The sequence below is a fragment of the Leucobacter viscericola genome (genome assembly GCF_011299575.1).
GTDB lineage: Bacteria > Actinomycetota > Actinomycetes > Actinomycetales > Microbacteriaceae > Leucobacter > Leucobacter viscericola.
This window is the reverse complement of sequence record NZ_CP049863.1, coordinates 170745-228415: the sequence shown is the minus strand read 5'-3', so window position 1 is coordinate 228415 and position 57671 is coordinate 170745. Positions and strand designations below refer to the sequence as shown.

Sequence of the window (57671 nt, the reverse complement as noted above, 5' to 3'; positions counted from 1 at the left end):
GCCTGCTGGCCACACTCGCGAGAAGCGGTGGTACGTACGCTCGCGACGTTGCCAACGAAGTGGCCGCGGTCATTGCGACGCGAGGCGAAGCCACGACCGATGTCAGTCGCCACTACTTGCAGCTTGCGACAGAGGGAAAGTTCAGCCAACCACTCACCGAACTGCTCGACGCACTCACCCGGCCCGACCTGGTGGATCTGCAAAGCACTTGCATTCAGCACGTGCTCGCTGTCGGCGCCACTTCGGGGGCAGACGCGATCGCTGGAATCGTGCTTGGCCTCTCTGTGCTGGCCGCTGACGAATCAAACGTTTCAACAAAGGAGAAAGCACAATGACGGTTTCCGAACACCGTGTGTATCCCAACTTATACAAGGACTCAGTCGCCCTTATGGCGATCACCGCGGCCGTTACCAAGTTAGAGGGCATCGAGGAGGCTTCGGTTGTCATGGCCACCGAAGCAAACCGAGCCAACCTACGCCGAGTAGGACTCGCGGATGACAGCTCGGCGGGCCCCAACGACCTGCTTGTTGTGGTCCGCGGCGCAGAAGAAGCACGCACCCAAGCGCTCGACCTGGCTGAAGAGCTCCTCACCAAGGAGCGCAGCGGATCAGAAGAGGGTGCCGCCGAGGAAGCACCCCCAGTGAGCCTGAAAGCTGCTGCATCCCGCTACGGCGATTCCACACTCGCGCTGATCTCGGTACCGGGGCAATATGCTGCCGCCGAAGCACTCAAAGCGCTTGAGCTTGGCCTTGACGTGATGATGTTCAGCGACAACGTTCCTGTTGACCAGGAGATTGCCCTGAAGCGCTACGCGGATGACCGCGGTCTGCTGGTCATGGGGCCTGACTGCGGAACGGCGATTGTGGGTGGAGTACCGCTCGGATTCGCGAATGCAGTGCGCCGCGGTTCAATCGGCATCGTAGGGGCATCGGGAACCGGAACCCAGGAAGTTGCAACCCGGATCCACCACCTCGGGGCTGGCGTCTCGCACGCACTCGGCACCGGCGGCCACGACCTATCAGCCGAGGTCGGTGCAATCTCCATGCTGCGCGCCATGCGCGGGCTAGAGGAAGACGAAGCGACCGACGTGATCGTACTGGTCTCAAAACCACCGGCACCCTCCGTTGCCGCTCGGGTTCTTGATATGGCACGCAGCTTAAGCACCCCCGTTGTCGCCGTGTTTGTCGGCCCGAAGGACGCGGGTATCGATACCTCCGGCATTGTGATGGCCGACACTCTCGCGGGTGCCGCCGATCTCGCTGTGGCCGTTGCGGCGGGGAAGGATCCGGTGCAGATTGCAGAGTCTTCCCTGCCAGTCGCGCTGAGGGCAGAAGCTCTCACGCGTACCCCCTCGCAGAAGTACCTGCGCGGAGTCTTCTCCGGTGGCACATTCTGCTATGAAACGCAGTCCCTCTGCCAGCAGGGGGGCGTCGTTGCGGCGTCAAACACCCCGGTTGCCGGCAACAAGATGGCTACTGACCTCTGGCACAGCGAGGGTCACACCATTCTTGACATGGGTGATGACGTGTTCACTCAGGGTCGCCCACACCCAATGATCGATCCAACCCTGCGCAATGAGCGGATTACGGCCGAGCTCGGCGATCCCGAAACCGCGGTGTTGGTGTTTGATGTGGTCATTGGTTACGGCGCTTCAGCAGACCCGGTTTCGTCGCTGATTGACGTGCTGGAAACCGGCCGTCGCGCTGCCGCTGCCGCGGGCCGCACCGTTTCACTCATTGCACACGTGTGCGGTACTGAGCTCGATTCTCAAGACCGCTCAGCCGTTGTCGAGCGCCTGCGCGACGCGGGCGTATACGTCGCCGATAGCAACGCCGAAGCCGCGCACTGGGCACTCGCAACGCTCAACTCACAAACCCCGTCAGGAGCAAACTCATGATGCACCTACTTTCTCGAGAGCCCGAGGTGCTGAACCTCGGCCTAGCTTCTTTTGCTGACGACATCATCAGCGCCGGAGCAACCGCCCACCAGCTCAATTGGCACCCACCGGCAAATGGAGATGCTGCAGCCGGCTGGCAGCTCGCCAAGCTGATGGGTGATGATCGTGTCACCGAAGCGAACAAAATCGCTTTCGACCGCTACCTGAGCGCTCAGCCTCGTTTGGTCGACGTCGCTCTTGCAAGCGACGTGATCGACGACATGGCCACCACGCGGCTTATCTTGCACGCTGGCCCGCCGATCGCGTTTGCCGATATGTGCGGACCCATGCGCGGCGCAATCACTGGCGCCATCCTCTACGAGGGATGGGCTGCATCCGAAGAAGAGGCGCTGGCACTCGCAGACAGCGGCGAGATCCGTTTTGCACCCTGCCACCACTACGGTGCGGTGGGGCCGATGGCCGGCGTCATCAGCCCTTCAAGCCCGCTGTGGCAGGTCGAGAACGTCACGTCTGGCAACCGGGCCTACAGCAACTTCAACGAGGGCCTCGGCAAGGTGCTTCGGTTTGGCGCAAATGGCCCCGAGGTAATCGAGCGTTTGCGTTGGATGCGCGACGAGTTGTTCCCCGCAATGCGGGGAGCGGTGCGTCACATCGGCGGGATCGACCTGAAGCCAATTATGGCCCAGGCGTTGCTCATGGGCGACGAGATTCACAATCGCAACGCCGCCGCGACCGGGCTGCTGTTCAAGCAGCTCGTGCCCGCTTTGCTCGCAACCGACCTCCCCACTGGGCAGGTACAGCGTTCGATCGACTTCATCGCCGGCAATGACCACTTCTTCTTGAACCTATCGATGGCGGCCAGCAAGGCCATGCTCGACGCCGCGACAGGGGTGCCGGGCAGCTCAATGGTCACCGTGATGGCTCGAAACGGAATCAACTTTGGGATCCGCCTCTCGGGCACGGGGGACCAGTGGTTCCAGGCACCCGCCAACCCCATCGACGGCCTGTTCTTTCCCGGTTACGGCATCGATGATGCCGCGCCAGACCTGGGGGACAGCGCCATCACCGAGACTGCCGGTGTCGGCGGGTTCGCGATGGCGGCCGCCCCTGCGATTGTGCAGTTTGTCGGGGGAACGCCCGCGGATGCAACGGCACACAGCCGACGCATGCGCACGATCACACTCGGAACGAACCCTGTCTTCAGCCTTCCCGCCCTGGACTTCGCGGGAAGTGCGGCAGGCATTGACGCACTCGCCGTGCTCGACTCCGGCACACTGCCGGTGATTAACAGCGGCATCGCCCACCGTAAGGCCGGTGTCGGTCAGATCGGTGCGGGCATCACCTCGGCACCTCAGGCATGTTTTGCGGAGGCGGTCGCCGCCCTCGCTGAAAATCTCACTAACGATTAAGGATCAGAAACTATGAACACCACACGTCTTGCCGTCAACGGCACCCTCATGCGCGGCCTTGTGCTCAACCCCAATCTCACTGCGGTCGGGGCGACGTTCGTCACTGAAACCACGACTGAGGCATGCTACCGGCTGTGGAGCATCGACGATGTTCACCCAGCAATGATCCGCGTGACAGACAACAGCGGCACCGCGGTCGCCCTCGAGGTGTGGGATGTGCCGAACGATGGCATCGCCACGGTTCTCGGCCAAGAGCCCGCAGGTCTCTCGATCGGAAAAGTTCAACTTGCCGATGGGTCAACGGTGCTCGGTGTGCTCGGCGAGCCATTCCTGGTGGAGGGAAAGCGCGATATCACCGAATTTGGTGGATGGCGTGCCTACACTGCTGCGATGACAGATACGGAGGGCTGACCCATGGTCAAAGCTGAAACCGAAGACACCACCCGCGGTAGCGCTGCCTCTGGTGCACCGGGATGGCGCCTGGCCTTGATCCTTCTCGGCATCTTGGTGACGCCGGTTGTGCTCTCCGCTCCAACCCTCGGCACGGGATTGCCCATGGGAAGCATGATCGCGGCCATCCTTGTCGGTGCCGTGATCCTCACCCTGCTCGCTTCGCTCACACTCTCAATTGGTCAGCACGCCCGGCAGCCTACGTATGACATCGTTCGGTTTCCGTTTGGGCGACTCGGTGCAAAAGCCGTAACCGTGCTGCTCGCCGTGAGCCTCTTCGGTTGGAGCGCCGTGACGGCCAACGGGTTTGGACTCGCCGTCTCAAACCTGCTGAGCACTTCCTTTGGTATCAGTGTTCCCCTTCCGATTCTGGTAACGATCGGCTGCATCATCTTTGTCGCATCAACCGCATTCGGTTTTGAGGTGATCGGCAAGGTTGCGCAGTGGGCTGTTCCGGTTATCGTCTTGATCCTTGGATTCCTGGTGTTCCAGTCGCTCTCGGCGGGGCTCAGCGCACACGCGCAGAGCGGATCCATGCCGTGGGGTGTTGCCGTGTCAACGGTTGTCGGAACGGCTATCGTGCTGGTGGTCACCGCGGCCGACTTCGGAAGCTTCACTCGTAGCCGCAAGCACGCGATCGTCGGTGCGATTCTCACCTTCTTGGTTGCATATCCGCTGCTCTATGTTGCGGGGGCAATCCCGAGCGTGCTGACGGGCAAGGGATCGTTGATTGACGCGATGGGGATCATCGCCTCGGTTGTTCCCGCGATCATTCTGATGGTGATCGCCTCGGTCACGGCTAACGCAGGCAACATGTTTCAGGGCACACTCGCCTTTGCGAACCTGTTCAACATTGTGCGCAAGAAGTGGATGCTGACTGTAGCCCTGGGCATTGGAGTGGCTGTTATTGGCAGCATGGACGTGGGCGCGTGGCTTCCGAGCTTCTTGCTCTTCCTAGGCGTCGCAGCACCTCCCGTCGCGGGTATCTACATTGTCGACTTCGCCCTCTACCGCCGACGCGGTTACGACGAGTCAGTGCTCAAATCACAGCCTGCGGTGCGACTTGACACATACGCAATCTGGTTCGCCGGCAGCATCCTCGGTTTCCTGTGCGCCAATGGCATCCTCACGATCACCTCGGTGCCCTCGCTCGACTCACTGCTGTTCAGTGCTCTGCTCTACGGGGCACTTGGGCTTATTCGGCGCCAACGAGCATAAGCGCGCTCCACCAAAACTCTCCAGACAATAGAAGGACAAAAGAACTATGCGCATTGTTGTTGCTCTGGGCGGAAACGCCCTCGCAAGACGCGGCGAGCCAATGACCGCGGAACGCCTCCGCGCAAACGTGCGGTCTACCTGCCAGGCACTGGCCGGGCTAGCTGACAAGAATGAACTCGTCATTACACACGGCAACGGCCCCCAGGTAGGTCTGCTCGCGTTGCAGAATCTCGCTTACCAGGATGTGGCGGCATACCCGCTCGACATCCTCGGCGCCGAAACCCAGGGCATGATCGGTTACGTGGTGCAGCAGGAACTCTCGAACGCGCTCGGTGGCGCGCGCGAGGTTGCCGCAATCATCACGACCACGGTTGTTGACGAGAATGATCCCGCGTTTGAGCACCCAACTAAGCTCATCGGGCCGACCTATTCGGCCGAGGATGCAGCAGAGGCCGCGGCCGAATACCGCTGGACAATCGCGAAGGACGGCAAAGCGTTTCGCCGGGTCGTGCCGTCTCCACAGCCGATTTCTATTCAGCAGGCACCGCTGATCAAATCACTACTCAAGGGTGGCACCCTCGTCGTTTGCGCCGGTGGTGGTGGTGTACCAGTGCGTGTCGACCAGACGGGCGCGCTGCAGGCGGGTGTGCAGGCGGTTGTCGATAAGGACCTCGCAAGTGCCGCGCTGGCGGCGGACCTCAGCGCTGACACTCTCATCATGCTGACCGATGGTGAGTACGTGAGCGAAAACTGGGGAACACCCGAGCAGCGTGACATCCTCACCGCCTCGGCCGATGCGATCTCCGAGCTGAAGTTTGCCGAGGGCTCGATGCAGCCCAAGGTTGACGCCGCGATTCGGGTTGCGCGAGCGGGCGGGCGGGCCCTCATCGGGCCGCTTGATCGGCTCGACGACCTGCTCGCACGCAACATCGGAACCGAGATTCGGCCCGATGTTAAGGGTGGGATCGTCTACGTGAAGAAGTAATTGGGGCCCAACGGTCTATTTACGTCCCTCCTGGGGAGCTGGGCACAACCCAGCTCCCCAGGAGGGACGTACCATTAGCGACGCATCAGTGACGTTTACTGCCACTTTCCGCGAACACAAAACCTCAGAATTCTAAGATATTTAATATGACGATACATAACCCGGTCTCAACCGGCACCACCACAGTCGAGAACGTCCCGGGACGCACTCCTGGTCGAATCGCATGGATCAGCGGGGCCGTTGCTGGCGTGTTCTCACTTCTAGCCACGTCCCTCGGTTACACGAGAGCCATGCTTTCTGCCACTGGTGAGGATCTCTCTGCGCTCGGCGGACTCGGGATCTTCAGTGCGGTGCTCACGGTCGTGATGGTGCTCGCCGCGATTGTTGCACTCACCGCCGGAATCTTCAGTGCGGTCCGCTCCCGGTCGAGAAATACCGGGGCTGGTATCGGTATTGGGCTCGGCGCTTTCCTCTTATTGTCGATGGCTCTCGGGGCAATCTTTAGTTTCCTGCTCAGGACGGTTGGTTAGTGACCGACTCGATTGGGCCGCGGGGAATCTTCTTGATGAAGCGCGCCCAACGCGGGCCGAAGTGGGTTCCAACGCTAGCTCGATTCGTCCTCTGGACCTCTGTGGTTATGGTTGGGTTCTCATTCATGATTACCAATGGTGGCTACAGACAGCGTCCCGAGTCTTTCGCTCTGAGGCGTGGTGAGGCCACGGGGTATTTCTTTGAGATGCTTGGCGCGATGTTGTCGGGGCGGGCACCTCTCAGCGCGACACTCTTGTTCTATGTAGCGCTTGTAATAGCCGCCTGTGCATTCGCCGCACTGCTGTACTCGCTGTGGCCGCCCGAGGCCCCTAACGCAACTCAAGATAAGTACGACGTAAGCGAACTCACCTGGGACACCAGCTCGCGCGATTTCAAAGATCTGTCCCGGTACACAAAACTGGAACGACTCTCGCTCAGCAACACTGAGATCACGAATCTCAAGGCACTTATTCCGATGACGGAGCTTAGGGTGCTGGACATATCCGGCACTCGCGTGGCAGACCTTTCCCCACTGTCGGAACTGGAGAACCTGACTGAGCTCCGAGCTTACGAAACGCAAGTGGTGGATCTCGCGCCGCTTTCAAGGCTCAAGAATCTGCGCGTGCTGCTGCTGGACAGCACTCTGATTACGGACTTAGCTCCGCTGCAGGGCCTCCCTCAGCTCACCGAACTGGGGATCTCCGAGACGAAAGTGTCGGATCTTGGACCGCTGTCGACGCTCACAGAGTTAACCGAGCTGAACGCCGACAACACTGGCGTGAGCGATATCAGTCCTCTCGGGAGTCTTCACCGTCTGAAGCGCCTCTATTTGTCAGACACACAGGTGGCGCAGGTTGCGCCGCTGCGGGGAATCTCAGAGCTGAAGCTGCTCAATCTAACAAATACCCCCGTTACAGACGAAGGGTTGTTGGCGGATCGCAAGAACCTCAAGATCATCAGGACGAGTTAGCCTCACTTGACAGGCCAGCGTCTCTGACCTGAAAGCAAACACGGTATGCCAAAGCCCGCCCCCAACCAAGTAGGGGCGGGCTTTGTGCTTGATCCTGAAGCCTAACTGCAGCCTAGATCTTTAACAGGGACTAACTTCACTCAACCGTGAAGACCTTCCACAAATGCAGTAAAAGTCGACGCAATACGGGTGAGCTTCTTTCTCACCATCGCATCGGCTTGTGTTGCCGTCAAACCCAGTTCACTCATCAGAATGTCTTTGTCACCCGCATTCTCGTGATTCCAGAACACCACCGCTGGATTAGCGTCGTCACCGCCATAATCAAAGCAAATGAGGTTTCCCGCAGGATCAAAAGCAATCGGTATTGCACCCGCGGGCAAGGCTGCTTTGTGGTCGTTGAATACATCGAGAACGAACTCTTCGCTTTCGCGGTCAAAAGACAACAGCGTTCCGAAAACCTTCTGTTCTCCCGTTTCTAGCTCGAAGAGATCCGGTTCTGCACTGGCTCCGTTGTTCTTACGAATGCACGTGACGTAGTCGCTCGGCAGTTCAACACCCAATTCTTGTTGAATTGCGGCGATCTCTTCCAGGGTCACATCCCTGTCTGCAAACTGCCACACGACTTCGTTCACTTCATCCTCCCCAGAAATACGGGCAATCGTGTGCCTCACTTCGTCATCCAACTCCTGCTTCCGAGCGGCGGAAAGCGCTGGGCTAGTCACCCACCCCAGCGCTCTCAACCGCTCGAAAAGTCCGTTAGGAACCTATTTCAATTCATTCTCTCTTATAGGGAGTCAGGCTCTGCGGTTCCGACGACGGACCACAAACGCACCGGCTCCTAGCACTGCGAGCGCGAGCCCACCGAGCATGAGCGTCCAGGTCCCGGCAGCACCGGTAATTGCCAGCGTCCCGGCCTGCGAATCCTCAGGGATCGGAGGAACTTCGCCACAGGCCTTGTCAGAGATGGTTTTCCCATTCGCAACAAGCTCTGCGGTGTTCAGGAAACCGCTTCCTGCTTCACCCTTTTCCACGACGCAATCTCGCTCACTCGCGGTGATTTTGGTTGCGGCGGTCGCCTTCACCGTCACCAGGTAGGTGTGGGTTTCTCCGCCCGACAGGGCGACGTCACTCACGATGTTTTGGTTACCCTGGCCATCGAAGTCGGAGTTTACGTGAGCCTGGCTTGCACCGTCGCGCTTCACGGAAACGCTGTTAATCGTGATGTCGCCACCGAACTTGAGCTTGTCGCTCAGGTCGTAGGTGGTGTCGGCCGTGCCCTCGTTTGTTACGTCGAGCGCGTAGGCCAGTGTCGTGTTGTGGTTCTTGTCCAGCTCTGGTGTGCCCAGAAGCTTCTTGTCGAGCACAACGTTCACGTTTCGATCGATCACAAGACCGGCGTCTAGGGTGAGATCCTCAGCATCACTTCCAAGAGTAAAGCTCTTCGTCTCACCGGTTACCTTGTCAGCATCCGAGTCCACCGAAGTATCGTCTCCAACACTCTGTTCGGTGAACGTCGTGTTCGAGCTGAGAGCGTTCGGATCAAACACCACGCGGTATTCACCAGAGGCGAGGCCTTCGAACAGGTAGTGACCGTTGCTGTCTGTCTTCGTCTGAAGGTCGACAGCATTGCCATCAACATCAGTGCCAATCAGCCGCACCGGAAAGTCCGATACGCCAGGTTCACCCGCGGTCTGGAGTCCATCTTTATTCGTGTCCTCCCAGACGTAGTCACCGACGGTTGAGCCAATGACATCGACCGTACGCGCGGCGGGGCCAACTCCCTGGCTCACGCCATCAGCGCGGCCAGAGGTGATGTTGCGGTAGTGGTCGCCAACCGCATTGTTGATTGGCGTCATGGCAATATCCACCTGGAACTCTTGGTCAGGAGTAAATTCCCCGGACCGCAGGAACCGCAGGCCCGTGACCTCACTCTTGTTCTGCGGGCAATCGGCAGCGCTTCCAGAACCGGAAACTACCTTGCCGCCAACTGCATCACACCAGACCGTAGCGCCGGCACTTTCGTTGCTCGAGGCCGAAGGATCCGAATCTAGATCTGCGACAGCCTGTTTGGTGTAGAGAACGTTGATGTTGTCGCCAGCAGCCGGAGTTGCCGAGTCGAACCGAAGCTGACCATTGAACTTGTTCCCGTTCTCACCGTTCGCGGGGAGCACGTCAATCGCGTCCACATTCGACACCGTGGAGCTTGAGTCCAGGTTTGCAAACTGCACAGACCAGGTCATCGTGCGCGGCTTGGTGACTCCCTCGGGGTTCACCTCAATGATCGGTTTATCGACACCCTTCGCGATCTTGATTCCCGTCGGTGAGAGGATCTGGATCTGCACAGAGTCTGACCTGGAGGAGACTGGCCCTGTGTCTGCCGGCGAAGCAACAACAACGTCATTTGCGTAGGTGCCGTTCCTGGCTGTCGACAAGATATCTGTTGACACGATCACTGGGTCAATCGCTGCACCCACAGTGCGCATGCCCAGATCCCAGTGCACATACTGGCGGTCATCAGCACACTTCAACCCAGCGTCCGCTGGAGAGCCCATCTGAACCAGGTCAGGAGTAATTGCGGCGCCAGCCTGTTCAGATTTCTTAAACACCTGATGCAGCGGCAAGCAGTCTTCCATCGTGACGGGGTACTGAACATCTGATGCCGGAACCGCAGCGGTAAGCGAGGGGTTCAGGCGATACTCCACCGAGCTCCCAGCTTTATAGAGCGGCACCGCAGTGTCAGTGAACTCTCCGGTTTCGGGGTTCTTCACATACTTAGCGACCCGAACGATCGCATTGCCCGGAATCAACCTATCGCCGGTGCTTCCCTTGTGCGTTGCAGGATCATACTCCGATGGCACTGAAACGTGGTCTGGGTCGGCAATCGCTTCTTTCGCGGTCTTGATTCCATCTGCCCGAATCTGAGACGCCCAGTTTCCGATTTCGTCGCTGCTACCGTTATCCAGCACCACCTGCCCAATGGACATGTAGAGGTAGGTGGCACCGTAGGTAGTTCCTTCCGGCCACTCGGTGTTGTAGGTGACGCGCACACGGTTAACGCCTTCCCAGGTGGTTCGTCCGTCTGCATCAGTGTTCACCTTCGCACCGGGAACATCACTGGGGTCGGCAAACCAGGTTCCCTGAGAGCAGTCAGAACCGTCTCCGGCCCCTGAAGGACCTGAGCTGTACTCAATCTTCAGATTTTTTACTCCTGAAGTGGCGCTTCCCACGGCCGCGGCACCGCGCGACGTGTACTGCTCCAGGTATCCCGATACATAAACTGGCTTGCCATTGCTCGGGTACAGTGTCTGGTCGTATCCATGCCAATCCTGTTTGGCAGCAAGTGCCAGGCGGCTTGGATCCCAAACGTCACAGGAAACACTGGTCTTGGAGTATTCAGTTCCCGAGCCAGCGGGGCCGGTTGCTGATACTGCGAGAACACTCTGCACGGACTGACCCGGCATCACAACCGTGTTGCCATCTTGCTTTTTTGCGGATCCGGGGAGGCCCTCGTAGAGGTACGAATCAGAAAAGTCATACGCAGGCGTATTGCCCGGGGTTCCCCAAATGCCCGCGAAGAACTTATTCAAGCCGAAGCCGTTTTGAATGCGAATCATCGCGTCGCGATCGTTGTTTTCGACCTTCTCGCCGATGTTTGCCTGACCATCAATGCCGGTCATCTCAAATTTGTTGAATTCGTTGTGCGTTGCAATGGTGTAGGGCGAGCTCTTACCACCAAACTCAAGCACTGCCGCCTGGGGCACTGCCACTCGAATCTCGTAGCTGAACAGGTAGGCGCGATCCGCACTCAGTTGCGTTCCGCTCCCGCTCGTCGTCGGGAACGTGTAGGCGCTCGTGTCCGCATTGGTGATTGTAATCTGAGCGGGATCTCCAGGGGCATCCTGGGTGCAATCCACCGAGCCGGAATCTCGAACGGAATTCGCTGCGTTCGCGTACGAACCCTGGCCAGCTTTACTGTAAGGGACTGACAACTTCAACGAGCTGTTGGCCACGATCGGAGTGCACACTTCGAGCATTGGAGCGTAAGCAGCGCGGGCTGCGCTCTCTGAACCTGCTTTTGCGACCATCTGAGACCAAACGGTGTCCCCGAAGAACGACGCCGGAGACAGGTCATCCTGGAACCGAATGGGATTGCCAAGTGGCGTTACTCCCTTCCCGCCCTGGGGTGCAGTAATCGTCATTGGATAGAACACTGAGACACATGCCTTGGTGCTGTCGCTTGGGCACGCCCCGGTCGACTGACCCAAAGGTCCCTGGTTCGCAGCAGTCGCCTCACCACGCTTTGATACGTCGAACTGCGGGGCCGCTGAAACCGTCTGCGACAGAGGGGGAGTCGCTACCGGGTCCGTTGCTTGATCTGATGCGGCAGTAAACACCACGTCATCCATGACAGTGCCGTTTGGCACCTCCGGGCGCACCTTGGACACAAAGCTGTAGTCAAGCGCACTCGCTACCTCGCCCTTTCCAAGGTTGCAGGTCACCTGCTGTACCGGCAGCGATTCCCATGAGGAAGAAGTGAGAGGCACCGCCGGGGCAGGGATTGAGTCGCTACTGGGGGAAACCGACGAGCCTGCGAGACAGAATGGCGGCAAGACTGCAAGCGTCTGACCTCGTGGAAGACTGAACTTCAGTTGGCTGTTTGTCTGATCCTCACCGTGATAACGAACACCCACCGTATAGGTCACCGTGTCGTTGGTTCGCACGATATTTCCCGGATCATCATCACCCGGGTCGTCACCAGCAGCGGTACTTCCCGGGGTAAACGGGGCCGTGCCAGTTTTCTGCGCGACTGTCATAGTAATGCTAGCGTCGCCCGCTGCCGCCGCTAGCGGTGCAGCGTCAGCAGCATCCTTCGCCGGTGTGTCCTGTGCGCCTGAGTCGTTTGAGGATTGACTCGCACTATCAGTTGCGACTTCGGGCGAAACAGGCTCGTCCGCAATTGCGGGTGGAGACAGCAACAGGCTCAACAGGAGCGAAGATAGGACGCCAGCCCCAACGCCCCTCTTGAGAACCTTACTTGAAGAGAACATTCATATCCTTCTTGTTCGTGTTGATGCGATACATTTTGCGTTCTTCGAGAGGATCAACAATCTTCCCGAGTACGTGAGCATTCAAAGTTGAGCCCACTCGGATGAAATGAAGATGGGACCCGCAGCACGAGGGGATACGGCTGCTGGTCCCATCTGAGTGCCCACGCTGTGCTGGTTGCTTCGCAGGGGGAGAAGCAGCAACGACATGAGCTGAAACCATGGCATCAGAGGCATGGTCACCCTTGTAAATAAGTCTTTTCAGAGCGATCAATATTGCCGCCCGATCCCAGACTCATTCGAACGAAATCAATGGTACGTCGCGAGGCTTGCGTTGCAATGTTCAGTGGCGGATTCTGCGAGCACCTGTCGTTTATTGCGACCTTCGGCCAGGTTTACCCTCTTGCGAGTCGTGTCGAGTCGTGTCCGTCAGCTACGACAATGGCCCCTCGTCGGAAGTATCTAACGACGAGAGGCCAAAGTTGTAGTGCGAGCGTGAGCTAGTGAGACAGGCGGCGCCTCGCAATGAAGAGCATTGCCCCTCCAGCGAGTAGCCCCAGTGCGCCGCTCGCGAGCCAACCGAAGACCGGGTCGGCACCCGTAACTGCTAGGGTTTGCGGCGCTGAACCCGGCTTCACGACCGGAGCTTCCTGGGTAACCGGAGCCTTCGGCGTATCAGCGGGATCCGCAGCCGCCGTAATGACGAGCTTCACCTCAAGAACCGCGTCTGGGGCGGTGCCGTTTGAAGCGGTCAGCGTGAACGTGTAGGTTCCGGGCGCGGTCGGAGTGCCCGAGAGCACTCCGTCAGTCGACAGGGTGAGCCCGTCAGGAAGCGCGCCGGCGGTAACCGAAACCGTAGGCATAGGGGGGCCACTCACGTCGAACGAGTATGAATAGTCCGAGCCCACAACGCCGGCCGTTGGAGACCCCGAAAGCAACGGCGCTGCAGCAGCTTCGGTAGCCGTATACGGAACGGTTCCGCTGAAGTTTGAAGTGGATGGTCCAACCGTTACCTTTTGCGACCAGACCAGTGTCCCGTCACCCGCAACAGACCAGGTGACTGCACCGCCCGCTACAGAGCCGGCTCCGTTTCCAACTGTCAACGGCGCCACTGACCCATCAAGTATGGTGACTGTCGGAACTGCGCTGGGAACCCCAACGATTGCCGCCTGAGCGGGGAGAGTCTGACCTACCAGATAGACACTCTGCAGCGTCTCGAGGCCAGCCAAAGGCGAGATATCAGCAACGTGATTGTCCCCGATTTCAATCGTCGATATGACCGGAAGCGCGGCCAGCGGCGACACATCCGAAACATCGTTGTGGGTTAACTCAAGAAAACGCAGTTTACTCAGCCCTGACAGCGGCGACAGGTCCGTGACCTTGTTCACATACAGGTCAAGCCAGTCGAGATTACGAAGACCTGCCAGGGGAGACAGGTCCGTGATTCCATTACCACCAAGCGTGAGCGTGACGAGCGTATCTAGACCGGCGAGTGGAGTGAGGTCTGGGGCGTGGTTCCCGTCGAGATACAGGTACTTGATGTTCGTCAGTCCGGTCAGCGAAGACAGATCCGTGATCTGGTTAAAAACCAGGTCCAAGCTGGATAGGTTCGTCAAACCGGCCACGGGTGATGCATCCACGATTTGATTGTGGTCAAGTTCGAGGACGGTGAGGTTAGTGAGGCCAGCCAGGGGCGAGATGTCAGCGAGTTCGTTATTGCCAAGATTGAGGCCGGTGATGCTTTTGGCAAACTGCAGCGGAGTGACATCATCAATGCCTCCTTCTGCACAATCAAGCGTCCCGGTCAGCGAATTGAGTTGCTCCTCAGTAATTGGGTCGAGCACCGGAGCACCCAGTGCCTTCGCGACACAGGCCTTCAGCCCAGCGTCAGCAAAGCTCACTTCATCATTGGGGGCGGCTTGGGCAGCCGTCGTGCCCCCAATCACACCGACACTCAGCACAGCAACCGCAAGGGCCGCCGAGGCAAATGTTCTCAATGGTTTCAACTGCATACCTTCCATAATCTTCATTCGCTGCCCCTAGTAGGTGCAGTAGTCGCTAATCCTGTCGAAGGATTCCTGCATGGTCTCGCTACCATCAAGCTCAGGATGACTGGACTCGTATTCCGCAAAGTTGGTGGTAGCTGGAACCGTTTTGAGCTTTTCGTTCATCTGGTTAAACGTGTCCATGACAACGTCCCAGTCATCGTTCATTTCGCTCGGAGGATCGACGCTGTCAGCGGCGGGCTCTGCCGCATCGATTGCCTTGATGACGTCACCAACGGTTGAATCCTTGTCTGACGCAACCGCGGTTATGGGATCAAGAACCTCAACCAGTTGCTGGCAGAATTCGGTCTTGCTGGTCGAGGCTGGCGGTGTTCCGGCCTCAGGCATGGGGTCTGCCTTGGAGAGTGCATTAATCCCGAAAGCAATGAGCACTGCGCTCAAAATCACCAGGATCCCCGCGGCGATGAACGCGGCAATGGACCAGCCTTTGGCTGCCGAGGCGCTACTTCGAGCGGCGGGATCGGCGGCCGCGTATTCGCGTCGAGCTCGAATGGACTTCATGAGAGCCACGAGCCCCAGGGGCCAGCACAAAATGATGGCGATGATCGACATGACCCGATAATCTCGGCGTGGCGTACCCTGATCCACGATTGACGGCTGCTGCGGTTGCGACATACGGTTCTTCTCTTTACTCACTATTTCGGTGGGGGAGTGACCCCAAAATAGAAGAGCGTAATTCACCTCGCAGGAAACGAGACATCGCTGTCGTGTATTGCCACCCAGGCTGCGGATTCTGAGAGCCCAGGGGTGCCGCGAGCATGAATCCGCGTAGATGCAGTCGCATTTTACGCCGCCGTCAAAGGCTCGAGAACGATGATTCCCGGTGCCATCTCGGCTGACAATAGATCCATAACTCTCCTGATGAGCAGCATGTTTATTCCACGCTCAATATTTGAGAGCCATCCCAGATGCCGAAAGAACAGTCTCAGTTTCCGCCACAGAGCTACTCCCAAATTGGTTCGGCCGTCAACCCGCACGGAACAATCGAGAACAGTGAAGGCTTTGATCGCGCCTTCTTTGTCCTTGACATTGCAGTTGTGGCCGCGTCTGTGAGGCCCGCTTCGGCCGCGCCACTACGCAGCAGAGCCGACAGCCAGCTTGTTCGAGCGACTGCGCTTGTTTACCCGCCAGATAGGCGCCAGATCACCACCAAGAAAGGCAATTAACCCCCATGAAGTTCAATAAGATCGCGAAGTCCGTCGCTACAGTAGTGGCCACGGGAGCGCTTCTTTTCGGAACCGCCGCAGGTGCTTCCGCTGTGTCAACAACCTATACCGCATCGGTAAACAGTTACTACAGCGCTCAAGCCCGAGCATCCTTTTCGAACATCCCACTGTTTGGTTCGCGCACAGCCACTTTAACCGCCCACGACAACTATCGCGATGGTGAAAGCGCGCTTGCGACCCTGCAGAAGTGGTCCGGCGGCCGTTGGGTTGAGGTTCGCAGAGTAGTCGCCACCGGCGGCGCGAAGACAAGCCGGTCAATTGCGGTCCCGCTGCAGGCAACCGGCACGAAGCTCCGGCTTGTGTCTTGTGTGATAAATATGTCTGCTGCCCCCAGCAAGCGCGTCGGGCACGCGTGCGGCACAAAAGTTTTCTACGCACGTCGCTAAGAACACAGGGGAGGGGTGGGGCATTCGAGCTTCGCCCCTCCCCTAGACGCGGCCGCAACCGTAGAGTTGGGCTCCTTGATGGGCAGAAATGCGAGATCTCGGTATCGTACGCACAACAAAAAAGAGCCCGACCAAAGGTCAGGCTCTTGCTCGTGCGCGATACTGGGATCGAACCAGCGCAGGAATTTCAAGGCAAACGCGCCAGCGTTTGCAATTCCTGCGAGGTCGCTGCGTGAGATCCCGGTATCGTGCGCGCAACAAAAAAGACCCGGCGAAAGCCGGGTCTTGTCGTGCGCGATACTGGGATCGAACCAGCGCAGGAATTTCAAGGCAAACGCGCCAGCGTTTGCAATTCCTGCGAGGTCACTGCGTGAGATCCCAGTATCGTGCGCACAACAAAAAAAGACCCGGCAAAAGCCGGGTCTTGTTGTGCGCGATACTGGGATCGAACCAGTGACCTCTTCCGTGTCAGGGAAGCGCGCTACCGCTGCGCCAATCGCGCCAATGAAGGCTATTTAGTTGTAGAGAGGTGGCGACGGGATTCGAACCCGTGTATACGGCTTTGCAGGCCGCTGCCTCGCCTCTCGGCCACGCCACCGCAGTGATTTGCACCACATCATGGCTCGGCGAACCGATCCATTCGAGCGGATGACGAGACTCGAACTCGCGACCCTAACCTTGGCAAGGTTATGCGCTACCAACTGCGCTACATCCGCTTGTGCACGTTTCCGTGTACTCAAATGACTATAGGGGACTTGCCTGGACCTCGCAAATTCAGCGCGGATGTTCGGGCGTGCCGCCCCTGTTTGACTCAGTTTCCCTGTAACAATTTGAACCAAGAGCTTATTTTGACACCACGGAAAGCGCTTCATGGATACTGTGGAGTGATGGGGACGGAGCTACGCAGAGGCGCCAAGCGGGCGTTGCGTGTGTCTATCTTTCTCATTGTTGTTATCGCGCTTATTGTCGCGTTTGCGCACAGGCAAGACATTCAAGATCACTTCAGCGCTTCCAGCTTTAATCCGTCACCGCGCACTGTCCAGGTCATGAATTCACTTCAGCTCACCTCGACCGGCGAGCGCGTCTTTCTCGCCTCGCACCCCACGGTTGATGGCAGCCAGAAATTCAATGAGCAGTGTGCGAACGTTGATCACTCCGAAGAGGGCCACGTGCTCGGGTGCTTTACGGGCGAGCGCATTCACCTGTTTGACGTAACCGACAAGCGGGTAAGCGGGATCGTCGAGGTCACTGCCGCTCACGAGCTGCTTCACGCAGCGTATTCGCGACTGAGTGACGGCGACCGCACCGCCCTGTCAGAGAAGTTGCTCAACGAGTACGACGTGATGAGCACCAATAACCCCGAGCTTGTCGATCGCATGAGCGTCTACAAGAACCTCTCGGACTCGGCGTTTGCGAACGAGCTGAACTCCGTGTTGGGCACCGAGGTGCGAGACCTACCCACTTGGCTCAACAACCACTACGCAACCTGGTTCAAGGACCGCGGCGCTCTCGTCGACGATTTTGACTCGTACCACTCGGTCTTTATCGGGCTTCAGGATCGCGCCGAGAATCTGCAGAGCGAGATGTCTTCACTGCGGGCAGACGTTGAACAGCGAAATCTGAACTACGACGCGGCAGTCAAGAAGTTCAATGACGATGCGGCGGAGTTTCGCGCCCGCAACGAACGGTTTGAGTTCTCCGACAACCCGGATGAGTTCGATCGCATCCGCGCGGAACTATCAGAACGACGCTCTGCGCTGCAGGCAACTCTCACAGACCTGCAGGCGGACATCGATCACTACAACGAGCTGCGCAAACAGCTGCAAGAACTGGGCCAGGTCAGCACGGAACTCGCGGGCAAGCTCAATAGCGACCTCGCTCCGGTAACGACTCGCCCGGAAGAATAAGCGCAGTTCACGAACAAGAGAAACGACGGCTTCCATGACTCAGGCATCGTCACTACCGCAGCGGATCATCGCGCGCCTTCTTAGACTCCGCCTCGTGCGCGCATACTTGCTCTACAGCGAGAACCGCGGCCCGATGCTGGCCGACAGCATCACCTACCGCGCGCTCTTCAGCGTGTTCGCCGCACTACTTCTTGGTTTTTCGCTCGCCGCGCTGTGGCTCGGCAATAACCCCGAGGCGTTTCGGGCCCTGGGGATTCCCTCGACTCGGTTGTTCCCGGCATATCCGACATCGTCGACCCGAGCGAAATCAAGGCACCCACCGGCTTTACGATCTTGGGGGTGGTCTCACTCCTTGGTCTCGTCGGAGCCGCTATCAGCGCTATCGGTAGCCTGCGTGCTGCCCTGCGGATCCTCACCGGCGAACTGACCGACTCGAGCTTTTTTCTCTGGGTGATGCTGAAGAACCTGCTGGTGGCCGTTGCTTTCGGTGGGTTGCTTGTGGCCGCAACTCTGGGCAGTGCCCTCGGCTCGCTGTGGATTCCCGCGGTGACCAACTGGCTGGGACTCACCGGCACGGGGTTTGGCGCAGTTCTCACGCGCATCTTCGCAATCATCATCATCTTTGTCATCGATACGCTGGCGATCGCGCTCGTCTTCCGCCTGCTCTCGGGAGTCAAAGCACCCGCGAGAGCACTCTGGAGGGGTGCGATGCTCGGCGGAGTGGGGCTCGTCGTGTTGCAGGAGCTCTCCGGTTTGTTTGTGAGAGGCGCGAGTTCGAACCCGCTATTGGCTTCGTTTGCGGCCCTCATTGCGCTCTTGATCTGGTTCAATCTGTCGGCGCAGGTTCTTTTGCTCGCAAGCAGTTACATCATCACGGCAACAGCGGAATCGCATGACCGAGTGCGCGAGGTGTTCGGAGCCAGCACACTCGCCCAGCGCCGTCGGCAACGCGCCGAAAACGCCGTCGCTGCGGCAACAAACGAGCTCCGCCACGCCCAGGAAGCAGAGAAGAAAGAACGTGCAAACGGCGGTTAGTGCGCTTCGAAACCCCACACGGATCGCGTGTCGCGTGCCACCAGATTTTAAGTGCGCACTGAATCCGTGTAGGATCATTTCGGTTAGCGCAGGTGGCGAATCGAAAGAATCTGAACCGGCGCAAGCGGGCGATTGGCGCAGTTGGTAGCGCGCTTCCTTCACACGGAAGAGGTCATCGGTTCGAGTCCGGTATCGCCCACCACATGACTGATTTCATCTGGAGCCTCCTCGTCATAGCCCATCTTGTGTTGGCGCTTTTTGCGGTGATGTCGATGAGCAAGGTTTCTTCCTCGATGACCGCATTGCGGGCAGGTCGCTGGACCGTTCTCATCGTTCTCCTGCCCATCATCGGGAGTGTGCTGTGGCTCTGGATCGGCAAACGCCGCGTTTTGCGTGAGCGCGCGGAAGATTCCACCACCTCAACCCAGTAGGATCGTTACGTCGTAACCCTGAACGCGGCTGTTTTCGATGCAACGCCTAAAAGCAGTACCGAGGCTCCGCGTTCACTCGCATTGAAGGAGTGTGCCACGTGGCAGACGGATTCTCCCTGTTCACCGACCGTTCGATTGTCGCCATGCGCGTCAACGGCGAGCTGCGCGATCTCGCCGCAGAGGTGACGGACACAGACACCGTCGAGCCGGTCGCAATCGACTCCGCAGACGGCCTCAGCATCCTGCGCCACTCCGCAGCCCACGTGCTCGCGCAGGCCGTGCAGCAGATCAACCCCGACACAAAGCTCGGGATCGGCCCGCCAATCACCGATGGTTTCTACTACGACTTTGATCCGGCCGAACCCTTCACGCCCGAAGACCTGAAGGCGATTTCCGCCCAGATGCAGAAGATCGTGAAGCAGGGTCAGCGCTTCATTCGCCGCGTCGTCACGGAAGACGAAGCCCGCGCCGAACTCGCAAACGAGCCCTACAAGCTCGAGCTCATCGGCCTTAAGGGCGGCAACACCGGCGACGACAACGAGAGCGTCGAGGTCGGCGGCGCCGAACTCACGATCTACGACAACGTCGACCCGAAGACCGGCGAGGTCTGCTGGAAGGATCTCTGCCGCGGCCCGCACGTTCCCAACACTCGTATGCTCGGCAACGGTTGGGCACTCATGCGTAGCGCCGGTGCCTACTGGCGCGGCAGCGAGGCGAACCCGATGCTGCAGCGCATCTACGGCACCGCGTGGCCCACCAAAGACGAGCTGCGCGCGTACCAGACCCGCCTCGAAGAGGCCGCGAAGCGCGACCACCGCAAGCTCGGCGTCGAGATGGACCTCTTCAGCTTCCCCGACGAGATTGGCTCCGGCCTCGCCGTGTTCCACCCTCGCGGCGGCATTATTCGCCACGAGATCGAGTCGTACATGCGCGACGAGCTGCTCAAGAACGGCTACGAGGTCGTCAACAGCCCGCACATCACCAAGGGCACACTCTTCGAGACCAGCCAACACCTGAACTGGTACAAAGACGGCATGTTCCCGGCGATGCACCTCGATGAGGTTGTCGACGCCGACGGCAACGTGACGAAGCAGGGCCAGGATTACTACCTGAAGCCCATGAACTGCCCGTTCCACAACCTGATCTTCCGCTCGCGCGCCCGCAGCTACCGCGAGCTCCCGCTGCGCCTCGCCGAGTTCGGCACGGTCTACCGCTACGAAAAGAGCGGCACGCTCTCCGGCCTCACTCGCGTGCGCGGCCTGACCCAGGACGACGCCCACATCTACGTCACCGACGAGCAGGTCAAAGACGAGGTCAAGCGCCAGCTCGAATTCGTCTTCGCGACGCTGCGCGCGTACGGCCTGAACGACTTCTACCTCGAGCTCTCGACCCGGGATCCCGAGAAGTCAGTTGGCACCGAAGAGCAGTGGGAGGTCGCGACCGAGACTCTGCGCCAGGTCGGCGAAGAGTCCGGTCTTGAACTTGTTGCCGATCCCGGTGGCGCCGCCTTCTACGGCCCCAAGATCTCGGTTCAGGCCCGCGATGCGATTGGTCGCACCTGGCAGCTCTCGACCGTGCAGCTCGACTTCAACCAGCCCGAGCTGTTCGAACTTGAGTACGCGGCCGCCGACGGTACACGCAAGCAGCCGGTCATGATCCACCGCGCTCTGCTCGGTTCCGTCGAGCGGTTCTTCGCGATCCTGCTTGAGCACTACGCGGGTGCATTCCCCGTGTGGCTTTCGCCCGTGCAGGTCGTCGGGATCCCCGTTGCCGAGCACTACGGCGAGTACCTGGACGAGGTCATCGCGCAGCTGCGCGCCCGCGGGGTGCGCGCCGAGGTCGACCACAGCGACGATCGTATGCCGAAGAAGATCCGCAATCACACGAAGGCCAAGGTGCCGTTCCAGCTGATTGCGGGCGAAGAAGATCGCGAGGCGGGTGCCGTGAGCTTCCGCTTCCGCGACGGCACGCAGCTCAACGGTGTGCCGGTAGCCGAGGCAGTCGAGCGGATCGTGAAGTCGATCGAAACGCACGAGCAGGTGTCGACGGCGTGGACGGAGTAGAAGACCTCAGCACGACTGCAGCCGTCGGTGATCCCGACGACATGCAGCGGCTGTGGGTGCCGCACCGCATGGTGTACGTCGCGGATCATCGCCAACCCGATCACAGCGACTGCCCGTTTTGTGAGGCGCCAAAACGCAGTGACGAGGATGCGCTCATCGTTGCTCGCGGCAAAACCGCCTACGTGCTGCTGAACCTTTTTCCATACAACAACGGCCACATGCTCGTGTGCCCGTATCGTCACGTCTCGCTGTACGACGACGCGACGGATGAAGAGGTCGCGGAGATCGCGGCACTCACCCAGACAGCGATGCGCGTGGCCCGCGAGGTCATGGGCTGCCAGGGCTTCAACATCGGCATGAACCAGGGCGCCATTGCTGGCGCGGGCGTTGCCTCGCACCTGCACCAGCACATCGTGCCGCGCTGGTCGTCAGACGCAAACTTCTTCCCGATTATCGCGAAGACGAAGGCTCTGCCGCAGCTGCTCGGCGACGTGCGCGCATCGCTCGCGGCTGCCTGGCCGCACCCCTAACGCAACTCGCCGTACGGCATTCAACGCAAGCTCCGAGGAGCTCGCCTCTAGACTCGACTCAGCGAACAACACACTTTAGAAAAGGGGAAGCTCCCGTGTCAGGACACTCCAAGTGGGCAACGACCAAGCACAAAAAGGCGATTATCGACAGCCGCCGTGCCAAGGCGTTTGCCAAGTACATCAAGAACATTGAGGTTGCAGCCCGCATCGGCGGCGCCGACCTCTCGGGTAACCCGACTCTCGCCGATGCTGTGCACAAGGCAAAGAAGAACTCGGTTCCCGGTGACAACATCGACCGCGCGATTAAGCGTGGCGCTGGCCTCGACGGCGACGCCGTTGAGTACCTCAACATCATGTACGAGGCATACGGCCCGAACGGTGTCGCCCTCATGGTCGAGTGTCTGACCGACAACAAGAACCGCGCCGCGGCCGAGGTGCGCACCGCGCTCAACCGCAACGGTGGCACACTCGCCGATCCCGGTAGCGTTGCCTACAACTTTGCTCGTAAGGGTGTCATCACCGTTCCCGCCGAGGGCACCACCGAAGACGACGTGCTTAACGCCGTGCTCGACGCTGGCGCTGAAGAGGTCAATCCGACTCCGAACGGCGAAGCCTTCGAAGTGATTACGGAAGCGTCAGATCTGGTCGCCGCCCGTACCGCACTCGTCGAGGCTGGAATTGACTACGACGCGGCCGACGCCGAGTTTGTGCCCAACCTCAAGGTTGAGATCGACGCAGCAACCGCTCGTAAGGTCTTCAGCATCATCGATGCCCTCGAAGACAGCGACGACGTGCAGAACGTGTACTCGAACTTCGACCTCACCCCAGAGGTCCAGGCCGAACTCGCTACCGACGAGTAGCCTTTCCCGATGCGCATCATCGGGATCGATCCCGGCCTCACCCGTCTTGGGGTCGGGATCGTCACCTCTGAAACCGGGAGGCGCGTCACCTTCGAACACGTCGAGGTGCTGCGCAGCTCGGCTTCGGCGAGCACTCCCGAGCGCCTGCTGATCCTGGGCTCTGCCCTGCAGCGCCTATTCGACGGCGAAAAACCCGACGGCATCGCACTCGAGCGTGTGTTCGCCCAGCAAAACCTGCCGAGTGTGATGGGCGTCGCCCAGATCAGTGGGGTCGTCATGTTCCTCGCTGAACAGCGGGGGATTCCCGTCGCGCTGTATACCCCCAACGAGGTCAAGTCTCAGGTCACCGGTTACGGCGCCGCCGACAAGGCCCAGGTGACCACCATGGTGACGAGGCTTTTGGGTCTCGCAGCGCCGCCCAAACCTGCGGACGCCGCAGATGCCTTGGCACTCGCCATCACCCACGCCTGGCACCTGGGCAGGGGAGGATCTGCGGATCGTCTCGGGCGAGGAGCCGCTCCCGCCGCCGAAACCCCAGCCCAGCGCGCCTGGCGCGAGGCGGAACAAAAGTCGGGCGCCCGGCGCGGGCCTCGCAACTAACTGCGAGATACTGGCTTCATGCCCCTGTACCGCGAAGAAGGTGTGGTGATCCGCACCCATAAATTGGGTGAAGCGGATCGCATCGTCACCATGCTCACGCGCGGGCGTGGACTGCTTCGAGCTGTAGCAAAGGGTGTGCGGCGCACATCTTCAAAGTTCGGTGCCCGCCTCGAGCCGTTTATGGTCGCCGACATTCAGTGCTACGAGGGCCGCACACTCGACACGATTACGCAGGCATCAACACTCGGAGCCTACGGCCCCAACATCAGCGCCGATTACGACCGCTATCGCGCGGGCAGCGTGATCGTCGAGACCGCTGAGCGCATCGCCGAGGGCGGCCCCTCGCGAGAACAGTACGCACTGCTCGTCGGCGCCCTTCGCACGCTCGCGGCGGCAAAGATTCCGGCGGAGCTCGTGCGCGACGGGTATCTGCTCAGAGCCATGGGCCTCGCGGGGTGGACCCCCGGCTTCGACGCGTGCGTGCGCTGCGGCGCGCCCGGCCCGCACACCATCGTCGCGGTGCAGCTCGGTGGGGTCGTGTGCGAAAACTGCCGCCAAGCAGGATCGCCGAGGCTCGACCCCGGCAGCATTCGTTTACTCGCGGCGTTGCTCGCGGGGGACTGGGACACCGCGAGCGAATCGACCGAGAGGGAGCGCGGGCAGGCAGCGGGCATCGCTGCCGCCCACACGCAGTGGCACCTCGAACGCGGGCTGCGCTCGTTTAGCTCACGGCACAGCAGCTCACCTCGGGCTTAAGCCAGCCTGACGGGCATAAACTGGCACGCATGCGCACTGCTCCCACCTCCCTGGTGCCCGTCGATTGGACCGGCGAGCAACCACCCCGATTCGCCGCCACAGCCCCGGGCCACGTCGCCATCGTGATGGACGGCAACGGACGGTGGGCGAACCGCCGCGGCCTCTCCCGGGTTGAGGGTCACCGCATGGGGGAGCAGGCTCTGCTCGATGTTGTCGCGGGCGCGATCCAGGCTGGCGTCAAGCACCTCAGCGTCTACGCGTTCTCGACCGAGAACTGGCGGCGATCCCCAGACGAGGTGCGCTTCCTCATGGGGTTCAACCGCGACGTGCTGCGCCGCCGCCGCGAACAGCTTGACGCGTGGAACGTACGCATGCGCTGGGCCGGTCGCCGGCCGCGGCTGTGGGGGTCGGTCATCAATGAGCTGCAGACCTCTGAGCGAGTGACGGCGGGCAACACCGGCCTCACCCTCACCATGTGTGTCAACTACGGCGGTCGCAATGAGATCACGGACGCCATGCGTCGCATCGCCGAGGAGGTTCGTGCGGGCAGGCTCTCGCCGAGCGGAATCACAGAGCGCACGATCGAGCGCCACCTGTACGTACCCGAACTGCCCGATGTAGACCTGTTTCTGCGCAGCTCCGGTGAGCAACGCACCAGCAACTTTATGCTCTGGCAGTCCGCCTACGCCGAGATGGTCTTCCTCGACACCCTCTGGCCCGACTTCGGGCGAACCGAACTGTGGCGCGCGATCCAGATCTACCAGGATCGCGACCGCCGTTTTGGGGAGCGGTCGACGTGCCAGGTGCCGGATCCTGAACCACTCCGGCCCCGCGCAGTATGACCGGGAGGTTCATCTGCGAGAATGGTCCGGATATGAACTCGCAAACTCCCGCTGCTACCGACCTCGGCGTTGACGACCGCCTCAAGATCGGGCCGCTTTCCCTTGACGTGCCAGTTGTGCTGGCACCCATGGCAGGCATTACGAACACTGCTTTCCGTCGACTGTGCCGCGAGTACGGTGCGGGCCTCTATGTCTCCGAGATGATCACGAGCCGCGCGCTGGTCGAGCGCACACCGGGATCCCTCCGACTCATTAAGCACCACGAGAGCGAAACGCCCCGCTCCATCCAGCTCTACGGCGTCGACCCCAAAACGGTCTCCGAGGCCGTCAAGTTTCTTGTGGATCAAGACCTCGCCGACCACATCGATCTGAACTTCGGCTGCCCTGTTCCCAAGGTGACTCGAAAGGGTGGCGGATCCGCACTGCCCTGGAAGAGCGACCTGTTCCGCGCGATCGTTGAGGGTGCGGTAAAGGCGGCGGGTGAGATTCCACTCACCATCAAGATGCGCAAGGGCATCGACGCGGATCACCTCACCTATCTGGACGCCGCCAAGGCAGCAGAGGGTGCCGGCGTCGCCGCAATCGCGCTTCACGGCCGCACCGCAAATGAGTTCTACTCGGGCGAGGCAGACTGGACCTCCATCGCCACGCTCAAGGAAACGATCACGAGTGTGCCGATTCTCGGCAACGGCGACATCTGGTCGGCTGAAGACGCGATCCGCATGGTGCGCGAGACCGGCTGCGACGGAGTGGTTGTTGGCCGAGGTTGCCTGGGCCGTCCGTGGCTGTTCGGCGACCTCGCCGCTGCCTTCCGCGCCGAGCGCGGGGACATCACCTGGGAAGAGGCAGAAGCCGCCATCGCAAAACCCCCGCTCGGCTTTGTGATGCAGGCGATGCGCCGCCACACGGAACTGCTCGTTGAGTTCTTTGACGGTGACGAGGGCCATGCGTGCCGCGATATTCGCAAGCACGTCGCCTGGTACTACAAGGGCTACGGGGTCGGCGGCGACACTAGGCGCGCACTGGCCACAGTCGAGTCAATCGACCACATGGACGAGATTTTCAGCACGATGGACGGATCGATGCCGTACCCCGGCGAGGGCGCTGAAGGTCCTCGCGGACGCGCTGGCAGCCCGAAGCGGCCGATTCTGCCGCAGGGGTGGCTTGAGAGCCGCACGAGCGACAGCATCGATTTCTCTGAGCTCGCCGAGGCAGAGCGAGACGATTCCGGTGGTTGAGGTATTGACGCCCGCGCTGCAGTTGCCCGCGGGATACGAGGCCGAAGACGCCGAGCGAGTTGTGCCAGAGCAGCACAGCAGCATCCGCAGTGATTTCGCGCGGGATCGCGCTCGTGTGCTTCACTCAAGCGGTTGGCGCAGGCTGGCCGCGAAAACGCAGGTGCTAAGCCCCACCGCCGGCATTGACTTCGCGCGCAACCGGCTGACCCACTCGCTTGAGGTCGCGCAGATCGGCCGCGAGCTGGCAGTGTCGCTCGGCCTCGCCCAAGACGTTGTCGACACCGCGTGCCTCGCGCACGACCTCGGCCACCCGCCCTTCGGGCACAACGGCGAGAAGGCGCTCAACGAGTGGGCCGCCGACGCTGGAGGTTTCGAGGGCAATGCCCAGACGCTGCGGTTGTTGACCCGCCTCGAGCCAAAGCGCTTTGCGCCCGACGGCACCAGCATTGGTCTCAATCTCACCCGCGCCACACTCGACGCGAGTTGCAAGTATCCGTGGAGCCTCTCCGAGGCCCCCGCGGGCAGCGGCAAGTTCGGGTTCTTCGCCGACGACGAGCCAGTCTTTCGCTGGTTGCGCGAGAGCGCTCCGGCTCGTGTGAAGTGCGCGGAAGCCCAGGCGATGGATCTGGCCGACGACGTTGCCTACTCGGTTCATGACTTCGAGGACGCGGTTGTCAGCGAGTTCATCGATCCCGAAATTCTGACCTCTCGCTCTGGCCACAGCTCGCTCATTGAGGCGGTTTCAGAGTGGGCCGGTGGCTCATACACAACGGACGAACTCGGAGCCGCCTACGACCGCATCGCTGAATCGTCGAACTGGCTGGTTCGCTGGGACGGATCGCGACGACACCAGGCGCAGCTCAAGAATTTCACGAGCGACATGATTGGACGGTTCGCGCGCGCGGCCATTCACGACACGCTTGAGGCGGCAGACGGATCCCCGTTGACCCGCTACGGCGCGAGCATTGTGGTGCCACGTGAGGTACGCGCCGAGATTGCCGTGCTCAAGGGCATCGTTGCCGCGTTTGTCATGGCCAGTGGCCGCCGCCAACCGACCTACCGCAGGCAGCGCGACCTGCTTCTTGAGCTGCTCGAGGTGCTGTGGGAATCGGACGGCAACGAGTTGGAGCCAGCCTTCGCAGATGACTACCGGGCGGCTCGGAACGATGCCGAGGCGAAGCGCGCCGTCGTAGATCAGGTGGCCTCACTCACCGATCAGTCCGCGATCGCCTGGTACAAACGCCTGTGCGACGTGCCACTGGTCTGATTCTGATCCTCAGAACTTTCGGTCGTAGCGGTAGATGAACGCCGCCATCGCTCCGCGGGTCACGGGATAGGTCGGGCGGAACACTCCACCCGCGTAGCCCGTTGTAATGCCCGTCGAGTTCAGCCAGCTGATCTCTTTGTAGAAGGGGGCGGATCGCCGCACATCTGAAAAGCGCGCTTTGGCCGGGGCTGTGTACTTTGGAGACCCCGCAAACCTGTAGAAGAACGCGGCCATCGCCTGCCTCGAAATCGAGTCGCCCGGCCTGAAGGTGCCGTCTTTATAGCCGGTCGTTATGCCCTTTGAGTTCAACCAGGTGATCTGCTTGTAGAACTTGTATCCCTTTGGAACGTCCCTGAAGGGGGAGCGCGCGGGCGGGTTATATTTCGGGCTCCCGGCGTAGCGGTAGAGGAAGGCGGCCATCGCTTCCCGCGAGACCGAGTCGTTGGGCCGGTACGTGCCGTCCGCGAACCCGGTCGAGTAGCCCTTCACGAGCATCCAGTTAATCTCGGTGAAGAACTTGTGCGAGGTTGGAACGTCCCAGGCCAGCACGCGCTGACGGTAGCTCGCTATTGTGGCCGCCATCTCGTTCAGAGCTCGCGCTCCGTTTCGATACGCGGGTTCTCCCGATGCGACCCCTGTTCCCAGGTAATTGATCCAGGGGTTTGAGTACTGCAAACGAACGGGGCAGGTGTCGACTCCACCGCTCCAGCACTCGTATCCCATAATGTCTCGAGCCACCCCGGGGGTGGCACTGCCGTGACTGTACGGGAAAACGGGAGGCGCGGCTGCGGGAACCTCGGGATTGTGCGACAGCCCCAGGCTGTGCCCGAGTTCGTGGGCGAGCGTGAACTTGCGGTAGCAGTAGGGGGCGGTCGCGGTGACGCTGTAGGCGCCACTTTCACGTGCGCCGTATACGGAGGTTGGCCGCCCGGCGACACCGCACGCGTTCGTTGCGTTTGGCACGATCATGGTCACGAGATCCGCGCCGATCGCGTCACGCTCAGCTTTCAACCGCCACAGGTCACCCGCGCCATTTCTGAGATTGTCGACGTCGGTCACAATGTTGTTCCAGCTCTGAGTGTAATTGACGTAGCTAATCTTCATGACTCTCACTCGCAGCGTCACACCCGAGTTCAAGAGGGCCTGATTCATGAAGGCTATTTGGCTGGCAATGTAGCTCTCGACCGCACCCACACTCTGGAAGTTGTTGGCGAAGCCAACCAAAACATCGATGGTGGTGAGCCCCTGCGCCGCACTCGCGGACGCTTCCTTTGCGGTATCGGGTTCTGCAGCGCTCAGTTCTTCACTAGCGCTAATGTCTTCCTGCGTCGGAGCTTCGGCTTCGGGCTCGGTCATCTTTTGCGCGGGCTCGTAGGCAAGATTCGTCTCTTCAATGCTGTAGGTATTGTCTTTGTTCTCGTCAGGTTTGATGATCACCGAGGGGTTCGACGTTTCTTGAACACCGCCAAACAGTTCATACCCCGTGGCGCCAGGCACAAACGATAGGGTGACCGAGCCAGTGCCACCCTCAGGCGTTGTCGCCTGTCCCAGTACCTCAACATCGGGGGATTGAGTAGAAGCACCCTCCGGTTTTGTCAGCGCCACCTCTTGCACTGCCACCTGCATCTGGCGTCCGTCAAAAAGCTGCAGGGCGAAGTTGCTCGCGGAAGGGACGACGACTCGCTCATCACCTGGATCCTGCGCGAGTACATCTGGCGATACCAGCTGGCCCAACGCTACATCCGCGTCCAGTGGTGAGACTCGTGAACGGCTCACGTCTGAGGGTGGGAGAGCGTCTGGCGCGACACTGGGTGCCTTTGTGGAACCGGTCGGTGGAATCGCCTGCGCAGTCTCTGTCGGTGGCACTGCGTCATCGACAAACCAAACATCCCCCGTTGACTCAGCGTTGGCCGCTGCCGCTGGCGAGAGTACCAGTGCGCCGCAAGCTAAAGCGAGAGCGCACATACTCCCCAAAACACTGCGTGAGCCCATATTGGTCACCGTCCCCGTGGATGAACAAGCTCACCCCCCTGCGGATGAACTTGGGAGTAATTTACGACTTCGACCCCGCTCAATCAATCCCCTTGAACCGTGAATCCAAAATAAATATCCTTCGCACAAAACCCACCCTCTTGTCACTGACATCAGCGAGCTGCACAACTGGGAGAAATACGGACTGAGCGTTGGCTAGACTCAATGCTTATGGCAGGTCGGATTAAGGCGAGTGACGTTGAAGAGGTGAAACGTCGCACCAATTTGGCCGATCTTGTCGGTGACTACGTCATGCTTAAAAACGCCGGCATCGACTCGATGAAGGGTCTCTGCCCCTTCCACGACGAGCGCAGTCCCAGCTTTCACGTGCGCCCCGCGCTCGGGTATTACCACTGCTTTGGCTGCGGAGAATCGGGCGACGCCTTCACCTTCCTGCAGCGAATGGACCACCTCACGTTTGCGGAGTCCGTCGAGCGGCTCGCGGCACGGATCCACTACCCACTCACCTACGAAGAGGGCGGCTTTACACGCGAGGAGGGCCCCAACCGCGCCCGCCTGCTCGCCGCCAACGCCGCCGCCGCGAAATTCTACGCGGAGCAGTTGGCAAGCGAGGAAGCCTCAACGGGCCGCCAGTTCTTGAGCGACCGCGGCTTCGGCGAGGCCGTTTGGGCCCAGTTTGGTGTGGGCTATGCACCCCGCGGCTGGGATGCCCTGACGAAACACCTCAGAGCGCAGGGTTACACCCCCGCCGAGCTCGTGCAGTCCGGCCTCGTCTCTGAGGGGCAGCGCGGGGTTTACGATCGATTCCGCGGCCGCGTGGTGTGGCCGATTCGCGATACCAGCGGACAAACACTCGGGTTTGGTGCACGTCATCTTTACGAAGACGACAAGGGACCCAAGTACCTCAACACGCCTGAAACTCCGGTGTACCACAAGTCTCAGGTGCTCTACGGTCTCGATGTCGCGAAAAAATCAATCTCGCGAGGCCACCAGGCGGTTGTGGTCGAGGGGTACACCGATGTGATGGCGTGCCACCTGGCGGGCGTTGAGTCCGCGGTCGCGACCTGTGGCACGGCGTTTGGTAAGGACCACATTTCGGTGCTGAGAAGGATCATGGGCGACGACAGCGCCTCAGAGGTCATCTTCACGTTCGACCCCGACGAAGCGGGCCAGAAAGCCGCGCTTCGTGCGTTCAGCGAAGAAAAGCGCTTCACCGCACAAACCTACGTCGCCGTTGCACCCGAGGGTTTTGATCCCTGTGACCTGCGTCTCCACAGGGGCGACGAAGCGGTCCGCGAGCTGTTCACCCGCAAGGTTCCGCTCTTTGAGTTTGCCCTCAAGCGAGCCGTGAGCCGTTTTGACCTCAACAGCGTTGAGGGGCGAGTGTCCGCACTCCGCGAGGCGGCACCGATCATCGCTGAGATTAAGGATCCCTCGATTCGCCCCGGTTACACCCGAGAGCTCGCCAAAATGCTGGGCTCCGAAATGGCCGAGGTCCAGCAGGCGGTGCGCCAGGTTTCGCAGCACACAGAGCGCACCCCCGGCAGAGCAGCGCCCCCTCAGCAGGGTCAGCAGCGATCCCAACAGCAAAACCGGCAGGGCAGCCAACAGCAGTATCGCCAGGGCCCAGATGCTCAGGGCCCCTCAAACGATCAGTTTGATCCAGATTTCCAACCGCAGGCCCAGCCGCCAGCGCCCCGGGTCTCTCTCTCGAGCCTGCGATCCACCCCAACTACGTGGCTCGAACGCGACGCACTCATGTCAATGCTGCAGCAGGGAGAAGCCGTCGGCGCAGACCTACTCGCGCAGGCGGTCACCGCGCAGGTAATGGAGCCAAACCTCAAAGTTGTGCGCGACGCTCTAGGTGTTGCCCTGCCGCAGCTCGGCTCAACGGGGTGGCTCGATGCCGTCCTAGAGGCGACCCCGCCAAGCCACCAAGATCTTGTTCGTGAGTTAGCGATGGCGCCGATGCCCGAGCGCCGACCCGATCAGCTGAAGGTGTACGCACGCGAGGTTGTTGTGTCACTGCTCGACAGGGATCTGCTTTCGCTCAAGGGGGAGTTGCTCTCTCGCATGCAGCGGATCGGTGATTCGAGCGACCCTGGATCCCGCCGCATTCAAGAACAACTTGTGGCGCTTGAGGCGGCAAGACGCGGGCTCCGCGACGAGTGATCGGTGTACCAGACAATGCCCTAGGCTGGTCAGGTTGGTTGTAATCAACACACCCACCCTGCATTGATTGAAGGAACAGACCATGGTGCATCCGCGGCTTGATGCCGATCCGACCATCCGAGTTTCAGATCTTTCCTTGTCGTATCCAGCCCACGCTGGCGGTCGCGAGTTCCAGGCCGTTGAGGGAGTTTCCTTCGACATTCCCAAGGGTGACGTCGTCGCTCTTCTTGGTGAGAGTGGATCAGGCAAGTCGACACTGGCTAAATTCCTCGCGGGCCGCGGGCCCGATGCTGGCGAAAAGTCGGCGCGCATCAAGTTCACCGGGGGAGACGCCAGTGTTCTTGGGGTACCAATGGCCAAGCTTGGCCGCAGAGCCCGTGCGCGACTCACGGCCTACGTCGGACACCTCGCCCAAGACGCGGGGGCGACCCTCGTTCCCGAGCTCAATGTCGGCGACATTCTGTTTGAACCGATTGTTGAGCGCAGCAAACACTTTGATCGGGATGCTCTCGGCGAACGCATCGCCGAGATGATGGACATCATCGCTCTGCCGCTCAGCAAGCTGCAGGAGTACCCGTACGAGCTCTCAAAGGGTCAGAGACAGCGTGTCGCGGTTATGCGCTCGTTGATGCTGGATCCAACCGTTCTCATCGCAGACGAGCCAACACTGGGCGTCGACGCGAACAATCGACCCAAAATCGTGGAACTGCTGCGCTGGTATCGCGAGCGCACCGGTGCAACTCTGGTCCTCATCAGCCACGACATTGGAATGCTTGAGGCATTGGCGCGCGACGTGCTCGTACTGCAGCAGGGCCGGCTCGTGGGCCACGGCGACATTAATGCGATCTTCAGGCAGGCGGATCACGGTTACGTGCAGAAGCTCGCGCAGGCGCTTCGGGCGACCGCGTATGACGAGATCGCCGAAGAGTAGGCGAAACGCGAGCCCGGATTTGCAAAGACAACTTGGCTTGGTAATATAGTCAGGTTGCCACGGCAACGAAATGATCCCCTGTAGCTCAGTTGGCAGAGCGCTTGACTGTTAATCAGGATGTCGCTGGTTCGAGCCCAGCCGGGGGAGCAGAACACAGAAACAGCCCTCACCGTCACGGTGGGGGCTGTTTTGATTTGCGGACCCAACTGAGGGATATGATCCTCGCATGAGCGAATTGAACCCACCTCAGGTTTACGGAGTTGACCCCTACGGCACGCCCGAGATTCACAAAAGCGCATGGCTTGCGCCAGGATCTGTGGTGGTCGGCAATGTGACGCTCGGAGAGGGCAGCAGCGTTTGGTACAACGCGGTCGTGCGCGGCGACTCCGACAGCGTCACAATCGGCGCGAACAGCAACGTGCAGGACGGCGTGGTGATCCACACCCATCGCGGCCACCCCGCGATCATCGGCGACAATGTTTCGATCGGACACAACGCGGTCGTACACGGCGCAACGGTTGAAGACGGCTGCCTGATAGGCATGAACGCGACCGTGCTCAGCGGTGCGATCGTTGGATTAGGATCCCTCATTGCCGCTGGAGCACTGGTGCCGCAGGGGGCCGTGATCCCGCCACACTCGCTCGTGGCTGGCATTCCCGGCCGAGTCATTCGCCCGTTAAACGAAGAGGATCGCGAGTCCGTTCGGCGCAATGCTGAGGTCTATCTCGAGTACACAACGAACCACCAAAACGCACTTGGAAAAAGTGCGAGCAAAAATGCACTATGATCGTTGAGGTGCGATTGCCACACGGCAAATGTTCCGGGGATGTAGCTCAATGGTAGAGCCTCAGTCTTCCAAACTGATTACGCGGGTTCGATTCCCGTCATCCCCTCCAAATACCGTCTCAGGTTGAATCTTAAGAAGAAACGCCCGTAATTTCCGCACGTGGCACACACCCAGCTTCGGATCAGCTAGACTTGCTCAGGTTGCTCGCGCAAGCGCGGGATCAACACGAAGAAACCTTTGGGTTTCGGGGCGTAGCTCAGCTTGGCTAGAGCGCCCGCTTTGGGAGCGGGAGGTCGCAGGTTCGAATCCTGTCGCCCCGACCAGGGTCAAAAGGCCCGATACAGGCTGACACCGCCAAATGGACAATCATGAGAGGTCAAATTGCCGAAGACGACAGCTGAGAAGCTCACTCCGACCCGCGCGAAGATGAGCGTGAAGGTTACGCTCGACGAGCTGGAGCCATACCTCAAGCAGGCATACAAGACCATCTCGAACCAGGTTTCGATTCCTGGTTTCCGCAAGGGCAAGGTTCCCGCGCAGATCATCGATCAGCGTGTAGGCCGCGAAGCCGTTGTGCAGGAGGCAGTCAACGCTTCACTCGACGACTTCTACCAGTCCGCTCTTGCAGAGTCGAACGAGCGCCCCATGGGACGCCCCACCGCTGACGTGGCCGCTTGGCCCGACGCGAAGGATCCGAAGAGCGAGCTGGAGCTCACCTTCGAGGTTGAGGTTCGCCCCGAGTTCAAGCTTCCCAAGTACGACGGCATCAAGCTGACCGTCGACAACGTTGAGGTTGATGAGGCCGCGGTTGACGCAGAGCTCGTCAAGCTGCAGGAGCGCTTCGGCACTCTCGTCACCGTCGATCGCCCCGCAAAGACCGGCGACTTCGTCGAGCTCGATCTTGTCGCACGCATCGACGGCAACGAGGTTGACCAGGCAAGTGGCGTTTCGTACGAGATCGGCGCGGGCAACCTGCTCGCAGGCACCGATGAGGCCATCGAAACCCTCACCGCAGGCGAGACCACCACGTTCTCTTCACAGCTCTTGGGCGGCGAGTACGAGGGTCAGGACGCCGAGGTTGAGGTCACCCTCACCGCCGTCAAGGATCGCGAACTGCCCGAGGCAGACGACGAGTTCGCACAGCTTGCAAGCGAGTTCGACACCATCAAGGAACTGCGCGAGAGCCTGAAGGATCAGGTTGCACGTGCGTCGGTGTTTGCTCAGGGCCAGCAGGCTCGGGATCTTTTCACCGAAACCCTCATCGAGAAGGCCGGTATTCCGGTTTCCGAGGAGCTCGTCGAAGAAGAAGTTCACCGTCACCTTGAGGGCGAAGGTCGCCTCGAAGACGATGAGCACCGCGCAGAGGTTCGCATCTCTTCCGAGAAGCAGATCCAGCTGCAGCTCCTGCTCGATGCAATCGTTGAGGCCGAGGGTGTCACCCCGACTCAGAACGAGCTCTCGCAGTACATCTTCCAGTCGGCCCAGCAGTACGGCATGGAGCCCACCGAGTTCCTCCAGGCGATCAGCCAGGGTAACCAGATGGGCGTCATCCTCGGCGAGGTCACCCGCAACAAGGCTCTGGCCGTTGCGCTCTCAAAGGCAAAGGTTGTCGACAAGAACGGCAAGGCTGTTGACCTGAGCGAGTTCACCGCGGTTGATACCGAGGGTGAAGAAGAGGTCGTCGAAGAGGCCGAAGAAATCGTCGAGGCAGCTGAAGCAAAGCCCGCGAAGAAGGCCCCCGCCAAGAAGGCACCCGCAAAGGCCAAGGAAGCAGCTGCCGAGAAGGCACCTGCAGCCAAGAAGGCTCCCGCTAAGAAGGCCGCCGCAAAGGACGCAGACGAAAAGCCTGCAGCCAAGAAGGCACCAGCAAAGAAGGCTCCGGCCAAGAAGGCTGCTGCTAAGGACGCCGAAGCGAAGTAGTTCGTTTTCACACGTCAGAGATCCCTCGCCCGCATTTGCTGGGCGGGGGATCTTTGCGTTTCACTGAAGCATGCGCCCACGGCGAACAAGGCCATATCTCGGGCCTCAAGTCTGTAGCCTCGAATCAAGCAACAACGAATGGAGCTCCGCATGGCAGAACAAATGCCGCCGAACAGTGTGTTTGATCGGTTGTTGAAGGATCGCATTATCTGGCTCGGGTCCGAGGTGCGCGACGACAACGCAAACGAGATCTGCGCCAAGATCCTGCTGCTCGCAGCAGAAGATCCCGAGGCCGACATCTATCTCTACGTCAACTCGCCCGGTGGATCCATCACCGCGGGTATGGCAATCTACGACACGATGTCTTTCGTGCCAAACGACATCGTCACGGTGGGCATCGGAATGGCGGCCTCCATGGGCCAGTTCCTGCTTACTGCCGGCACCAAGGGTAAGCGCTACATCACGCCGAACGCGCGTGTGCTGCTGCACCAGCCCCACGGCGGCTTTGGCGGCACCGCGAGTGACATTCAGACCCAGGCACAGCTCATCACCTCGATGAAGAACCGCCTCGCTGAGATCACCGCGGCACAGACCGGCAAGACCGTGGAGCAGATCAACGAGGACGGCGACCGTGATCGCTGGTTCACCGCTCAGGAAGCGCTTGAGTACGGCTTCGTTGATTTCATCCGTGACTCCGCGGCCGATGTCGTCGGTGGCGGCGGAACAAACACCAACTAGGCAACGGGACAGAGAGTAAACGATTCGATGATGACCCCACAAATGCCGCAGTCAGGCGGCGCAAGCCTGCAGATGCCCGGTTCACGCTACGTGCTTCCCTCGTTTGAGGAGCGCACCGCGTACGGTTACAAGCGCCAAGATCCATACGCCAAGCTCTTCGAGGATCGCATCATCTTCCTCGGCGTGCAGGTTGACGATGCCTCGGCCGATGACGTCATGGCGCAGCTCCTCGTTCTGGAAAGCCAGGATCCCGAGCGCGACATCACCATGTACATCAACTCACCCGGTGGTTCGTTCACCGCGATGACGGCGATCTACGACACGATGCAGTACATTCGTCCGCACGTGCAGACGGTCTGCCTCGGCCAGGCGGCCTCCGCCGCGGCCGTGCTGCTGGCCGGTGGCAGCCCAGGAAAGCGCCTCGCGCTGCCCAACGCACGCGTGCTGATTCACCAGCCCTCGACCGGACAGGCTGGCCACGGCCAGGCGTCTGACATCGAGATTCAGGCGGCCGAAATCATGCGCATGCGTGAGTGGCTTGAAGAGACACTCTCCAAGCACTCAAAGCGCACTCCCGAAGAGGTGCACAAAGACATCGATCGCGACAAGATCCTCAGCGCAGCAGAGGCGCTTGAGTACGGTCTGGTCGATCAGGTGTTGACGAGTCGTAAGAATCCTCAAGCGGTTATTACGCAGTAAAGGATCGCGGGCCCCGGAATGGCAATGCCAGCCGGGGCCCGCGGCGCGCCGCCGAAGAATGTCGGTGGCTAGAGTTAATCTCGAATGAGAGATTTTCACTGAAAAACATTCAATGATCCCGAAGGAGCCACCGGATGTCAAAGATCGGCGAGAGCAGCGAACTGCTCAAGTGCTCCTTCTGCGGAAAGTCGCAGAAGCAAGTACAGCAGCTCATCGCTGGCCCTCAGATCTACATCTGTGACGAGTGTGTTGCGCTGTGCAACGAGATCATTGAAGAGCGACTCGCGGAGCACGAGACCGCCGAGCCTTCAGACTTCACCCTGCACAAGCCGCGTGAAATCTCCGACTTCCTCGACCAGTACGTCATCGGTCAGGATCGGGCAAAGCAGTCACTCGCGGTGGCCGTCTACAACCACTACAAGCGCGTGCGTGCGCTCAGCGCCCTCACCTCTGCCGAGGTGGCGTCTGAGCAGGTTGAGATCGCGAAGTCGAACATCCTTATGATCGGCCCGACCGGCTGCGGTAAGACCTATCTCGCCCAGTCGCTTGCCCGGCAGTTGGGTGTTCCGTTCGCGGTGGCTGACGCGACAGCGCTTACCGAGGCGGGATACGTCGGCGAAGACGTCGAGAACATTCTGCTGAAGCTGCTGCAGGCCGCTGACTTCGACGTGCAGCGCGCCGAGACCGGCATCATCTACATCGATGAGATCGACAAGATCACCCGCAAAGCCGAAAACCCCTCCATCACCCGCGACGTGTCGGGCGAGGGCGTACAGCAAGCGCTGCTCAAAATTCTTGAGGGCACCGTCGCCTCAATCCCACCCCAGGGTGGGCGCAAGCACCCGAACCAGGAGTTCCTGCAGCTCGACACCACCAACGTGCTCTTTATCGTCGCCGGTGCGTTTGCCGGCCTTGAAGAGATCGTGGGCTCCCGCCTGGGCAAGGGAGGCATCGGTTTCGGCGCCCCCGTTTCAAGCTTGCGCAATGAAGCAGACCTGTTCTCAAAGGTGCAGCCTGAAGACCTTCACAAGTACGGCCTGATTCCCGAGTTCATCGGGCGTCTGCCCGTCGTAGCCACCGTCGATCCGCTCGACACCGAGGCCCTCACCCGCATTCTGACCGAGCCGAAGAACGCGCTCGTCAAACAGTACCAGCGCATGTTTGAACTCGACGGCGTGGGCCTCGAGTTCGAAGAGGCGGCGCTCGAGACAATCGCAGAGATGGCCGTCGCGAAGAAGACGGGTGCACGCGGATTGCGCGCGATTCTCGAGAACGTGCTTCAGCCGGTCATGTTCGACGTTCCCTCAGACGACGACATCACCAAAGTCATCGTCACCCGTGAGTCCGTACTAGGAGAGGCACCGCCGCGCGTGCTCCAGGCTCGCAGCGGTCGCGAGAGCGCGTAGTTTAGGCTCGGCTGCTAGCTCAGCCAATCATCGTCGTCGCTGTCCTCGTGGGGAGCGAACCCCCGACTGGCGAAGCCACAATCTGCCCTTCAGCATTCACGCTGACGATCACCAGGTCGTCGAGCCCAGCGCGCGGCCGCCCCTCCAGCCAGGTGAGTGTCCACGAGCTGGCATCGGGGTGCAGTTGCTCCTGGCGAGCGATCTCCGCGTACAGCTCAGGGGGCACGCTGGAGTGCGGCTGTGCGCCGACCATCCAACGTGCCCCCAACTGCATAACTTAAGCTTCCGTCGTTTCGAGCTGAATCTCAACCACTGTGGGTTCAGTCACCTCAGCGGTCTCGATCCTCAGCTCAGCGATGCGACCGACGTCAGAGAGGTCAGCCGCTGCAAGCGCGAGTCGATCCCGATCTGCCGCAGGCGCGTGAACAACCGCGAGCGTCACGGGAGTCTTCTGCGACGCCTTTGCATCAGTCTTTGCGCCACGGATGCCGACGAGCGCACCACCAACGAGACCCAGCAGGCCGGGGTCAGCATCGGCGCCGGCCAACGAGGTCAGCTCGCTCGAAACGGGCCACTCAGCGAGGTGCACGGATCCCTCACCGAACCAGGACCACACCTCTTCGGTTGCGTAGGGCAGGAACGGCGCGAACAGGCGCACGAATACCTTGAGCGCGGCGCGCAGCGCTGTGACCGCCGAGGCTTGTGCCTGACCCTCGCCACCGTGGGCACGCTCCTTGACGAGTTCGAGGTAGTCGTCGCAGAAGGTCCAGAAGAAGGACTCCGCGAGTTCGAGCGCGCGAGCGTGGTCGTAGGATTCGAACGCGCGGGTGGCGTCGTCAATCACGGTCGCGAGGCCCGCGAGCATCGAACGATCGAGCGCCTCTGTCACCGTGCCTGCGCCACTCGCATCGAAGCTCAGCGTGAACTTCGCCGCGTTCAGCAGCTTGATCGCGAGGCGGCGACCGATCTTGATCTGGGTGGGGTTCTGCGGGTCGAACGAGGCGTCCGTGCCGAGCTTCGCCGAGGCTGCCCAGTAGCGCACCGCATCCGAGCCGTGCTGCGCAAGCATCCCGGCGGGCGTGACAACGTTGCCCTTCGACTTCGACATCTTCTTGCGGTCGGGGTCAAGGATCCAGCCTGAGATTCCGGCGTGCTGCCAAGGCAGCTGACCCGACTCAAGCTCGGAGCGCAGCACCGTGCTGAACAGCCAGGTGCGAATGATGTCTTGGCCCTGCGGGCGCAGGCTGTAGGGGAAAACGAGGTCGTAGAGCTCGGGGTCGCGTTCCCAACCGCCAGCGAGCTGCGGCGTGAGCGAGGAGGTCGCCCAGGTGTCCATGACGTCGACCTCACCCTGGAAGCCGCCAGCCTGGCCGCGCTGCGCCTCGGTGAACCCCGCGGGCACGTCACTCGAGGGGTCAACGGGCAGCTGATCTGCGGTGGGCAGGATCGGCTCATCGAACACCGGGTTACCCTCGGCGTCGAGCGGATACCAAACCGGGATCGGCACGCCGAAGAAGCGCTGGCGCGAGATTAGCCAGTCACCCGACAGGCCCTCAACCCAGTTTTCGTAGCGCACGCGCATGAAGTCGGGGTGCCACTCCATCTCGCGACCGTGAGCGAGCAAGCGCTCGCGCAGCGACTCGTCGCGGGCGCCGTTCTTCACGTACCACTGACGCGTCGACACGATCTCGAGCGGGCGATCGCCCTTCTCGAAGAACTTCACGGGGTGGGTGATCTTACGAATCTCGCCGAGCAGTTCGCCGGAGGCCTGCAGCAGTTCAACCATCGTCTGCTTCGCACTGAACACGGTCTTGCCCGCAATCTGCGCGTACGCCTCGCGGCCAGCCTCACTGGTGATTGCTTCGGGGGCCTCGGCAAGGATCCGGCCGTCAAACCCGAGAATTGCGCGGTTCGGCAGGTTCAGCTCGCGCCACCACACAACGTCGGTGACGTCGCCGAAGGTACAGATCATCGCGATGCCGGTGCCCTTGTCTTGCTGGGCGAGGTGGTGGGCCAAAATCGGCACCTCAACACCAAAGATCGGCGTGCGCACAGTGGTGCCGAAGAGCGGCTTGAAGCGCTCGTCGTCGGGGTGCGCGACAAGCGCCACACATGCTGCGAGCAGCTCGGGGCGCGTCGTATCGATGAGGATATCGCCGCTGCCGTCGCTCTTATGGAAGGCGAGCTGGTGGTAGGCGCTGGGCTGATCCCGATCTTCCAGCTCAGCCTGCGCCACCGCGGTGCGGAAGGTGACGTCCCACAGGGTCGGAGCCTGGGCCTGGTAGGCCTCGCCGCGCTCGATGTTGCGGAGGAAGGCGAGCTGCGATGCACGCAGGGAATCCTCGCCGATGGTGCGATAGGTCTGCTTCCAGTCGACCGAGAGCCCGAGCGTGCGCCAGAGATCCTCGAACTGCTTTTCGTCTTCGACGGTCAGTCGCTCGCACAGCTCAATGAAGTTGCGGCGCGAGATGGGCTGCTGATCCGCGGCCTTAATGCTCTTGCCCTCGCCACCGTCGTGTGGCGGTACAAATCCTTCAACGTAGGGGAGTGACGGATCGCAGCGCACGCCGTAGTAGTTCTGCACGCGGCGCTCAGTGGGAAGACCATTGTCGTCCCAGCCCATCGGGTAGAACACGCGCTTGCCGCGCATGCGCTGAAAGCGGGCGACGGTGTCAGTGTGGGTGTACGAGAACACGTGGCCGACATGCAGCGATCCCGAAGCCGTTGGCGGGGGAGTATCGATGCTGTAGACGTCTTCGCGGGCCGCACCCTCACGGGGGAAAGCGTAGGTGCCCTGCTCTTCCCAGACAGCCCCCCACTTTGATTCGAGGCCTTCGAGTGCCGGCTTGTCGGGAATCGCGCTCATGCGTGTGCTCCGTGGGGTTCGATGTGGACGGCACCGAGTCGGTGGACGGTCAAATTGACGCCCTGGTGCCTGATGGTCAATTCCGCTAGTTTACCGGGATTTGTGCTGGGCAGCAGAGGCACACCGAACCCGCTCATTTTCGAGCGCGCGGGCTACCTCAGGTGAACGCCAATCAGGGTTTCATTGAGCGCGGGGTCGCCACCCGGTTCTGGTTCGGTGAGGTACTGCTCCCAGGCGAGGTCGCCTGCCTCAAGTCCGTTCTCGGCGAGCCAGCCGTAGAGGTATCCGTACGCCTCTGCCAGGCGACTGTAGTCACCGACCATCATCAGCGTTGCCACCTTCGCGGCGGGGAGTGTCTCGGCGGCTACCTCGCCGGCGCCGGCAAACGGCTCCGCGACCGGGACCGCGACCGATAGATCGAGGGCATCGCCGGGCACCCCGTGGATCACACCCATCGGAGCAGCGACCGGGGTGATCCCAGCGGCTCCGAGCGCCCCGAACAGCAGCGGGAAGGCACGGTCGTAGAGGCCGGGGATCGCTTCCATAGTGACGGTCTCGCGAACAACCGCGAGGTGGCGCTCTGGTAGCTCTTTGAGCTCGGGCTTCGGAAAAGCGTTGTCAGCCATGAAAGAAGGTCCCTCCAAGTGTGGGTTCAACGAGTCGTCACGCCCCAGTCTATGACTGAGAGGCGCCCACCTGACCAAGAAACTAAACAGCTGGGCTATGCTTACCACTGGCGAGTGTGGAGTCAAACTCGTTTTCCCTGTGGTTCTGTCTGAGATCGGGGATCTCAGCGCAGCAACCACAAATAGTTTCTCGCGCCCAAAGGAGCGTCGTGCGTTCAACTGCAAACTCCACTCTGCCCAAATGGCGACTGCCATCGACCATCGCCCTCACAGCAGGACTCTTTTGTCTGATCCCCGCAACTCAACCGGCACCCGCCTTTGCAAATAGCAACGAGTGCCCGCCGGGCAGTGAAAGCACAGGCCTGTGGGGAGGTGGACATCGCTTTGACGACCAAGGCGTCGCTGTTTACGTTGGCGGTGATTACAGCGTCACGACGGGAGCCCAGGAATCCGAGGGCCTCCTGGTCATCGAAGGCAACGTCAATTTTGCTCCCGGGCGCTGGTTTAACCTGGGCACGGTTGGAATTGGGTCTGGCATCACTCCGGTTTCGGGATCGGACATGCTCATGGTTAAGGGTGATCTCGGAGTCACCCTCGGAACGGTGGAGGTCGGGCACGGCCTCGAAAACGGAGGAAACGTAAGAGTCGGAGGCGACCTTGCGGTTTCCGCTGGTGCAAGACTGCAGACCAACGGGGGCACCACCAGCACACGGTTGGGCAACGCCTCAACCAGCGACTACGGTGACCTGGCCGCGGCGCTTCCGAGTTTTTCCGCGGAGCTGGCCACCGAACCCACCACGGGGATCGTTACACGCACCGGGAACCGTCTCAGGTTTTCCGGTTCAGGATCAGGGCGCCAGGTGTTCGAAGTGAGCGCGGCAGATCTCAACGCCTCGCGGGAGTTCACCTACTTCGAGGTTCCAGCAGAAGAACCAATCATCATCAACGTGACTGGCGACACAGTGAATGTCAGGCCGAACTACCAGGCGTACGGCACTCAGAGAATCGATGACACCACGAGCAGCTTGCTTGGGCAGGCAGCATCACAAATCCTCTGGAACTTCACCGACGCGACCTCAGTAACGATTGGACACCAGGATCAATTCATCGGAAGCGTGCTGGTGCCGTCTCCGTCGAGCTCGGTGTTGGTCACAACAAGCACAAGCGGGCGCCTGTATGCGGCCGGAGATGTTGTGTTCGGGGGAGCCGGCACAGACGGGATCGAACAGCACAATTACCCCTGGATCGGCGGCGAGCTCATGGGGTGTTCACCCATTGAGCCACCCACCGTCGTTGTCCCTCCCGTGACCCCGAATCCACCGAATCCACCGGAGACGCCTGAGACGCCGGAAACTCCAGAGAATCCAACCCCGACGGAGAAGGATCCCAAGAGTCCACCCACGACGTCCACAACGGGGAGCCCTAAGACTCAACCGAAGCCCAAAACGGTCAATGAACCGGTTCAGGAAAGAAAGGTCCGCGAGTTAGCCCAAACCGGCACAGACACAGAGGGCTTGGTGTTCTGGGCGGGCCTGTTTGGAATCGTGGGCACAGCACTCATCTTCGGACATGGGCTCAAAGCGAAGAGGCCTGCGAAGTAGGTCATCACGCACTCAGCGCCGCCACTCTAACCTCAGAGGGAACTGATACGCTCGGCCGTTCATCTGTACGCGGTACACACCGGAGGTTAGATGCATGTGGAAGAGCTGGAAACAGATAGCCTCCGAGGTGCCGCGAATCGCGGCGGCCTTCGTTGTTCTGCTCACGTTAGCGCTGTGTGGGCACCTCCTACTGTCAGCGGTGTTGGTCGGAGTCGACCCACTGTTCAACCCAGATGACCTTGCTGGGCAAGAGGAATGGGCCGCCGCGGCAGCACGTGCAGCGCAGAACGCCAACGGGATTGTGATCGCGGCGGCGGTTGGAATTGCGGTGGTGGCTGTCGCGACGGCTTTCGCGGCCTGGCACCGCTCAAAGCTTTGGCTTTCGACCGGAATCATCAGCGGAACTATGCTTCTCGCAGCTCTCGTGTTTGTCTCCGCTACGGGTTTTGCGAACCTACATTCCGTTGCCGAGCATGGTGAGTCTCTTCGACAGGTCTCCTACGCAAAGGAGTCATACAGGCAAGAGGGATCCCCACCGACCTTCACCCAAGCCGAGATTGAGGCTGAGATCCGAACGATGATTACGGCAACCGGCAGAAGTTCACAAGACGGACTCAAGACACCTGAGGGATCAGCCACCTCTGCAGAACTTGTTCCAATAGTCACAGACTCATGCTCATCCGCAAGTTTCGCTGTCTCCGGCGACGATGATGGCACAACACTCAAGAAGGTGCTCAACACCTGGAGGGAGGCTGGTTACACCGTTAACCCAAACCGAGTCAGCAGCTATATTGCTTCGAGCAAAGACCTACCCACCGCCGACGCAGATATTCACGATCGCAACACCATCAATGGACTCATCGGCATTAGGATCTCCGGCTGGTGTGGAACAACTCCGGCCGACTAGACCGACCCGTGATTTACGCAACACAAGTATCCGTTATAATTAGAGCTTTGTTCACTCCTATAAAGGATAAGTTTTAGTGAAGCTTCGTAGCCCCGCAGCACCCCTCCTGCTGCCATTTGTAACGTTCGGCATTTACACGCTTGTTTGGTACGTAAAGACTAAAGGCGAGATGAACGCGTCGAACACCCAAACCCGTGTTCCTACTGCTTGGTTCTTCATCATTCCTTTCGTAAACATCTGGTGGCTGTGGCGCTATGCGACTGCCGTGGAAGAGTTCACGAAGGGCCGCATGGGCAAGGTTGGGGCGTTCCTCCTCATCTTCCTGCTCGGTGTCATTGGTGACGCAATCGTGCAGAGCAAGTTCAACGCAACAATCCGCGGTAACTGAGTCACGGACTCTCGCAGACAAGAGGGCGGTTGTGCTTAAAGGTGGCTTCGGCCATCTCCAAGCGCAACCGCCCTCTCGCTTTTAAACTCCTGCTAGTGTGCAATGAACAACATCTGTTTCTAGACCAGGTGTCAACCCCACCTAATTGAGGAGTTCAATGATGCGCTTTTCCCATGTTCCCACTGCACCTAATCGCATCCAGTCGGTGCTGCGTTTGCCCCTTTTCGCTCTCGTCTCGTCAGCGGTTGTGCTCGGTCTCGCTGCAACCCCGGCGTCCGCAACAAACGTGGCAAGCCCGATCACAGCACCGCTCAAAACCGTCACTTACAAGAATTGCGACGAAGTACGGGCCGCGGGCAAGGCACCGCTGTATAGAGGACAGCCTGGCTACTCGAAGAAACTGGACCGCGACGGCGACGGCGTCGCGTGTGAGGGAGGCAGCACTGGCGGCGGCAACACCAACCCGCCACCACCAGCTCCACCGGTCAACACGGGTCCATTCATCGACGTGCCTGACACGCACAAGTTTTTGCGCGAGATCACGTGGATGAAGTCGTCGGGACTCACCACGGGTTACGCGGACGGATCGTTCCACCCGCAGGAGAGCCTCACCCGCGAAGCCATGGCGGCATTCCTGTACCGCCAGGCGGGTCGACCCGCGTTCACGATGCCCTCGGCGGGCTTCACTGATGTGCAACCGGGCCACAAGTTCTACAGGGAGATCATGTGGATGAAGGCCGCGGGCCTCTCGAAAGGCTACGCTGACGGCAGCTACCGCCCCTCCGCAACACTTTCACGCGCCGCGATGGCCGCCTTCATGTACCGCCAGGCAGGTACCCCGCCAGTGTCTCCAAAGAATCGCTTCAGCGACGTTGGTGCCGACCACCAGTTCTATCGCGAAATTGAGTGGATGCGCGCCGTGGGAATCACCACGGGCAACGCTGACGGAACCTACCGCCCGAATGATCCGGTTACGAGAGAGGCCATGGCGGCGTTCATGTACCGCCAAAGCCACTAACGCCTCATCTCCATGCGGTAAGATCGCTGACTAGAGACAACGATCCACTATCAATGGGGAGTTCCTGGAAGAACGGTGATCCCGCGAGGTAACTCGCGGGATCACCCACTAGAACCAGGCGGGCACGGCCCGTTATAGCCAAAGGAAGAGGCGCACAGAATCGTCCTGAGAAGGATCGAGTGCGCAAGCGGGGTGGTACCGCGGGTGTTGATGACGAAGGTCAGGCAGCGCTCGTCCCGGCAGAAGCTTAAGAAGTAAGCCGGAACCGTAAGGAAGCCCATGCCATACCCCCAGCAGTCAACTGGCGAAGCAAACGAGCCCACCGCGAATTCGGGTGCCGCTTTTGGTGTCACGCCCTCGCCGAAGTTCCCCGAGATCGAAGAGCGTGTGCTCGCGTTTTGGGACACCGACGACACGTTCCGCGAGTCGATCAGGCAGCGCGAGGGTGCCGAGGAGTGGGTCTTCAACGACGGCCCGCCCTTTGCGAACGGCCTGCCGCACTACGGCCACCTGCTCACGGGTTACGCCAAAGACGTCTTCCCTCGTTTCCAGACGATGCTCGGCAAAAAGGTTGAGCGCCGCTTCGGGTGGGACACACACGGCCTTCCCGCCGAGCTCGAGGCGATGAAGCAGCTCGGCATCACCGAGAAGGCCCAGATCGAAGAGATGGGCGTCGCGACCTTCAACGAGAAGGCGCGCGAATCGGTGCTGCAGTACACCCGCGAGTGGCAGGACTACGTCACCCGCCAGGCCCGCTGGGTTGACTTTGAAAACGGCTACAAGACACTCAACCTGAGCTACATGGAGAGTGTCATCTGGGCATTCAAGCAGCTCTACAACAAGGGGCTCGCCTACGAGGGTTCGCGCATCTTGCCCTACTGCTGGCGCGACGAGACCCCGCTCTCAAACCACGAACTGCGCATGGATGACGACGTGTACCAAATGCGTCAGGATCCCTCACTCACCGTCACGTTCCCGCTTGAGGGAGCGAAGGCCAATGAACTCGGCATCGAAGGCGTCCGCGCTCTTGCCTGGACGACAACCCCCTGGACGCTGCCCACAAACCTCGCACTCGCGGTTGGCCCCGAGATCGATTACGCGATCCTGCCAGCGGGCCCAGCGGGTGCGGCAGACGGGGGAGTCGCGGGTGCAACGCAGTACTTGCTCGCGCAGGACCTCGTGGGGAATCACGCGAAGGATCTCGGTTACGAATCCGCTGAAGACGCGAAAGCTGCGGTGACCCGCACCATTCGTGGCGTGGAGCTCGGCGGGGTGCGCTACCAGCGCCTCTTCGACTACTACGCCGACACCGAGGTCTGGGCGACCGAAAACGCCTGGCAGATCCTCGTCGACGAGTACGTCTCGACCAGCGACGGCACCGGCATCGTGCACCAGGCTCCCGCCTACGGTGAAGACGATCAGCGAATCGGTAATGCCGCAGGCATCCCCACGATCATCAGCCTCGACGACGGCGGCCGCTTCTTGAAGTCGGTGCCCGATGTCGCCGGTGAACTCTGGATGGACGCGAACCGTCCACTGATCCGCCTGCTGAACGAGAAGCAGCGAGTGCTGCGCGAGCAGAGCTACATGCACTCGTACCCGCACTGCTGGCGCTGCCGCAATCCGCTGATCTACAAGGCGGTCTCCAGCTGGTTTGTGCGCGTCACAGACATCAAAGAGCGCATGCTCGAGACCAACGAAGACATCACCTGGGTGCCCGAGAACGTCAAGCACGGCCAGTTCGGCAAGTGGCTTGAGGGCGCGCGCGACTGGTCGATCAGCCGTAACCGCTACTGGGGCAGCCCGATCCCTGTCTGGAAGAGCGACGACCCCGATTACCCGCGGGTCGACGTCTACGGCTCGGTCGCAGAACTCGAGGCCGACTTTGGCGAGCTGCCGCGCAACGCCGAGGGTGAGATCGACCTGCACCGCCCCTACATCGACGAGCTCACCCGCGCGAACCCCGACGACCCAACCGGCAAGTCGACGATGCGCCGCATCGAAGACGTGCTCGACGTTTGGTTCGATTCGGGATCGATGCCCTTCGCTCAGGCGCACTATCCGTTCGAGAACCAGGAGTGGTTCGACACCCACCAGCCCGCCGACTTTATTGTTGAGTACATCGGCCAGACGCGCGGCTGGTTCTACCTGCAGCACGTGCTCGCCACAGCGCTGTTCGACCGACCGGCGTTCAAGAACGTGATCAGCCACGGCATTGTGCTCGGCTCCGACGGTAACAAGATGTCGAAGTCGCTGCAGAACTACCCAGATGTCAACGAGGTGTTCCACCGCGATGGCTCTGATGCGATGCGCTGGTTCCTCATGGCCTCACCCGTCGTGCGCGGCGGTAACCTCATCGTGACCGAAGAGGGCATTCGCGAGGGTGTGCGACAGTTCATCCTGCCCCTGTGGAGCACGTGGTACTTCTTCAGCCTGTACGCGAACGCCGATGGTTACACCGCTGAGCGCCGCACGGACTCGACGGATCCACTTGACCGCTACATCCTCGCGAAGACCGGCGACCTCGTGCGCGAGGTTGAGGCGCACCTCGCTGGCCTCGACACGACCTCGGCCGCCGAGTCACTGCGCGCCTACGCCGACGTGCTGACCAACTGGTACGTGCGCCGCTCGCGCGACCGCTTCTGGGAGGGCACCGCTGGGGCAAACGGCAAGCCCGAAAACCGCCAGGCATTCGACACGCTCTACACCGTTCTCGAAACGGTCGCCCGCGTCGCCGCGCCGATGGCACCGCTCGTCACCGAGGAAATGTGGCGCGGCCTCACCGGCGGCCGTTCGGTGCACCTGGAGAACTGGCCCAACGCCGCCGAGTTCCCGAGCGACGAAGAACTCGTGTCAGCCATGGACGAGGTGCGCCAGATCACCTCACACGCGCTCTCACTGCGTAAAGCTCGCAAGCTTCGCGTGCGCCTGCCGCTCGCCGAGCTAACCGTTGTGACCGCGCGTCCAGAGGCACTCAACCCGTTCGTCGACATCCTGCGAGAAGAACTCAACGTCAAGTCGGTCAAGCTCGTGCAGCAGACCGAATCGAGCGCCGCAGATCACGGCATCGTGCACACGCTCTCCGTGAATGCCCGCGCCGCGGGGCCACGCCTCGGCAAGCAGGTGCAGCAGGTCATCAAGGCCGCAAAGTCTGGCGACTGGAGCGAGGCAGACGGTGTTGTGACCGCCGGTGGGATCGCGCTCGAGCCGCACGAGTACGAGCTGACCCTGAACGTCGCTGGCTCGACGGGACCGGATGCCGCGGGTCCAGCACTCACGTTGATTCCAGGCGGTGGCTTCGTGCTCCTCGAAACCGAAACGACTCCGGCTCTCGAGGCCGAGGGCATCGCTCGCGACGCGATCCGCGCCGTGCAGGAGGCTCGCAAGAATGCTGGTCTCGAGGTCAGCGATCGCATCGTGCTCGCACTGAACGCAGCGGCAGAGTACGCCGACGCACTTGAGTCCCACTCCGAGCTCATCGCTTCTGAGACACTTGCGCTCGCTATTGCGGTGCAGGCCACAGAAAACATCGTCGAGGCCGCCGCGCTCGGCGACCGCAGCATTGACGGCGAAGTGTTCATCTCTTCGGCGACCGCACTGGGCACCACCAAGGCACCGATCGTCATCACGATCGATGCAAGCCAGAGCACGAGAGGATAGCGCAATGAGTGAATTCATACCCGCTGGCGCGGAGCAGTCCGCTGCAGAGCGCGTCTACACCGAGCTTTTGGAGCGTGTCGGCGAGGCCAACCCGCGCCCACGCATCGAACCGGTGCGCCGACTGGCTGAACTTGCAGGATCGCCGCAGCTCTCATACCCGGTGATCCAGGTCGCGGGCACCAACGGCAAGACCTCGACCAGCCGCGCGATCGAGTCACTGCTGCGAGCTCACGGCCTGCGCACCGGCCTCTTCACAAGCCCACACCTGCTCGCCTTCACCGAGCGTTTTCAGCTCGACGGCGCACCGGTCGACGACACCGTATTGGCTGCAGCCTGGGACGAGCTTCGTCTGCCACTTGAGGTCGTTGACGCCGAGCTCGAGGCAGCGGGCAACGGCCCGATCACCTTCTTCGAGGCGCTCGCGGTGCTCGCGTTTGCGATCTTCGCTGACGCGCCCGTTGAGGTCGCCGTCATCGAGGTCGGCATGGGCGGCGAGTGGGACGCAACCAACATCGCCGACGCGCAGGTTGCTGTGTTCACGCCGATCGCGCTCGATCACACCGCGATCCTCGGCAACGACACCGCCACAATCGCGAAGACCAAGGCGGGCATCATCAAACCCGGCAGCACGGTTGTTACCGCGATGCAAGACGCCGACGCCATCATCGAGATCGAGGAGGCGGCCCAGCGTAATGGCTCGCGCCTCGTCGTGCAGGGTCGCGATTTCCGTCTTATCGAGGATCGACTCGCCGTTGGCGGCCGCCAGATCGACGTTGTTGGAGCCACGGGTCAGGCCTATGATCCCGCATTCGTGCCGCTGCACGGCAAACACCAGGCAGAGAACATCACACTGGCGATCGCGGCAGTGGAGGCGTTCTTCGGCTCCGAGCGACCCGTGCCAGAAGAAGTGCTCGACGAGGGACTGGGGCAACTCACCTCACCCGGCCGCCTGCAGCTCATCGGCAACGATCCGATCATCTACGTCGACTCGGCGCACAACCCTCACGGGGCCCGCGCGCTCGTTGAGGCTGTCACAGAGTCGTTTAGCTTTGAAGAACTCGCGCTCGTCGTTGGTGTGCTCGAAGAGAAGGACGCCTCTGGCCTGCTTGAGGCGCTTGCGCCCATCGCACACCACGTCACAGTCACTCCGGTGAGTTCGCCACGCAGCATCGACGCCGAGCAACTGTTCGAGCTCGCGTCGGAGGCGATTCCCGACACCCCGATCGAGGTAGCATCATCGCTGCCTGAGGCGCTCGACCTCGCCCGCGCCTGGGCAGGCCGCGCCGAGGGGCGGGCCGTGCTGGTCGTGGGGTCGGTCTTGCTGGCTGGCGAGGCCATTGAGTTCTCGCGAAGTGAAGGGTGGGGGATCGCGTGAGCGCTGTGAACCCGGGATTCGGATCGGATCCCGAACCAGAAGAAGAGCTTGAGCTGTCGCCCTCAGAAACGATGGCCCACAACTCGGCCATGCGCATCTCGGGCGCGGCAAGCGGTCAGCGTTCTACGCAGCGCGCGCTCGCCTCGATCGTGCTCGGCTTTGAGCTCATCATTGTGGTGCTGATCGGCCTCACAATTTTTGGGCTCGGGATCACCGAGCCGCGCGAGCTCGGCCTCTATCTCGGTGGTGGACTCGCCGTGGTGATCCTCGTCGCACTGGCTGTGATGCGTCGGGGCAAGGTTGGCATCTACCTGGGCTGGGCGGTACACGCTCTGATGCTGTTGTCGGCAATCGTGTTGCCGATGGCCCTGGTGGTCGGCGTGTTGTTTACCGCACTGTGGGTGTACTGCATGGTCAAGGGCGCGCAGCTCGACAGGCAACGCGCGGCCTGGATCGCCGAGCACCCAGACCCAAGCTAGGCTTGTTAGCCGGGGAACACCCCGCTGACTTTCGATTATCGAGGAGATTACGTGTCTGCAGAAGAAACCCTGATCCTGGTCAAGCCCGACGGTGTCGCACGCGGCCTAACCGGCGAGATCCTGCGCCGCATCGAGGCGAAGGGTTACACCATCGTCGACCTGCGCATGGTGACCGCGAGCCGTGAGCTGCTCGTGGCGCACTACGAAGAGCACGAGGGCAAGCCCTTCTTCGAGCCGCTGGTTGAGTTCATGGCGTCGGGCCCCGTGGTCGCTGTTCGCGCCTCGGGTAACCGCGTAATCGAGGGCTTCCGGGCACTCGCTGGCGCAACCGACCCGACCGCTGCCGCTCCCGGCACAATCCGTGGCGATCTCGGGCGCGACTGGGGTCTTGCGGTGCAGCAGAACCTCGTTCACGGCTCCGACTCGACGCTCTCCGCCGAGCGCGAGCTTTCGCTCTGGTTCGCATAAACAGACTCGCTCTATGATCCGCGAATCCCCGAGTACCAATTCACTCAGTGCCGCAGAGGCACGCCGTGTTGCATTGGCAGCTCAGGGGTTTCGCGGATCAGCGCGTTTACGGGCCAGGCGGCCATTTGATCCGGCGCTAGAACGACTGCACGTTCTGCAGATCGACTCTGTCAACGTCTTTGCACGCAGTCATTACATGCCGGTGTTCTCCCGGCACGGTGTCTACGACTCTGAGCAGCTCGATAAGCATCTCTGGAACAGCGGCGAGTACACGGAGTACTGGGCACACGAGGCAGCGTTTATTCCGGTGGGGGATCGACCGCTCTTCGGCTGGCGCATGCATGAGTTTCGGGATCGCTATGCCGGTCAAGAACGCTACGCTGCACTGCAGCCGACACTCGATCGAGTGCGCGAGGCATTGGCCGACGGCGGCCCCCAGTTCGTGCGTGAGCTGGAGGAAGGCCCCCGCGAAAAGCGCGGACCGTGGTGGGACTGGAGCGAAACAAAACACGCCGTTGAGGTGCTGTTTGCTCGCGGCGATGTGGTGTCGAGCGGACGCGAAGGATTCCAGCGCAGGTACGCGCTCGCCGAGCAGGTGCTGCCCGCCTCGGCACTCGTTGAGGTGAGTCGCGAGGACGCACAAAGGCAACTCGTCGAGCAGGCCGCACGATCGCTAGGTGTTGGCACGCTCGCCGACCTCGCCGACTACCACCGCCTCAAAACGGCGGACGCCCGGGTTGCGGTGCGGGCGCTTGAGGAGAGCGGGATCCTCATTCCCGTTTCTGTCGCCGGTTGGCAAAAGGCGAACGGCACACCAGAGCAGGCCTGGATGCACCGCGATGCCGCAGTGCCGAGCCGGCTTGCACCGGACGCCCTGCTCACGCCTTTTGACCCGGTCGTCTGGTTTCGCCCGCGAGCAGAGCGTATGTTCGACTTTCACTACCGCATCGAGATTTACACCCCAAAAGAGAAGCGGCAGTACGGTTACTACTGCTTGCCGCTGATGGTGAATGGTGTGCTTGCTGGTCGCATCGATCTCAAGGCGGATCGCAAGAGTAAAGAGTTGCTCGTGCAGGCGGCTTGGCAAGAAGAAAAGGCCCCTGCGCGCACGGCGGAGGCGGCGCAAGATCTGCTGGCTCGTGCAGCGGCCTGGCAGGGACTTGAGTCGGTGAGCGTCAGCGGCGTGGGAAACCTCGCGCTGCCCGGGCGCTTCGATGCCGCACAGATGGATACCGCCAAATAGCGAACATTTCAGAGAGACACCCTTGCCGAAACAGGCGCATTAACCAGCCATCTGTTTCAAACCGACCCGATCCAAAATGTCAGCCGGTACTCGCACGTCTGCCGGTCTAAAACCCGAGTTACTGACCGGGTGACGTGCCACCACCGGCAGACACGTCACCGTTCGAAGCAAGGCTAGTACAGCGGCAGAATCTCCTTAAACAGGTGCGCTGGCAGGTCGGGATCCTCGCCCGTCGCGTTGACCAGGATCGCGATTACCCGCTCCGACTTCGCGTCGTACATGACGAGCCCCTGGAAGCCCAGGCCCGTTCCCGTGTGACCCACCCAGCCGTCAATCTCGCCCATCGTGAAGCCGTAGCGGTCGTACTCGGGGCTCTTGGGATCATCCTCGGTCGAGCCGAACTGATCAAGGCGCTCCTGCTGGGTGGCCTTGTCAATCAGCGATCCGCTGCCGAGGGCGCGGCCCCACGTCGCCAGGTCACTCGCCGTTCCAGTGAGGGCGCCCGCGGCACCCAGCCACCCCGGTGCGACAACCGGCAGAGCTTCAACCACCTTGCCGTTGGCGACCTCATAGCCGGTTGCATCGAGGTTTGGATCCGTGAACCCGTACTCAACGGAGCTCAATTTCAACGAGGTCTCGATCCTGCTCTTCACCTCGTCTTGCCACGGTTTGCCGGTGACCTTTTCGATCACTTCACCCAGCAGCAGCGTGTTGGTGTTTGAGTACTCGTACTTCTCACCGGGCCTGAAGTTCGCGGGCTCCGAGAATGAGAGATCAAGCAGTTCCGAAACAGCGGGTTCGCGACTCGGATCCTTGCTCAGCATCTCACCCAGTTTCGGGTTCGACGAATAGTTCGCGAGCCCCGAGCGCATGTTGCCAAGCTCCCGGATCGTGATGTTCTCGCCGTTTGGCACACCATCGACGTACTTCGACACGGGATCATCGAGCTTCACCTTGCCTTCATCGACAAGCTGCAAGATGACCGTGCCAGTGAAAGCCTTAGTAATACTGCGGTAGGCGAAGCGGGTGGCGTCGGTCGTTGGATCGTCGATCACGGCGTCACCAAAGTTGCCCGAGTATTCCTCACCTTTCGCGCCAGTGATCACGACGGAGGCACCAGGCACACCGGCCTTCTTCAGAAACTTTGAGATCGTGTCGGTGAGCTGTTTTTCGCTGGGAGTCGCAGCAGTGGTCTGCGTCGCTGACTCCGGCGCAGCTGCACAGCCCGCCAGCGCGATACCGAGCGCGAGTGTTCCCGCCACCAGTGACATGATCTTGGTTGCTCTACCTCGTTGTATGCGCATGTTGATAATAAAACCACGACGACGCGGATGCCGCTAGAGGCAGAAGACAGGGCTTGACAGCGTGTGACAGCGCGTAACAGTGGCATAACAGTCCCGTGACAGTGGCCCACGCAACACTGTTCCCATGACAACAACACAGAACGACTGGGCCGTCGAGGCCGAGGGACTCGTCAAGGTGTTCGGGCAGAACCGAGCGGTCGACGGCGTCGACCTACAGGTGAAGACCGGATCCGTCTACGGAGTCCTCGGCCCAAACGGTGCCGGCAAAACCACCACCATCAACATGCTCGCGACGCTGCTGCGGCCCGACGGCGGAACTGGCCGCATCTTCGGCCACGACGTCGTAAAAGAACCACAGGTTGTGCGCCAGCTCATCGGTGTCACGGGGCAGTTCGCCTCGGTCGACGAAACACTCTCGGCCACCGAGAACCTGATGATCTTCTCCCGACTGCTCGGCCTCTCTCGAGCTGAAGCCAAGGCCAAAGCAGCAGACCTGCTTGAGCGCTTTGGGCTTTCCGAGGCCGCGAAGCGCCCACTGAAGAACTTCAGCGGTGGCATGCGCCGCCGTCTCGACCTCGCCGCGTCCCTCATCGCCCAACCCCCGCTCATCTTCCTCGATGAGCCCACGACGGGCCTTGATCCTCGTACCCGCGGGCAAATGTGGGACACCATCCGCGAGCTGGTCTCCACCGGCTCGACGGTGGTGCTGACCACCCAGTACCTCGACGAGGCCGACCAGCTCGCTGACCGGATTGCCGTGATCGACCACGGCAGGGTCGTTGCGGAAGGAACCCCCGATTCGCTCAAGGCATCCGTAGGAACCTCGTCCCTGCAGCTCCGCATCAGCGACCCGGCGGATACCACTTCAACACTCAATGCCATCGAGCAGGTGCTCGGGGTCCGCGGCACCGTCTCACCCGAAGCGGCACGCATCACGGCGCCCATGAGCGATCCTGATCGTGTCACCGACCTGTTGATCACCCTCCGTTCAGCCGGCATCCAGCTCACTGAAATGAGCGTGCAGAAACCAACACTCGATGAGGTGTTCCTTGCACTCACCGGGCACGACGCAGGCGAAAATGACGAAGCCTCGGAGCCCAGCGGCGACAACATCGCCGCGGCAAACAACATCGACACAGCTCAGAAAGAGGAGGTGCGCGCATGAGCGCCACAGCAACACTCGAGGGTCGCCGCATTGTGCCCGGCACAGAGCGACAGTTGAAGAACGCGACGAGCCTCAGCCTCACTCTCCGCAACACCTTCACAATGGCGGCACGCGGGCTCATTAAGATCAGGCGCACCCCGGAGCAGCTCTTCGACGTCACGCTCCAGCCGATCATCTTTACGGTGATGTTCGTGTACATCTTCGGTGGGGCAATCTCTGGCGACATTCCCTCGTACCTGCCCACCATCATCCCGGGCATCATGGTGCAGACGGTCATCACCACCTCGATCGTCACCGGCGTGCAGTTGCGCGAAGACATGGACAAGGGTGTGTTTGACCGATTCCGGTCGCTGCCCATCGCCCGAATCGCGCCGCTCTCCGGCGCACTACTGGCCGACACCATTCGCTACGCCATCGCCACCACACTGACCATCGTGATGGGACTGCTCATGGGCTTCCGACCCGGCGGCAACGCAACCGGCACCATCGGAGCGGCACTCCTAGTGATCGTCTGCTCCTGGAGCGTGAGTTGGATCTTCGCGTTCTTCGGTGTCATCGCCCGCACCGCGTCAAGCGTGCAGGGAATCTCGATGCTTGTGCTCTTCCCGCTCACGTTCCTCTCCGGAGCATTCGCACCGACCGACAAGATGCCTGATTGGCTGCAGACCGTTGTCAGCCTCAACCCGATCACACACCTGGTCAACGCCGCCCGCGAGCTCATGAACAACGGAACCTTCGGCTCAGACGCCTGGCTCACGCTGCTCGGAGCCGCAGTAGTCGTAGCGATCTTCGCTCCGCTCACCGTTCGCGCCTACATGCGCAAGGCGTAATTCGCTCGGCGATCCTCGCCGCTCTCTTAGCGGGCGGCGAGGATCGCGAACGCTCGTTCGATCCGCTCTTCGGGGCGGATCATTGCTGTCTCTGCGCGCACGCGCTCAAGCGTTTCTGATCCAAACAGCTTCTCAGCTCGTTCGAGAAGCGGCGCAAGATGCAGACTCGGCAGGTCTTGCCGGGGCCCCAGATGCCGAGCGAGCATCAGCATCTCAAGAGCGTTCGGGCGAGCAGGTTCCTGTGTCATTGCCCACGCAGACCACCCCACCAGGGCAGTAGCAAACACCGGTTGATCCATCACACCCCGCCGCACCCGCCGCATTGCGAGAGTGCGCGAGCGGAGTCGCTGAACCCAGTATTCAATGCGCTCGACAGCCAGCGATCCGTCGCAGCTGGTGGCTGCGATCAGCCCCGCCAGCGCCATCAAGAACCACGGTGAGTTTCGCTGCTCATTCGTGCGAAACTCCTGCACCGCGCGTTCGAAGTGCTCTGCGGCGAGCGCGAGGTCACCTTCGGCCCTCGCTACCTCACCAAGGCCGAAGAGCGCGATCGAGGCATACTCGAGCCCGTCCTCGGTGAGGTCTCTCGTGTGCAGCAGTTCAGTGTATACCTCTCGCGCCTCGGCGAAGCGGCCGAGCGTCACGAAGTTACCTCCGAGCAGCCAGCGCTCGTGCCGCATGCCCTCGTCGGTGCCGAACTCTCTGAAGTCGGCCTCGGCGCGCTCCCACCACAGAATTGACTCTTCCGCGCGGGCGAGCTGGCTATTGAGCTGTGTCAGGCTTGAGGCAGACATCGCGGCGAGCCACTGCGATCCACTGGCCTTGGCGAGCTCCCAACTGCGTTCGGCGGCAACCATTGCGCCTTCAGGATCACCGCTGTTTTCTGCGAACTGCACGTACGCCTGTTCTCCGAGCGCAGCGACGGTGAGGTTGTCGGAGGCTCGCAGTACGTCGAGTTCGGCCAGCATCCTCGGCACCGATCCCATGGCACCGAGCAGGTCGGCGATTCCGGCATACACGGGGGAGAGCTCGGAGTAGTTTCGGCGTAGCCTTCGCAGTCGCGCAACGAGCCGCAGCGCGAGGGGTTCCCCGGAGACGATGACCTGAAACGCGCCGGTCGCGAGTGTGATGGCGAGGGCGTCAACGGGGATCGCCCTCTCGTCGATGCGCGCCGCCGCTGTGAAGATCTGGGTGCCGAAGACCTGCATCTCCGAGAACGCACCGCGCACAAACCAACTCTGGCACAGTGCCGCAAACATCAGTACGGCGTCTGCATCATTGCCCGTTGTCAGGGCGTGCCGCAGCACCGCGATGAGGTTGTTGTGCTCCGCACGCAGCTCACCGTAGTTCCCCGAGGAAAAAAGGTCACCCAGGTGCTCGGCGG

Annotated in this window: 47 protein-coding genes and 7 tRNA genes (2 of these 54 cut by a window edge); 41 read left to right on the top strand and 13 right to left on the bottom strand. The window is 61.0% G+C overall.

Annotation, left to right across the window (positions count from 1 at the left end; genetic code table 11):
* The 8 genes from G7068_RS01110 to G7068_RS01075 form a co-directional block, all read left to right on the top strand.
* Window positions 1-335 carry the end of an oxamate carbamoyltransferase subunit AllH family protein gene (locus G7068_RS01110; RefSeq protein WP_166287673.1) on the top strand. The gene continues 574 nt to the left of window position 1, outside the view, so 335 of the gene's 909 nt are visible here — the last part of the coding sequence; its start codon lies off the left edge, out of view; the stop codon is at window positions 333-335.
* Window positions 332-1897 carry an acyl-CoA synthetase FdrA gene (gene fdrA / locus G7068_RS01105; protein WP_166287670.1) on the top strand — a complete coding sequence of 522 codons (1566 nt, stop codon included), beginning with the start codon at window positions 332-334 and terminating at the stop codon, window positions 1895-1897. The genes G7068_RS01110 and fdrA overlap by 4 nt, the downstream gene beginning before the upstream one ends.
* Window positions 1894-3306 carry a YlbE family protein gene (locus G7068_RS01100; protein ID WP_244304584.1) on the top strand — a complete coding sequence of 471 codons (1413 nt, stop codon included), beginning with the start codon at window positions 1894-1896 and terminating at the stop codon, window positions 3304-3306. The genes fdrA and G7068_RS01100 overlap by 4 nt, the downstream gene beginning before the upstream one ends.
* A 12-nt stretch (window positions 3307-3318) precedes the next feature.
* Window positions 3319-3717: an allophanate hydrolase-related protein gene (locus tag G7068_RS01095; RefSeq protein WP_166287667.1), complete on the top strand. Its 399-nt coding sequence runs from the start codon at window positions 3319-3321 to the stop codon at window positions 3715-3717.
* 3 nt (window positions 3718-3720) lie between these two features.
* The gene (locus G7068_RS01090) at window positions 3721-4974 is read left to right on the top strand and encodes a cytosine permease (RefSeq protein WP_166287664.1); all 1254 of its coding nucleotides are present in this window, start codon (window positions 3721-3723) and stop codon (window positions 4972-4974) included.
* Window positions 4975-5020: 46 nt separating this feature from the next.
* Complete coding sequence (locus G7068_RS01085; protein ID WP_166287661.1) at window positions 5021-5959, top strand: carbamate kinase; 939 nt, start codon at window positions 5021-5023, stop codon at window positions 5957-5959.
* 146 nt (window positions 5960-6105) lie between these two features.
* The gene (locus G7068_RS01080; RefSeq protein WP_166287658.1) at window positions 6106-6489 is read left to right on the top strand and encodes a hypothetical protein; all 384 of its coding nucleotides are present in this window, start codon (window positions 6106-6108) and stop codon (window positions 6487-6489) included.
* 125 nt (window positions 6490-6614) lie between these two features.
* Window positions 6615-7460, top strand: a complete 846-nt coding sequence (locus tag G7068_RS01075; RefSeq protein ID WP_166287655.1) for a leucine-rich repeat domain-containing protein — start codon at window positions 6615-6617, stop codon at window positions 7458-7460.
* Window positions 7461-7600: 140 nt separating this feature from the next.
* Here G7068_RS01075 and G7068_RS01070 read toward each other — a convergent pair whose 3' ends face one another.
* The 7 genes from G7068_RS01070 to G7068_RS01040 form a co-directional block, all read right to left on the bottom strand.
* Window positions 7601-8092 (bottom strand): SMI1/KNR4 family protein, encoded by a 492-nt coding sequence (locus G7068_RS01070; protein WP_205881322.1) that lies wholly within the window; start codon window positions 8090-8092, stop codon window positions 7601-7603.
* 162 nt (window positions 8093-8254) lie between these two features.
* Window positions 8255-12274 carry an SdrD B-like domain-containing protein gene (locus G7068_RS01065; protein WP_166287652.1) on the bottom strand — a complete coding sequence of 1340 codons (4020 nt, stop codon included), beginning with the start codon at window positions 12272-12274 and terminating at the stop codon, window positions 8255-8257.
* Window positions 12275-13005: 731 nt separating this feature from the next.
* Entirely contained in the window at window positions 13006-14535 is a 1530-nt protein-coding gene (locus tag G7068_RS01060) for a leucine-rich repeat domain-containing protein (protein ID WP_166287649.1), read from the bottom strand.
* Window positions 14536-14544: 9 nt separating this feature from the next.
* The gene (locus G7068_RS01055; protein ID WP_166287646.1) at window positions 14545-15186 is read right to left on the bottom strand and encodes a CD225/dispanin family protein; all 642 of its coding nucleotides are present in this window, start codon (window positions 15184-15186) and stop codon (window positions 14545-14547) included.
* Window positions 15187-16613: 1427 nt separating this feature from the next.
* A tRNA-Val gene (locus G7068_RS01050) sits at window positions 16614-16685 on the bottom strand.
* 25 nt (window positions 16686-16710) lie between these two features.
* A tRNA-Cys gene (locus G7068_RS01045) sits at window positions 16711-16781 on the bottom strand.
* 45 nt (window positions 16782-16826) lie between these two features.
* Window positions 16827-16899: transfer RNA gene (locus tag G7068_RS01040), tRNA-Gly, on the bottom strand.
* A 213-nt stretch (window positions 16900-17112) separates the two neighbouring features.
* On the opposite strand from G7068_RS01040, the gene G7068_RS01035 reads away from it, so the two are divergent.
* The 12 genes from G7068_RS01035 (at window position 17113) to G7068_RS00980 (ending at window position 27712) form a co-directional block, all read left to right on the top strand.
* Entirely contained in the window at window positions 17113-18090 is a 978-nt protein-coding gene (locus G7068_RS01035; RefSeq protein WP_166287643.1) for a hypothetical protein, read from the top strand.
* 339 nt (window positions 18091-18429) lie between these two features.
* Window positions 18430-19125: a YihY/virulence factor BrkB family protein gene (locus G7068_RS01030; RefSeq protein ID WP_244304582.1), complete on the top strand. Its 696-nt coding sequence runs from the start codon at window positions 18430-18432 to the stop codon at window positions 19123-19125.
* Between the two features lie 126 nt (window positions 19126-19251).
* Window positions 19252-19327 (top strand) — tRNA-Val (locus tag G7068_RS01025).
* A gap of 1 nt (window position 19328) precedes the next feature.
* The gene (locus G7068_RS01020; RefSeq protein WP_166287640.1) at window positions 19329-19556 is read left to right on the top strand and encodes a PLDc N-terminal domain-containing protein; all 228 of its coding nucleotides are present in this window, start codon (window positions 19329-19331) and stop codon (window positions 19554-19556) included.
* 98 nt (window positions 19557-19654) lie between these two features.
* Window positions 19655-21619, top strand: coding sequence for a threonine--tRNA ligase (thrS, locus tag G7068_RS01015; protein ID WP_166287637.1), 1965 nt, complete (start codon window positions 19655-19657; stop codon window positions 21617-21619).
* Entirely contained in the window at window positions 21607-22149 is a 543-nt protein-coding gene (locus G7068_RS01010) for an HIT family protein (RefSeq protein ID WP_425280488.1), read from the top strand. The genes thrS and G7068_RS01010 overlap by 13 nt, the downstream gene beginning before the upstream one ends.
* Before the next feature lie 95 nt (window positions 22150-22244).
* Complete coding sequence (locus tag G7068_RS01005) at window positions 22245-23009, top strand: YebC/PmpR family DNA-binding transcriptional regulator (protein ID WP_166287634.1); 765 nt, start codon at window positions 22245-22247, stop codon at window positions 23007-23009.
* A 9-nt stretch (window positions 23010-23018) separates the two neighbouring features.
* Window positions 23019-23609 (top strand): crossover junction endodeoxyribonuclease RuvC, encoded by a 591-nt coding sequence (gene ruvC / locus G7068_RS01000; protein WP_166287631.1) that lies wholly within the window; start codon window positions 23019-23021, stop codon window positions 23607-23609.
* 18 nt (window positions 23610-23627) lie between these two features.
* Window positions 23628-24365 (top strand): DNA repair protein RecO, encoded by a 738-nt coding sequence (gene recO, locus G7068_RS00995; protein WP_166287628.1) that lies wholly within the window; start codon window positions 23628-23630, stop codon window positions 24363-24365.
* A gap of 29 nt (window positions 24366-24394) precedes the next feature.
* Window positions 24395-25207, top strand: a complete 813-nt coding sequence (locus G7068_RS00990; protein ID WP_166287625.1) for an isoprenyl transferase — start codon at window positions 24395-24397, stop codon at window positions 25205-25207.
* A gap of 32 nt (window positions 25208-25239) precedes the next feature.
* On the top strand, window positions 25240-26445 hold the full coding sequence (gene dusB / locus G7068_RS00985; protein WP_166287622.1) for a tRNA dihydrouridine synthase DusB: 1206 nt from the start codon (window positions 25240-25242) through the stop codon (window positions 26443-26445).
* Window positions 26438-27712 (top strand): deoxyguanosinetriphosphate triphosphohydrolase, encoded by a 1275-nt coding sequence (locus G7068_RS00980; RefSeq protein WP_244304581.1) that lies wholly within the window; start codon window positions 26438-26440, stop codon window positions 27710-27712. Before dusB ends, G7068_RS00980 begins: the two co-directional genes overlap by 8 nt.
* A 9-nt stretch (window positions 27713-27721) precedes the next feature.
* On the opposite strand, the gene G7068_RS00975 is transcribed toward G7068_RS00980, so the two are convergent.
* Window positions 27722-29488: an S-layer homology domain-containing protein gene (locus tag G7068_RS00975; protein ID WP_166287618.1), complete on the bottom strand. Its 1767-nt coding sequence runs from the start codon at window positions 29486-29488 to the stop codon at window positions 27722-27724.
* A 426-nt stretch (window positions 29489-29914) separates the two neighbouring features.
* Here G7068_RS00975 and dnaG point away from each other — a divergent pair, with 426 nt between their 5' ends.
* The 10 genes from dnaG (at window position 29915) to clpX (ending at window position 38357) form a co-directional block, all read left to right on the top strand.
* Window positions 29915-31876, top strand: a complete 1962-nt coding sequence (gene dnaG / locus G7068_RS00970) for a DNA primase (protein WP_166287615.1) — start codon at window positions 29915-29917, stop codon at window positions 31874-31876.
* Window positions 31877-31958: 82 nt separating this feature from the next.
* On the top strand, window positions 31959-32807 hold the full coding sequence (locus G7068_RS00965) for an ATP-binding cassette domain-containing protein (protein WP_166287612.1): 849 nt from the start codon (window positions 31959-31961) through the stop codon (window positions 32805-32807).
* 74 nt (window positions 32808-32881) lie between these two features.
* Window positions 32882-32954: transfer RNA gene (locus tag G7068_RS00960), tRNA-Asn, on the top strand.
* A gap of 79 nt (window positions 32955-33033) precedes the next feature.
* Window positions 33034-33594 (top strand): gamma carbonic anhydrase family protein, encoded by a 561-nt coding sequence (locus G7068_RS00955; RefSeq protein ID WP_166287609.1) that lies wholly within the window; start codon window positions 33034-33036, stop codon window positions 33592-33594.
* Between the two features lie 35 nt (window positions 33595-33629).
* Window positions 33630-33703, top strand: a tRNA-Gly gene (locus G7068_RS00950).
* Window positions 33704-33839: 136 nt separating this feature from the next.
* A tRNA-Pro gene (locus G7068_RS00945) sits at window positions 33840-33917 on the top strand.
* A gap of 58 nt (window positions 33918-33975) precedes the next feature.
* The gene (gene tig, locus G7068_RS00940) at window positions 33976-35514 is read left to right on the top strand and encodes a trigger factor (RefSeq protein WP_166287606.1); all 1539 of its coding nucleotides are present in this window, start codon (window positions 33976-33978) and stop codon (window positions 35512-35514) included.
* A gap of 150 nt (window positions 35515-35664) precedes the next feature.
* Window positions 35665-36252, top strand: coding sequence for an ATP-dependent Clp protease proteolytic subunit (locus tag G7068_RS00935; RefSeq protein WP_166287603.1), 588 nt, complete (start codon window positions 35665-35667; stop codon window positions 36250-36252).
* Between the two features lie 27 nt (window positions 36253-36279).
* Window positions 36280-36951 (top strand): ATP-dependent Clp protease proteolytic subunit, encoded by a 672-nt coding sequence (locus G7068_RS00930; protein WP_166287600.1) that lies wholly within the window; start codon window positions 36280-36282, stop codon window positions 36949-36951.
* A gap of 134 nt (window positions 36952-37085) precedes the next feature.
* Window positions 37086-38357 carry an ATP-dependent Clp protease ATP-binding subunit ClpX gene (clpX, locus tag G7068_RS00925; RefSeq protein WP_166287597.1) on the top strand — a complete coding sequence of 424 codons (1272 nt, stop codon included), beginning with the start codon at window positions 37086-37088 and terminating at the stop codon, window positions 38355-38357.
* A gap of 19 nt (window positions 38358-38376) precedes the next feature.
* Here clpX and G7068_RS00920 read toward each other — a convergent pair whose 3' ends face one another.
* The 3 genes from G7068_RS00920 to G7068_RS00910 form a co-directional block, all read right to left on the bottom strand.
* The gene (locus tag G7068_RS00920) at window positions 38377-38631 is read right to left on the bottom strand and encodes a hypothetical protein (protein WP_166287594.1); all 255 of its coding nucleotides are present in this window, start codon (window positions 38629-38631) and stop codon (window positions 38377-38379) included.
* Window positions 38632-38634: 3 nt separating this feature from the next.
* Window positions 38635-41223: a valine--tRNA ligase gene (gene valS, locus G7068_RS00915; protein ID WP_166287591.1), complete on the bottom strand. Its 2589-nt coding sequence runs from the start codon at window positions 41221-41223 to the stop codon at window positions 38635-38637.
* 152 nt (window positions 41224-41375) lie between these two features.
* Window positions 41376-41849, bottom strand: a complete 474-nt coding sequence (locus G7068_RS00910) for a GyrI-like domain-containing protein (RefSeq protein ID WP_166287588.1) — start codon at window positions 41847-41849, stop codon at window positions 41376-41378.
* 209 nt (window positions 41850-42058) lie between these two features.
* On the opposite strand from G7068_RS00910, the gene G7068_RS00905 reads away from it, so the two are divergent.
* The 9 genes from G7068_RS00905 to G7068_RS00865 all read left to right on the top strand — a co-directional run bounded on the left by G7068_RS00905 (window position 42059) and on the right by G7068_RS00865 (window position 52988).
* Window positions 42059-43450 (top strand): choice-of-anchor A family protein, encoded by a 1392-nt coding sequence (locus G7068_RS00905; protein ID WP_166287585.1) that lies wholly within the window; start codon window positions 42059-42061, stop codon window positions 43448-43450.
* A gap of 94 nt (window positions 43451-43544) precedes the next feature.
* Window positions 43545-44357 (top strand): hypothetical protein, encoded by an 813-nt coding sequence (locus G7068_RS00900; RefSeq protein WP_166287582.1) that lies wholly within the window; start codon window positions 43545-43547, stop codon window positions 44355-44357.
* 76 nt (window positions 44358-44433) lie between these two features.
* Complete coding sequence (locus G7068_RS00895) at window positions 44434-44745, top strand: DUF4234 domain-containing protein (RefSeq protein WP_166287579.1); 312 nt, start codon at window positions 44434-44436, stop codon at window positions 44743-44745.
* Between the two features lie 157 nt (window positions 44746-44902).
* Window positions 44903-45763, top strand: a complete 861-nt coding sequence (locus G7068_RS00890; RefSeq protein WP_166287576.1) for an S-layer homology domain-containing protein — start codon at window positions 44903-44905, stop codon at window positions 45761-45763.
* A 279-nt stretch (window positions 45764-46042) separates the two neighbouring features.
* Window positions 46043-49423: an isoleucine--tRNA ligase gene (ileS, locus tag G7068_RS00885; protein ID WP_166287573.1), complete on the top strand. Its 3381-nt coding sequence runs from the start codon at window positions 46043-46045 to the stop codon at window positions 49421-49423.
* A gap of 4 nt (window positions 49424-49427) precedes the next feature.
* Complete coding sequence (locus tag G7068_RS00880) at window positions 49428-50798, top strand: bifunctional folylpolyglutamate synthase/dihydrofolate synthase (RefSeq protein WP_166287570.1); 1371 nt, start codon at window positions 49428-49430, stop codon at window positions 50796-50798.
* A complete protein-coding gene (locus G7068_RS00875; protein WP_244304579.1) occupies window positions 50795-51277 on the top strand; it encodes a DUF4233 domain-containing protein in 483 nt (160 codons plus the stop codon). Before G7068_RS00880 ends, G7068_RS00875 begins: the two co-directional genes overlap by 4 nt.
* Window positions 51278-51328: 51 nt before the next feature.
* Entirely contained in the window at window positions 51329-51745 is a 417-nt protein-coding gene (ndk, locus tag G7068_RS00870) for a nucleoside-diphosphate kinase (RefSeq protein ID WP_166287567.1), read from the top strand.
* A gap of 13 nt (window positions 51746-51758) precedes the next feature.
* On the top strand, window positions 51759-52988 hold the full coding sequence (locus tag G7068_RS00865; RefSeq protein ID WP_166287564.1) for a winged helix-turn-helix domain-containing protein: 1230 nt from the start codon (window positions 51759-51761) through the stop codon (window positions 52986-52988).
* A gap of 173 nt (window positions 52989-53161) precedes the next feature.
* On the opposite strand, the gene G7068_RS00860 is transcribed toward G7068_RS00865, so the two are convergent.
* Window positions 53162-54259 (bottom strand): serine hydrolase domain-containing protein, encoded by a 1098-nt coding sequence (locus tag G7068_RS00860; RefSeq protein ID WP_166287561.1) that lies wholly within the window; start codon window positions 54257-54259, stop codon window positions 53162-53164.
* Window positions 54260-54416: 157 nt separating this feature from the next.
* Here G7068_RS00860 and G7068_RS00855 point away from each other — a divergent pair, with 157 nt between their 5' ends.
* A complete protein-coding gene (locus tag G7068_RS00855) occupies window positions 54417-55457 on the top strand; it encodes an ATP-binding cassette domain-containing protein (RefSeq protein ID WP_166287557.1) in 1041 nt (346 codons plus the stop codon).
* Window positions 55454-56287 (top strand): ABC transporter permease, encoded by an 834-nt coding sequence (locus G7068_RS00850; RefSeq protein ID WP_166287554.1) that lies wholly within the window; start codon window positions 55454-55456, stop codon window positions 56285-56287. Before G7068_RS00855 ends, G7068_RS00850 begins: the two co-directional genes overlap by 4 nt.
* A gap of 26 nt (window positions 56288-56313) precedes the next feature.
* Here G7068_RS00850 and G7068_RS00845 read toward each other — a convergent pair whose 3' ends face one another.
* On the bottom strand, window positions 56314-57671 hold the 3' end of the coding sequence (locus G7068_RS00845) for an ATP-binding protein (RefSeq protein WP_166287551.1). It continues 1855 nt past the right edge of the window; only the last 1358 of its 3213 coding nucleotides appear in the window; its start codon lies off the right edge, out of view; the stop codon is at window positions 56314-56316.

Bases quoted from the DNA above. Each gene is read 5' to 3' on its own strand.
- fdrA (WP_166287670.1), top strand. From the start codon at position 332: ATGACGGTTTCCGAACACCGTGTGTATCCCAACTTATACAAGGACTCA.
- G7068_RS01100 (WP_244304584.1), top strand. From the start codon at position 1,894: ATGATGCACCTACTTTCTCGAGAGCCCGAGGTGCTGAACCTCGGCCTA.
- G7068_RS01095 (WP_166287667.1), top strand. From the start codon at position 3,319: ATGAACACCACACGTCTTGCCGTCAACGGCACCCTCATGCGCGGCCTT.
- G7068_RS01090 (WP_166287664.1), top strand. From the start codon at position 3,721: ATGGTCAAAGCTGAAACCGAAGACACCACCCGCGGTAGCGCTGCCTCT.
- G7068_RS01085 (WP_166287661.1), top strand. From the start codon at position 5,021: ATGCGCATTGTTGTTGCTCTGGGCGGAAACGCCCTCGCAAGACGCGGC.
- G7068_RS01080 (WP_166287658.1), top strand. From the start codon at position 6,106: ATGACGATACATAACCCGGTCTCAACCGGCACCACCACAGTCGAGAAC.
- G7068_RS01075 (WP_166287655.1), top strand. From the start codon at position 6,615: ATGATTACCAATGGTGGCTACAGACAGCGTCCCGAGTCTTTCGCTCTG.
- G7068_RS01065 (WP_166287652.1), bottom strand. From the start codon at position 12,274: ATGACAGTCGCGCAGAAAACTGGCACGGCCCCGTTTACCCCGGGAAGT.
- G7068_RS01060 (WP_166287649.1), bottom strand. From the start codon at position 14,535: ATGAAGATTATGGAAGGTATGCAGTTGAAACCATTGAGAACATTTGCC.
- G7068_RS01055 (WP_166287646.1), bottom strand. From the start codon at position 15,186: ATGTCGCAACCGCAGCAGCCGTCAATCGTGGATCAGGGTACGCCACGC.
- G7068_RS01020 (WP_166287640.1), top strand. From the start codon at position 19,329: ATGACTGATTTCATCTGGAGCCTCCTCGTCATAGCCCATCTTGTGTTG.
- ruvC (WP_166287631.1), top strand. From the start codon at position 23,019: ATGCGCATCATCGGGATCGATCCCGGCCTCACCCGTCTTGGGGTCGGG.
- recO (WP_166287628.1), top strand. From the start codon at position 23,628: ATGCCCCTGTACCGCGAAGAAGGTGTGGTGATCCGCACCCATAAATTG.
- G7068_RS00990 (WP_166287625.1), top strand. From the start codon at position 24,395: ATGCGCACTGCTCCCACCTCCCTGGTGCCCGTCGATTGGACCGGCGAG.
- dusB (WP_166287622.1), top strand. From the start codon at position 25,240: ATGAACTCGCAAACTCCCGCTGCTACCGACCTCGGCGTTGACGACCGC.
- dnaG (WP_166287615.1), top strand. From the start codon at position 29,915: ATGGCAGGTCGGATTAAGGCGAGTGACGTTGAAGAGGTGAAACGTCGC.
- G7068_RS00965 (WP_166287612.1), top strand. From the start codon at position 31,959: ATGGTGCATCCGCGGCTTGATGCCGATCCGACCATCCGAGTTTCAGAT.
- G7068_RS00955 (WP_166287609.1), top strand. From the start codon at position 33,034: ATGAGCGAATTGAACCCACCTCAGGTTTACGGAGTTGACCCCTACGGC.
- G7068_RS00935 (WP_166287603.1), top strand. From the start codon at position 35,665: ATGGCAGAACAAATGCCGCCGAACAGTGTGTTTGATCGGTTGTTGAAG.
- G7068_RS00930 (WP_166287600.1), top strand. From the start codon at position 36,280: ATGATGACCCCACAAATGCCGCAGTCAGGCGGCGCAAGCCTGCAGATG.
- clpX (WP_166287597.1), top strand. From the start codon at position 37,086: ATGTCAAAGATCGGCGAGAGCAGCGAACTGCTCAAGTGCTCCTTCTGC.
- G7068_RS00920 (WP_166287594.1), bottom strand. From the start codon at position 38,631: ATGCAGTTGGGGGCACGTTGGATGGTCGGCGCACAGCCGCACTCCAGC.
- valS (WP_166287591.1), bottom strand. From the start codon at position 41,223: ATGAGCGCGATTCCCGACAAGCCGGCACTCGAAGGCCTCGAATCAAAG.
- G7068_RS00910 (WP_166287588.1), bottom strand. From the start codon at position 41,849: ATGGCTGACAACGCTTTTCCGAAGCCCGAGCTCAAAGAGCTACCAGAG.
- G7068_RS00900 (WP_166287582.1), top strand. From the start codon at position 43,545: ATGTGGAAGAGCTGGAAACAGATAGCCTCCGAGGTGCCGCGAATCGCG.
- G7068_RS00890 (WP_166287576.1), top strand. From the start codon at position 44,903: ATGATGCGCTTTTCCCATGTTCCCACTGCACCTAATCGCATCCAGTCG.
- ileS (WP_166287573.1), top strand. From the start codon at position 46,043: ATGCCATACCCCCAGCAGTCAACTGGCGAAGCAAACGAGCCCACCGCG.
- G7068_RS00880 (WP_166287570.1), top strand. From the start codon at position 49,428: ATGAGTGAATTCATACCCGCTGGCGCGGAGCAGTCCGCTGCAGAGCGC.
- G7068_RS00865 (WP_166287564.1), top strand. From the start codon at position 51,759: ATGATCCGCGAATCCCCGAGTACCAATTCACTCAGTGCCGCAGAGGCA.
- G7068_RS00860 (WP_166287561.1), bottom strand. From the start codon at position 54,259: ATGTCACTGGTGGCGGGAACACTCGCGCTCGGTATCGCGCTGGCGGGC.
- G7068_RS00855 (WP_166287557.1), top strand. From the start codon at position 54,417: ATGACAACAACACAGAACGACTGGGCCGTCGAGGCCGAGGGACTCGTC.
- G7068_RS00850 (WP_166287554.1), top strand. From the start codon at position 55,454: ATGAGCGCCACAGCAACACTCGAGGGTCGCCGCATTGTGCCCGGCACA.